Source organism: Streptomyces buecherae (assembly GCF_014295035.1).
GTDB lineage: Bacteria > Actinomycetota > Actinomycetes > Streptomycetales > Streptomycetaceae > Streptomyces > Streptomyces youssoufiensis.
Genome location: NZ_CP060404.1, coordinates 2,418,529 through 2,474,536 on the forward strand (window position 1 = coordinate 2,418,529; position 56,008 = coordinate 2,474,536).

Annotated in this window: 50 protein-coding genes and 1 pseudogene (2 of these 51 running past the window's edge); 27 read left to right on the plus strand and 24 right to left on the minus strand. The window is 73.3% G+C overall.

The features are described 5' to 3' along the window. The 6 genes from H7H31_RS08830 to H7H31_RS08855 all read left to right on the plus strand — a co-directional run. Window positions 1-1,466, plus strand: the 3' portion of a protein-coding gene (locus tag H7H31_RS08830) for a sensor histidine kinase (protein ID WP_187062465.1). 487 nt of this gene lie to the left of the window's left edge; only the last 1,466 of its 1,953 coding nucleotides appear in the window; its start codon lies beyond the left edge, outside the window; it ends in the stop codon at window positions 1,464-1,466. Window positions 1,467-1,471: 5 nt separating this feature from the next. Beyond that, window positions 1,472-2,188, plus strand: a complete 717-nt coding sequence (locus tag H7H31_RS08835) for a response regulator (RefSeq protein ID WP_187062466.1) — start codon at window positions 1,472-1,474, stop codon at window positions 2,186-2,188. Window positions 2,189-2,456: 268 nt separating this feature from the next. Beyond that, entirely contained in the window at window positions 2,457-3,758 is a 1,302-nt protein-coding gene (locus tag H7H31_RS08840; protein ID WP_187062477.1) for a glycosyl hydrolase family 8, read from the plus strand. 226 nt (window positions 3,759-3,984) lie between these two features. Beyond that, complete coding sequence (locus H7H31_RS08845) at window positions 3,985-5,346, plus strand: extracellular solute-binding protein (RefSeq protein WP_187062467.1); 1,362 nt, start codon at window positions 3,985-3,987, stop codon at window positions 5,344-5,346. Next, window positions 5,343-6,263 carry a carbohydrate ABC transporter permease gene (locus tag H7H31_RS08850; RefSeq protein ID WP_187062468.1) on the plus strand — a complete coding sequence of 307 codons (921 nt, stop codon included), beginning with the start codon at window positions 5,343-5,345 and terminating at the stop codon, window positions 6,261-6,263. The genes H7H31_RS08845 and H7H31_RS08850 overlap by 4 nt, the downstream gene beginning before the upstream one ends. Continuing rightward, a complete protein-coding gene (locus tag H7H31_RS08855; RefSeq protein WP_187062469.1) occupies window positions 6,260-7,192 on the plus strand; it encodes a carbohydrate ABC transporter permease in 933 nt (310 codons plus the stop codon). The genes H7H31_RS08850 and H7H31_RS08855 overlap by 4 nt, the downstream gene beginning before the upstream one ends. 72 nt (window positions 7,193-7,264) lie before the next feature. Here H7H31_RS08855 and H7H31_RS08860 read toward each other — a convergent pair whose 3' ends face one another. Further along, complete coding sequence (locus H7H31_RS08860; RefSeq protein WP_187062470.1) at window positions 7,265-7,624, minus strand: DUF6204 family protein; 360 nt, start codon at window positions 7,622-7,624, stop codon at window positions 7,265-7,267. Window positions 7,625-8,021: 397 nt separating this feature from the next. On the opposite strand from H7H31_RS08860, the gene H7H31_RS08865 reads away from it, so the two are divergent. Further along, window positions 8,022-8,837 carry an NmrA family NAD(P)-binding protein gene (locus tag H7H31_RS08865; RefSeq protein WP_187062471.1) on the plus strand — a complete coding sequence of 272 codons (816 nt, stop codon included), beginning with the start codon at window positions 8,022-8,024 and terminating at the stop codon, window positions 8,835-8,837. 150 nt (window positions 8,838-8,987) lie between these two features. Here the strand turns inward: H7H31_RS08865 and H7H31_RS08870 are convergent, their stop codons facing one another. The 6 genes from H7H31_RS08870 to H7H31_RS08895 form a co-directional block, all read right to left on the minus strand. Continuing rightward, on the minus strand, window positions 8,988-9,449 hold the full coding sequence (locus H7H31_RS08870) for a hypothetical protein (protein WP_187117852.1): 462 nt from the start codon (window positions 9,447-9,449) through the stop codon (window positions 8,988-8,990). Window positions 9,450-9,647: 198 nt separating this feature from the next. After that, complete coding sequence (locus H7H31_RS08875) at window positions 9,648-9,887, minus strand: hypothetical protein (RefSeq protein ID WP_187062473.1); 240 nt, start codon at window positions 9,885-9,887, stop codon at window positions 9,648-9,650. A 109-nt stretch (window positions 9,888-9,996) separates the two neighbouring features. Further along, window positions 9,997-10,791 (minus strand): class I SAM-dependent methyltransferase, encoded by a 795-nt coding sequence (locus H7H31_RS08880; RefSeq protein ID WP_187062474.1) that lies wholly within the window; start codon window positions 10,789-10,791, stop codon window positions 9,997-9,999. A gap of 162 nt (window positions 10,792-10,953) precedes the next feature. Next, window positions 10,954-11,265, minus strand: coding sequence for a hypothetical protein (locus H7H31_RS08885; protein WP_187117853.1), 312 nt, complete (start codon window positions 11,263-11,265; stop codon window positions 10,954-10,956). Window positions 11,266-11,338: 73 nt separating this feature from the next. Beyond that, window positions 11,339-12,637 (minus strand): MFS transporter, encoded by a 1,299-nt coding sequence (locus H7H31_RS08890; protein WP_187062411.1) that lies wholly within the window; start codon window positions 12,635-12,637, stop codon window positions 11,339-11,341. Then, window positions 12,634-13,122 (minus strand): MarR family winged helix-turn-helix transcriptional regulator, encoded by a 489-nt coding sequence (locus tag H7H31_RS08895; RefSeq protein WP_232109749.1) that lies wholly within the window; start codon window positions 13,120-13,122, stop codon window positions 12,634-12,636. The genes H7H31_RS08890 and H7H31_RS08895 overlap by 4 nt, the downstream gene beginning before the upstream one ends. 421 nt (window positions 13,123-13,543) lie before the next feature. Here H7H31_RS08895 and H7H31_RS08900 point away from each other — a divergent pair, with 421 nt between their 5' ends. Next, entirely contained in the window at window positions 13,544-14,350 is an 807-nt protein-coding gene (locus tag H7H31_RS08900; RefSeq protein ID WP_187062413.1) for a S1 family peptidase, read from the plus strand. Between the two features lie 347 nt (window positions 14,351-14,697). On the opposite strand, the gene H7H31_RS08905 is transcribed toward H7H31_RS08900, so the two are convergent. Then, on the minus strand, window positions 14,698-15,723 hold the full coding sequence (locus tag H7H31_RS08905) for an ATP-dependent 6-phosphofructokinase (protein ID WP_176164209.1): 1,026 nt from the start codon (window positions 15,721-15,723) through the stop codon (window positions 14,698-14,700). Window positions 15,724-16,120: 397 nt separating this feature from the next. Between H7H31_RS08905 and pta the strand changes: the two genes are divergently transcribed. From pta to pyk, 3 genes are read left to right on the plus strand one after another with little or no spacing between them, the layout of a single operon-like run. Further along, window positions 16,121-18,232, plus strand: coding sequence for a phosphate acetyltransferase (pta, locus tag H7H31_RS08910; protein WP_187062414.1), 2,112 nt, complete (start codon window positions 16,121-16,123; stop codon window positions 18,230-18,232). Beyond that, a complete protein-coding gene (locus H7H31_RS08915) occupies window positions 18,229-19,410 on the plus strand; it encodes an acetate kinase (RefSeq protein ID WP_187062415.1) in 1,182 nt (393 codons plus the stop codon). Before pta ends, H7H31_RS08915 begins: the two co-directional genes overlap by 4 nt. A gap of 49 nt (window positions 19,411-19,459) precedes the next feature. Further along, window positions 19,460-20,881: a pyruvate kinase gene (pyk, locus tag H7H31_RS08920; RefSeq protein ID WP_187062416.1), complete on the plus strand. Its 1,422-nt coding sequence runs from the start codon at window positions 19,460-19,462 to the stop codon at window positions 20,879-20,881. A 165-nt stretch (window positions 20,882-21,046) separates the two neighbouring features. Here the strand turns inward: pyk and H7H31_RS08925 are convergent, their stop codons facing one another. The 4 genes from H7H31_RS08925 to H7H31_RS08940 form a co-directional block, all read right to left on the minus strand. Then, a complete protein-coding gene (locus H7H31_RS08925; protein WP_232109750.1) occupies window positions 21,047-22,546 on the minus strand; it encodes a hydrogenase expression protein HypF in 1,500 nt (499 codons plus the stop codon). Between the two features lie 91 nt (window positions 22,547-22,637). Continuing rightward, the gene (locus H7H31_RS08930; RefSeq protein ID WP_187062421.1) at window positions 22,638-23,171 is read right to left on the minus strand and encodes a DUF6114 domain-containing protein; all 534 of its coding nucleotides are present in this window, start codon (window positions 23,169-23,171) and stop codon (window positions 22,638-22,640) included. A 128-nt stretch (window positions 23,172-23,299) separates the two neighbouring features. After that, window positions 23,300-23,920 (minus strand): DUF6230 family protein, encoded by a 621-nt coding sequence (locus tag H7H31_RS08935; RefSeq protein WP_187062418.1) that lies wholly within the window; start codon window positions 23,918-23,920, stop codon window positions 23,300-23,302. A 592-nt stretch (window positions 23,921-24,512) separates the two neighbouring features. Continuing rightward, the gene (locus H7H31_RS08940; protein ID WP_187062419.1) at window positions 24,513-25,478 is read right to left on the minus strand and encodes a tetratricopeptide repeat protein; all 966 of its coding nucleotides are present in this window, start codon (window positions 25,476-25,478) and stop codon (window positions 24,513-24,515) included. A 318-nt stretch (window positions 25,479-25,796) separates the two neighbouring features. On the opposite strand from H7H31_RS08940, the gene H7H31_RS08945 reads away from it, so the two are divergent. The 3 genes from H7H31_RS08945 to H7H31_RS08955 all read left to right on the plus strand — a co-directional run bounded on the left by H7H31_RS08945 (window position 25,797) and on the right by H7H31_RS08955 (window position 29,292). Next, window positions 25,797-26,528 carry a TetR/AcrR family transcriptional regulator gene (locus tag H7H31_RS08945; RefSeq protein ID WP_187062420.1) on the plus strand — a complete coding sequence of 244 codons (732 nt, stop codon included), beginning with the start codon at window positions 25,797-25,799 and terminating at the stop codon, window positions 26,526-26,528. A gap of 58 nt (window positions 26,529-26,586) precedes the next feature. Then, on the plus strand, window positions 26,587-27,906 hold the full coding sequence (locus tag H7H31_RS08950; RefSeq protein WP_232109751.1) for an alpha/beta hydrolase: 1,320 nt from the start codon (window positions 26,587-26,589) through the stop codon (window positions 27,904-27,906). A 117-nt stretch (window positions 27,907-28,023) separates the two neighbouring features. Continuing rightward, window positions 28,024-29,292, plus strand: a complete 1,269-nt coding sequence (locus H7H31_RS08955; protein WP_187061695.1) for an alpha/beta fold hydrolase — start codon at window positions 28,024-28,026, stop codon at window positions 29,290-29,292. 96 nt (window positions 29,293-29,388) lie between these two features. Here the strand turns inward: H7H31_RS08955 and H7H31_RS08960 are convergent, their stop codons facing one another. The 6 genes and pseudogenes from H7H31_RS08960 to H7H31_RS08985 form a co-directional block, all read right to left on the minus strand. Then, window positions 29,389-31,089: an acyl-CoA mutase large subunit family protein gene (locus H7H31_RS08960; protein WP_176164199.1), complete on the minus strand. Its 1,701-nt coding sequence runs from the start codon at window positions 31,087-31,089 to the stop codon at window positions 29,389-29,391. Window positions 31,090-31,297: 208 nt separating this feature from the next. Then, the gene (locus H7H31_RS08965) at window positions 31,298-31,630 is read right to left on the minus strand and encodes a DUF3817 domain-containing protein (RefSeq protein WP_176164198.1); all 333 of its coding nucleotides are present in this window, start codon (window positions 31,628-31,630) and stop codon (window positions 31,298-31,300) included. A gap of 208 nt (window positions 31,631-31,838) precedes the next feature. Further along, window positions 31,839-32,345 (minus strand): annotated as a pseudogene (locus tag H7H31_RS08970) (MarR family winged helix-turn-helix transcriptional regulator); the annotation flags it as partial. Between the two features lie 139 nt (window positions 32,346-32,484). Beyond that, window positions 32,485-33,741, minus strand: a complete 1,257-nt coding sequence (locus H7H31_RS08975; RefSeq protein WP_187061697.1) for an alpha/beta hydrolase family protein — start codon at window positions 33,739-33,741, stop codon at window positions 32,485-32,487. A 90-nt stretch (window positions 33,742-33,831) separates the two neighbouring features. Further along, the gene (locus tag H7H31_RS08980; protein WP_187061698.1) at window positions 33,832-34,128 is read right to left on the minus strand and encodes an MTH1187 family thiamine-binding protein; all 297 of its coding nucleotides are present in this window, start codon (window positions 34,126-34,128) and stop codon (window positions 33,832-33,834) included. Next, a complete protein-coding gene (locus H7H31_RS08985; protein ID WP_176164194.1) occupies window positions 34,125-34,469 on the minus strand; it encodes a DUF3817 domain-containing protein in 345 nt (114 codons plus the stop codon). Before H7H31_RS08985 ends, H7H31_RS08980 begins: the two co-directional genes overlap by 4 nt. A 186-nt stretch (window positions 34,470-34,655) precedes the next feature. Between H7H31_RS08985 and H7H31_RS08990 the strand changes: the two genes are divergently transcribed. From H7H31_RS08990 to H7H31_RS09005, 4 genes are all read left to right on the plus strand, one after another. Then, on the plus strand, window positions 34,656-35,294 hold the full coding sequence (locus tag H7H31_RS08990) for an AIM24 family protein (RefSeq protein WP_187061699.1): 639 nt from the start codon (window positions 34,656-34,658) through the stop codon (window positions 35,292-35,294). After that, window positions 35,294-35,944, plus strand: a complete 651-nt coding sequence (locus tag H7H31_RS08995) for an AIM24 family protein (protein ID WP_187061700.1) — start codon at window positions 35,294-35,296, stop codon at window positions 35,942-35,944. Before H7H31_RS08990 ends, H7H31_RS08995 begins: the two co-directional genes overlap by 1 nt. Next, window positions 35,941-36,639: an AIM24 family protein gene (locus tag H7H31_RS09000; RefSeq protein WP_187061701.1), complete on the plus strand. Its 699-nt coding sequence runs from the start codon at window positions 35,941-35,943 to the stop codon at window positions 36,637-36,639. The genes H7H31_RS08995 and H7H31_RS09000 overlap by 4 nt, the downstream gene beginning before the upstream one ends. A gap of 90 nt (window positions 36,640-36,729) precedes the next feature. Beyond that, complete coding sequence (locus H7H31_RS09005; protein WP_187061702.1) at window positions 36,730-37,206, plus strand: MarR family winged helix-turn-helix transcriptional regulator; 477 nt, start codon at window positions 36,730-36,732, stop codon at window positions 37,204-37,206. Between the two features lie 47 nt (window positions 37,207-37,253). Here H7H31_RS09005 and H7H31_RS09010 read toward each other — a convergent pair whose 3' ends face one another. The 3 genes from H7H31_RS09010 to H7H31_RS09020 form a co-directional block, all read right to left on the minus strand. Further along, complete coding sequence (locus H7H31_RS09010) at window positions 37,254-38,120, minus strand: nucleotidyltransferase domain-containing protein (protein ID WP_187117854.1); 867 nt, start codon at window positions 38,118-38,120, stop codon at window positions 37,254-37,256. A 199-nt stretch (window positions 38,121-38,319) separates the two neighbouring features. After that, window positions 38,320-39,456: a sensor histidine kinase gene (locus H7H31_RS09015; RefSeq protein ID WP_408648000.1), complete on the minus strand. Its 1,137-nt coding sequence runs from the start codon at window positions 39,454-39,456 to the stop codon at window positions 38,320-38,322. Between the two features lie 556 nt (window positions 39,457-40,012). After that, window positions 40,013-40,675 carry a response regulator transcription factor gene (locus tag H7H31_RS09020; RefSeq protein WP_187062178.1) on the minus strand — a complete coding sequence of 221 codons (663 nt, stop codon included), beginning with the start codon at window positions 40,673-40,675 and terminating at the stop codon, window positions 40,013-40,015. A 122-nt stretch (window positions 40,676-40,797) separates the two neighbouring features. Between H7H31_RS09020 and H7H31_RS09025 the strand changes: the two genes are divergently transcribed. Beyond that, complete coding sequence (locus tag H7H31_RS09025) at window positions 40,798-41,628, plus strand: PepSY domain-containing protein (RefSeq protein ID WP_187062179.1); 831 nt, start codon at window positions 40,798-40,800, stop codon at window positions 41,626-41,628. 295 nt (window positions 41,629-41,923) lie between these two features. Here H7H31_RS09025 and meaB read toward each other — a convergent pair whose 3' ends face one another. Together meaB and H7H31_RS09035 are read right to left on the minus strand one after the other, a co-directional pair. After that, window positions 41,924-42,880 carry a methylmalonyl Co-A mutase-associated GTPase MeaB gene (gene meaB, locus H7H31_RS09030; protein ID WP_176164187.1) on the minus strand — a complete coding sequence of 319 codons (957 nt, stop codon included), beginning with the start codon at window positions 42,878-42,880 and terminating at the stop codon, window positions 41,924-41,926. A 92-nt stretch (window positions 42,881-42,972) separates the two neighbouring features. After that, complete coding sequence (locus H7H31_RS09035) at window positions 42,973-44,175, minus strand: acetyl-CoA C-acetyltransferase (protein ID WP_187062180.1); 1,203 nt, start codon at window positions 44,173-44,175, stop codon at window positions 42,973-42,975. A gap of 141 nt (window positions 44,176-44,316) precedes the next feature. On the opposite strand from H7H31_RS09035, the gene mce reads away from it, so the two are divergent. From mce to H7H31_RS09070, 7 genes are all read left to right on the plus strand, one after another. Continuing rightward, window positions 44,317-44,757: a methylmalonyl-CoA epimerase gene (mce, locus tag H7H31_RS09040; RefSeq protein WP_176164185.1), complete on the plus strand. Its 441-nt coding sequence runs from the start codon at window positions 44,317-44,319 to the stop codon at window positions 44,755-44,757. A 234-nt stretch (window positions 44,758-44,991) separates the two neighbouring features. Beyond that, a complete protein-coding gene (scy, locus tag H7H31_RS09045; protein WP_222625151.1) occupies window positions 44,992-48,969 on the plus strand; it encodes a polarized growth protein Scy in 3,978 nt (1,325 codons plus the stop codon). A 115-nt stretch (window positions 48,970-49,084) separates the two neighbouring features. Next, entirely contained in the window at window positions 49,085-50,020 is a 936-nt protein-coding gene (locus H7H31_RS09050) for a coiled-coil domain-containing protein (RefSeq protein ID WP_187062182.1), read from the plus strand. Between the two features lie 282 nt (window positions 50,021-50,302). Then, window positions 50,303-51,484 (plus strand): ABC transporter ATP-binding protein, encoded by a 1,182-nt coding sequence (locus H7H31_RS09055; protein WP_222625150.1) that lies wholly within the window; start codon window positions 50,303-50,305, stop codon window positions 51,482-51,484. A 2-nt stretch (window positions 51,485-51,486) separates the two neighbouring features. Continuing rightward, window positions 51,487-52,257 (plus strand): ABC transporter permease, encoded by a 771-nt coding sequence (locus H7H31_RS09060; protein ID WP_222623856.1) that lies wholly within the window; start codon window positions 51,487-51,489, stop codon window positions 52,255-52,257. A gap of 271 nt (window positions 52,258-52,528) precedes the next feature. Next, window positions 52,529-53,854 (plus strand): ATP-binding cassette domain-containing protein, encoded by a 1,326-nt coding sequence (locus H7H31_RS09065; RefSeq protein ID WP_187062184.1) that lies wholly within the window; start codon window positions 52,529-52,531, stop codon window positions 53,852-53,854. Beyond that, a complete protein-coding gene (locus H7H31_RS09070) occupies window positions 53,851-54,789 on the plus strand; it encodes an ABC transporter permease (protein ID WP_187117855.1) in 939 nt (312 codons plus the stop codon). Before H7H31_RS09065 ends, H7H31_RS09070 begins: the two co-directional genes overlap by 4 nt. A 57-nt stretch (window positions 54,790-54,846) precedes the next feature. On the opposite strand, the gene H7H31_RS09075 is transcribed toward H7H31_RS09070, so the two are convergent. Further along, a complete protein-coding gene (locus H7H31_RS09075; protein ID WP_187062118.1) occupies window positions 54,847-55,164 on the minus strand; it encodes an ATP/GTP-binding protein in 318 nt (105 codons plus the stop codon). Between the two features lie 209 nt (window positions 55,165-55,373). Here H7H31_RS09075 and H7H31_RS09080 point away from each other — a divergent pair, with 209 nt between their 5' ends. Beyond that, window positions 55,374-56,008, plus strand: partial view of an LLM class flavin-dependent oxidoreductase gene (locus H7H31_RS09080; RefSeq protein ID WP_187062119.1) — the 5' portion only. The gene runs 400 nt beyond the window's last position; only the first 635 of its 1,035 coding nucleotides appear in the window; the start codon lies at window positions 55,374-55,376; its stop codon lies off the right edge, out of view.

Consider the following 56,008-nt stretch of genomic DNA (forward strand, 5'->3'; position numbering starts at 1 on the left):
TCACGATCAAGGAGATCACCGAGCAGGAGCGGCGCCAGGTGCTCGCCCTCACCGGCGTGGCGCTGGCCGCGCTGGTGCTCGGCGGGCTCGGTACCTACGTCATCAACGCGCGGCTGCGCCGGCACACACACGGCATGAACGCGAACGAGCTGAGCCAGATGCACGACTACCACCAGGCCACGCTGCAAGCGGTGCGCGAGGGCCTGGTGATGCTGGACGGGCAGCGCCGGATCGCGCTCATCAACGACGGCGGGCGCGAACTCCTCGGCCTCCCCCGCCCGGACACCGCCGCCACGACCGGCCCGTCCGAGGCCGCCCCCGCCCTCGACGCGCGCGGCGGCCGGCGCGGCGCGCCGCCCGTCGGCCGGCACGTGGGCGAACTCGGCCTGCCCCCACCGCTGACCGCCGCGCTGCTCGACCCCAGGCCCCGGGTGGACGAGCTGCACCTGACCGCCGACCGGGTCCTGATCGTCAACACCGCGCCGGTGAGCAGCAACGGCCGGCGCGGCTCCGTGGTGACCCTGCGCGACCACACCGAACTCCAGGCACTCTCCGGCGAACTGGACTCGGTACGCGGCTTCGCCGAGGCGCTGCGCTCGCAAGCCCACGAGGCGGCCAACCGGCTGCACGCCGTGGTCTCCCTCATCGAACTCGGCCGGGCCGACGAGGCCGTCGAGTTCGCCACCGCCGAGCTGCGACTCGCCCAGGCGCTCACCGACCAGGTGGTGGGCGCGGTGGCCGAGCCGGTGCTCGCCGCGCTGCTGCTCGGCAAGGCGGCCCAGGCCAGCGAGCACGCGGTGGACTTCGAGCTGACGCCCGACAGCCACATCGACGACGGGCTGCTGCCGGCCAGCCTGCCGGCCCGGGACCTGGTGACCATCCTGGGCAACCTGGTGGACAACGCCATCGACGCGGCGGGCGGCCAGACCGCCCCGTCTACGCGGGGCGGCTCGGGCCGCCGCTCCGGGGCGCCCGTGGACGGGCGACGGGGGCGGGTCACGGTGACGGTGCGGGCGCGGGACGACGAGCTGACGCTGCGGGTCGGGGACAACGGCCCCGGCGTCGGCCCGGGCGCGGCCGAGGAGATCTTCCAGCGGGGTTGGAGCACCAAGGCCGTGCCCGGCCACGGGCTCGGCCTGGCCATCGTGCGCCAGACGGTGCACCGCAACGGCGGCACCATCACGTTGGGCCGCTCCCCACGGGGCGGCGCCGAGTTCACTGTCCGGCTGCCTCTGCGCGGCACGGACGAGGCCCCCGTCGACGCCGGGCCCCGGCCCGCCACCCCCGCGCCCAGCACGGACGGGCGCACCACGGACGGGCCCGGCACGGACGGGCGCACTACGGACAGGCGCACCACCGACGGGCCCGGCACGGGCCGGGCCGCCGCCGGTGACACGGCCGGCGGTGGACCCGGTAGCGGGCCCGGCGACACGACCGGCGGCGAGCCCGGTGGCGGGGTCTCGTGAGCGCCATGGAGAACGGTCCCGCGCCGGCCGACGGGCCGATCCGCGTGCTCGTCGTGGAGGACGACGCCCTGGCGGCGGACGCGCACGCCCTCTACGTCGGCCGGGTGCCAGGCTTCACCGTCGTCGGCACCGTGCACTCCGCCGCGCAGGCGCGCCGCGCGCTGGAGCGCACCGCCGTGGACCTGCTGCTGCTCGACCTCTACCTGCCCGACGGGCACGGGCTGCGGCTGCTGCGCACGCTGCGGGCGACCGGGCACGGCGTGGACGTCATCGCGGTGACCTCGGCGCGCGACCTGGCCGTCGTCCGGGAGGGCGTCTCGCTCGGGGTGGTCCAGTACGTGCTGAAGCCGTTCACGTTCGCCACCCTGCGGGAGCGGCTGACCCGGTACGCGGCGTTCCGGGCGACGGTGACCGTGGGCGAGGCCAGCGGCCAGGCCGAGGTGGACCGGGCGCTGGCCGCGCTGCGCGCGCCGCAGGCGCCGGCCGAGCTGCCCAAGGGCCTGACGGCGGCGACGTTGCAGGCGGTCACCGAGGTACTGCGCGCGGCCAGCGCCGGCATCTCGGCCAACGCCACGGCGGAGGCGCTCGGCATCTCGCGGATCACCGCCCGGCGCTACCTGGAGCACCTGGTGGACACCGGGCGCGCGGCGCGCACCCCGCAGTACGGGGCCGTCGGCCGGCCCGAACTCTCCTACCGCTGGGTCTCCCCCGCCGTCCCGTGACGGCGTCGGCACCCCGCCACCCGCCGACGGCGGCATTCCGCCAGGGCCGGCAGCGGAGCCGGGCCCGGGGCGACGGGGCCAGGCCGCCGCGCCCGGCGCCTGACGTTCCGTTTCGCCCACCGGCGGCCGGTGAGCACACGGGAGCGCACGTGGTTGGGCCGGGAGGTAAACAGGAAGCTTTCCTAACCATCGTCTTGTGGCGCCCCGCGCCCGCTCGCTAGCGTTCGCCTCCCCAACTCCCGTCCCAGGATGGAGGCATGACGTGGCAATGGTGAGGAACCGTAGATCGCTCGCCCTGCTGACCGTCGCCGCCCTCGCCGGTGGCGGCGGATTCTGGCTCGCCGGCGTGCCCGGCAGTCAGGCCGCGGACGCCGCCCCCGCCCCCTCGGTGGCCGCCGTCGCCGACGGCCCGCGCGCCCAGGCCACTCCCGCCATCCCGTTCGGCAGTCACTCCTTCTCGTACGCGGACGGCGCCCTCAAGCCCTCCGGCAGCCAGAAGGACAACGACGCCAAGGTGCTGGCCTTCTACCAGAAGTGGAAGGCCAACTTCATCAAGCAGAACTGCGGCAACGGCTGGTACCAGGTGTACTCCCCCGACGCCGACCACGACTACGTCGGCGAGGCGCAGGGCTACGGCATGGTCATCACCGCGACCATGGCCGGGGCCGACGCCGACGCGCGGAAGATCTTCGACGGCATCCTGAAGTACGTCCTCGACCACCCCTCGTCGATCAACAAGGACCTGCACGCCGCCGAGCAGAACGCGAGCTGCAAGAGCGTCAACGGCTCGGACTCGGCGACCGACGGCGACCTGGACATCGCCTACGGGCTGCTCCTCGCCGACCGGCAGTGGGGCAGCTCCGGCACGTACGACTACAAGGCGCTGGCCGTCAAGCGGATCAACGCGATCAAGAAGAGCGAGGTGCACAGCGGCACCAAGCTCACCAAGCTCGGCGACTGGTCGTCCGGCGACTACGACCAGGTCTCCCGCACCTCGGACTGGATGCCGGGCCACTTCAAGGCGTTCAGGAAGGCGACCGGCGACGGCACCTGGGACGCGGTGCGGAACAAGACGCAGCAGGTCACCGCCGACCTCCAGGCCAAGCACGCGGCCAAGACCGGGCTGCTGCCGGACTTCGTGGAGAACACCACCTCCACGCCGCGCCCCCCGGCCGAGCAGGTGCTTGAGGACCCGCACGACGGGGACTACCACTGGAACGCCTGCCGCGACCCGTGGCGCCTTGGCACCGACGCCGCGCAGACCGGCGACGCGGCCTCCAAGAAGGCGGCGGTCAAGCTCAGTTCGTGGTCCAGGTCGAAGGCCGGCGGCAACCCGTCCAAGCTGGTCAACGGCTACCGGCTGAACGGCACGGCGTACGGCGACGGCAACGACGCCGCGTTCTTCGCGCCGTTCGCGGTCGCGGCGATGAACGACGCCGACGGCCAGGCGTGGCTCGACGCGCTGTGGAAGAAGATGGTCGCCACCGCGCCCGGCTCCGACGACTACTTCTCCGCCAGCATCCAGCTCCAGTCGATGCTGGTCGTCACGCACAACTTCTGGACCCCCTGACGCCCCGTCCGCGCTCCCACGGCCCGGCACCCCCCGCGGTGCCGGGCCGCTCGCGTGCCCGGGCGGCGCGCCGCACTGCGCCGTACCGGTGGTCCGGGGCATGAGGGGAGGTCGGAGTCATTGACCGACGCTCGGAGTTGATCGTACGGTCACCGGGCAGTCACAGCCGCGTCCCGTCGGCGCCTCCTGCGCGCCGCGGTGCGCTGTGCCCAAGGAGGCCGTGCCCGTGCGCCCCACCGCCCCGCTCATCCTCGCTGCCACCCTCGCCGTCGCGGCCACCTCGCTCACCGGCTGTGGCGCGTTCGGCACCGACCCCAACACCCTCAAGATCGTCTACCTGCGCAACACGGACAACAAGGTCCGGCACATGGACGCCTACCTGTCGCGGGTCAAGGACGAGTTCGAGCGCGCCCACCCGGGCAAGAAGGTCAAGCTCATCCCCATCCAGGCGGCGCAGCCCGACTACTGGGTGAAGATCCAGCAGATGATGCGCTCGGCGAAGACCACGCCCGACGTGGTGTACGAGGACACGTTCATCATCAACTCCGACGTCGCCAGCGGCTACTTACGCCCCCTCGACCGCTACCTGGAACGCTGGCGCGACTGGGACCAGTTCCTCCCGCAGGCCAAAACCGCCGCCCGGGCCGAGGACGGCAGGACGTACGGGGTGCCGTTGGGCACCGACACCCGGGCCCTGTGGTTCAACAAGAAGCTGTTCGCCAAGGCCGGGCTGCCCACCGACTGGCAGCCCCGGAGCTGGGACGAGCTGCTGAGCACCGCCCGCACGCTGAAGAAGCGGCTCCCCGGCGTCACCCCGCTCAACGTCTACACCGGCAAGGGCCCGGGCGAGGCGTCGGTGATGCAGGGCTTCGAGATGCTGCTCTACGGCACCGGCGCCGACCCCCTCTACGACCCGGGGGCCAGGAAGTGGGTCGCCGGTGGCCAGGGGTTCGAGGACGCGCTGACCTTCCTCGACACGGTCTACGGCGAGGGGCTCGGCCCGCACCCGTCGGACGCGGTGGACCCCAACGTCCCCACCCGGGTGGCCACCGAACTCCTCCCGGAGCGGAAGGTCGCCATCGCCCTGGACGGCTCCTGGATGGGCCAGTTCTGGATCAAGACCGGTGGCCGCCCCTGGCCCGCGTGGTCGAAGGAGCTGGGCCGGGCCCCGATGCCCACCCAGTACGGCCAGCCACCCGGCAAGGTCAGCATGTCCGGCGGCTGGACCTGGGCGATCCCCGCCAAGTCGCAGAAGCCCGACCTGGCGTGGAAGCTCGTCGAGACGTTGCAGAGCCAGCCGAACGCGGTCGAGTGGTCGCTACGGGACGCGCAGATCGCCGTACGCGCCGACGTCGCCTCCGACCGCCGCTACCGCACCTCGATGCCCGGCATCGAGTTCTTCACCGGCCTGGTCCGGCACACCCACTACCGGCCCGCGCTCCCGGTCTACCCGCGGGTCTCCTCGGCCATCGGCGAGGCCATGGAGGCCGTCACCACCAGCGACACCTCGCCCGCCGCGGCGGCCAGGGACTACGACGAGGAGCTGGACTCGATCACCGACGGCAAGGTGGTGAACCGCGACCGATGACCACCACCCTCGCCTCCCGGCCCCCCTCCCCCAAGCCGAGCCACCCACCCACCCGTGGCCGGCGGCGCCGCCCGCTGCGCTGGCTGCCGCTCACCCCGGCCACCGCGCTGCTGCTGCTCTTCCTCGGCGGGCCCATCGTCTACTGCGTCGCCATCGCCTTCACCGACATGCAGTTGACCGGCTCGTCCTCGACGAGCTTCGTGGGCCTGGACAACTTCCGACACGCCTTCGAGGACGAGGACTTCCGCAACGCCGTCGTCCTCACCCTCGTCTTCACCGTGCTGTCCTCGCTGGTCGGCCAGAACACGCTCGGCCTCGGCCTCGCCCTGCTGATGCGGCGCGCGTCCGGGCCGGTGCGCACGCTGGTCGGCTCGCTGACCATCGCGGCCTGGGTGGTCCCGGAGATCGTCGCCGGCTTCCTGCTGTACGCGTTCTTCCGCGACGAGGGCACCCTGAACGCCGTGCTCGACTGGGCCCACCTGCCGTCCCAGGACTGGCTGTACAGCGCGCCCATCATCGCCGTGTCGCTGGCCAACGTGTGGCGCGGCACGGCGTTCTCGATGCTCATCTACTCCGCCGCGCTCGCCGAGATCCCCCGGGAGATCACCGAGGCCGCCGAGGTGGACGGGGCGGGCGGCTGGCGCCGCCTGTGGCACATCACGCTGCCGATGATCCGCCGCTCCATCGGCACCAACCTCATGCTCAACACGCTGCAAACGCTCTCGGTCTTCGGCCTGATCTGGGCCATGACGCGCGGCGGCCCCGGCAACCGCAGCCAGACGCTGCCGGTGTTCATGTACGACCAGGCGTTCCTGAAGGCCCTCATCGGCTACGGCACGGCCGTCGCCCTCCTGCTGCTGCTCATCGGGGCCCTGTTCGCCGCCGTCTACCTGCGCCTGCTCCGTACGGAGGTATGAGCACCGTGACGTCGCCCAGCCTGCCCGCCCCGTCCGCGCCCGCAGCCGGCCAGGTGGCCGCGCCCCGCGCCCCGTCACCCCGCGCGGCCCGCCGCACCCCGACCGAACGGCGCCGGACGCGCCGGCGCGCCGGCGTCGACCTCGTGCTGCTCGCCGTCGCCGCGCTGTTCGCGCTGCCCCTGGTGTGGCTGCTGCTCGCCTCGATCGACGCGGAGGCCGACCTGCGGGTCGGGGCGCCCTCGCCCGCGACGACGGAGAACTTCGAGGCGGTGTGGAACGAGGAGATCACCTTCCGCCCGATGCTGAACAGCCTGCTGCTGTGCGGCGGGGCCACGCTGCTGACCGTGGTGTGCGCGGCGCTGGCCGCCTACCCGCTCTCCCGCTACCGCTCCCGGCTGGTCCGCCCGTACCTGCTGACCGTGCTGTTCACCACCTGCCTGCCGGTCACCGCGATCATGGTCCCGGTCTACGGCCTGTACGTACAGGTCGAGCTGATCGACAGCCTTTTCGGCACGGCGCTCTTCCTGGCCGCCACCCAACTCCCGTTCGCTATCTGGCTGATGAAGAACTTCATGGACGGCGTGCCCGTCGCCCTGGAGGAGGCCGCCTGGACGGACGGCGCCTCCTGGTACCAGGCGCTGGCGCGGATCATCCTGCCGCTGATGGGCCCGGGCCTGACGGTCGTGACGATCTACAGCTTCATCATGATGTGGGGGAACTTCTTCGTCCCCTTCATGCTGCTGCTCACCCCCGACCAACTACCGGCCTCCGTCACCCTGTTCACCTTCTTCGGCAGCCGCGACTCCGTCGTCTACGGCCAGTTGGCCGCGTTCTCGCTGCTCTACTCGACGCCGGTGATCCTGCTGTACGTGTTGATCGCGCGCCGCCTCGGCGGCGGGTTCGCGCTCGGCGGGGCGGTCAAGGGGTAGGCCCGGACCGGGCGCGCACCGCCCCGCCGGGGCGGTGTCGGGCGGGTGGGTCCGGTGGTGTGCGGTGTCGGGTCAGGCGCCTCGTTGGGTGGCGGCCCTGCGCTGCCGCTTGCCCAGCGGCGCCTGGGAGAGGTCCTCGGCCTGCGTCCTGAGGTTGCGGTAGCCGTAGCCGCGCTGGTCGAGCCAGGCCCGCGCGCGCTCCTCGGCGCGCTCGGTCGCCGTCAGGATGTCCTCCTCGGCCTCGCCGGTGTCCGCGAAGCGGAAGGTGAAGGCGGACCGCGCGGCCAGGTCGTAGCTGAGGTGGCCCTCGGCGGTGAACGACGCCCGCAGGACGTCGTGCTCCGCGGCCCGCGCCAACAGCTCGGCCCGCTGCTCGTCGCTGAGCCCGTCGAAGACGCCACGGACCATGATGCGGAAGGTTCGAGTGGTCATCGCGCGAGCCTAACCAGTGGGCCCGGCCCGGCTCCACCGGCTTTCGGCCGGCCGCCGGGGGCACGCGGGGGCGGGTGGCGGCTGCCGCCGGGCGCCGCTACCGGGGGCGGGTGGCGGGCCGCCGGCGCAGCGTCGCGGCGGCGAGGTCGCGCCGACCTGCCCGGCGTCGTGGAGACGATCGAGGTCCATCGCGGCAAGCCCGGCCCGCACGTCCTCGACCACCAGGGACAGGGGGCGCCCCGACAGCCCCGGACTCGTCGCGGCCCGCGCTCCACCCCCACTCCTTGACTTGAACCATGGGTGAAGTTCTACGTTCACCGAACCCGCTCTCCACGGCGGGTCGGCCCGCGCCGTGTGGCGGGGCCGGGCGGACCTCCCGAAGGGGCAGTGAACAGCCATGACGATTCTGGTGACCGGAGCGACCGGCAACGTGGGCCGCGCGGTGGTCGAGCAACTCGTCGAGCGGGGGCACCGGGTACGGGCGCTGAGCCGCGACCCCGGGCGGGCCGCGCTGCCGGCCGGCGTCGAGGTGGTGGGCGGCGACCTCGCCGAGCCCGGGACCCTGGACGCGGCGTTCGAGGGCCTGAGCGCGGTGCACCTCATGACGTACAACGCCGACCAGGGGGCGCTGACCACCGGGCCCGAACTCGCCAAGCTGGTGGAGCGGTCCGGGGCGCGGCGGGTCTCGGTGCTGTGGAGCGGTTCCGAGGGCAGCGTGGAGCGGGCGCTTGAGGCCGGCCCCACGCCGTGGACCTTCGTCCAGCCGGGCGAGTTCATGTCCAACGCGCTGACCTGGGCGGACTCCATCCGTACCGAGGGCGTGGTGCGCGAGCCGTTCGCGCGGGCGCGCAACGCCTCGGTCCACGAGGGCGACGTCGCGGCGGTGGCCGTGCACGCGCTCACCGAGGACGGCCACGCCGGCCGGCGCTACGTCCTCAGCGGCCCCGAGGCGCTGACCGTCCCGCAGAAGGTCGCGGTGCTGGGCGCGGCGCTCGGGCGCGAACTGCGCTACGTCGAACTGACCGAGGAGCAGGCGCGCGAGCGGTGGCGGGAGTCGGGGGCGTCGCCGGAGGCCGTCGACATGCTGGCGGAGTGGCACCGCGACCCGCCGCCCGAGGGGTACACGGTGGTGTCGACGGTGCGGGAGGTCACCGGCCGCCCCGCGCGGAGCTTCGCCGACTGGGCGGCCGAGCGCGCCGACCGCTTCCGCTGACCGGCGCGCCGCGCCCGCGAGGCCGGTGGCGCGCGCCGGCGCCCGGCGCCCGGGCGCGCCACCCGCCGCTGGCCCCGCTGACGGGCCCCCCTCCGTCGCCGCGCCGGACGCCCAACGGGGCTCGCCGAACCAGCGAAAGAGAAGACGTTCTCAGGAGTCGGACCAACTGAGCGAGAAGGCTGGAGCGCTGCTCTCCGCGGGCGCGATGCCGGTGACACTGCGCGCGGAGACCAGCCCGTCGCCAGCATCGGCGACAGAACCGCTACCGTCGACTCGGCAGACGACGCGGTACTCCTCCACCTGGCACGATCCCACCCTCGCCTGGTTGCTGGCCTTGACCAGGCCGAACGATGTGCCCTCGCTCGTCACGAAGTGCGCACCGCCCAGAGCGCGCGCCACCAACAGGAACGAGCCACTGTAGTCGCAAGGGCCCTGGCCGCAGATCACCCTCAGGGACAACGACACCTTGTCGCCCGGCGACACCGGTGGATTGCCCGGCAGCCGCCAGTCAGCCGCCGCGAACGCCTGCCCCTGCGACACCGTCAGCGCCGCGGCGCACACCAGCGCCACCACGGCGGGCCTGCGTCCCGCGGCTTTCCTCAACCGAAACACGACTGCCTCCTCTGACCGGAAGCCCCCAAACGGGAGTTGGAGCCAGCAGAGCGCGTGTCGCCGGACACTCGTAGAGCACAGACGCCTCTTCACCTGTACGAGTGTGACGCGCTCATGTGTCCCCATAGCTGGAAAGCCTGCCCCCGACTACCTCTGACGGTGCCCGCTGCCCCCGCGCCGCGCCTACCGCGCCAGCCGTCATCGCACGCCGCTGGCGCCGTCGGCGTCGCGCGGGGTCCCTGGGGTGCGGTACTGGATGCGGGAGGCCGGGTGGTCGGGTGACTGCTCGTCGAGCGGGACGATGCCGTACCGCGCCACGCAGTCGGGACACGACCACACGGTGCCGCCGGGGCCGGAGTTGACCTCGATCACCGCCACCGCGATGGCCCGCTCGGTGGGGCCCCGATGGGTGTTGCACCAGCTCGATCGTGCGCTCATGGTTCTCCTCGGCCGCGTTCGTCCAGGAAGGAGGACGCGAAACCGGGCGCCCGGGTGCCAGCCTTACGGGCCCGGATGCGGAAGTCCGGGCAGCCGTGGCACGCCGCTGCTACGCGGGCGCGTGCCGGAGCACGGCCAGGTACTCGTGGTGCTGGTGGAGGAGTTCGCGCGTCACGGTGGACGGTGCCGCGGGGGCACCCGGCGGACCGATCGACCGGCCACCGACGACGACGTCCGCGAGTTCGAGGCCGGTCCCGGCGAGCAACAGCGCCAGGTCGGCGGGGGTGTAGCAGCGCAGGGTCTGGCTGAACTCGCGCCCGGGCTCGGTGGCCGAACGCCAGGTGTCGGTCGCGGCGCAGGTGACGGGGTCGAACCGGGTCCGCTCGTACAACTCGTGGTCGTAGCCGGCCTCCGGGTCCGGCAGCAGGTGCTCCTCGTCGCCGTCCCAGCCGGCCCAGACGAACGGGTTGAACACGTCGACCAGCGCCACCCCGGCGGGGGCCAGCCAGTGGTCGGCGATGCGGTGCAGCAGCCGCCGCTGATCGGCGTCGGCGCCGATGCCGAAGCCGTTCCAGTAGGTGACGGCGTCGAAGCGGCCGTCGAGGCGCACGGCGTGGAAGTCCGCCTTGTGGAACGTCAGCGAGCCGGCCCCGAGGCCAGTCGCGAGCCCTGCCGCGTGGTCGGCGCGGTCGCTGAGTTCGACGGCCGTCACGGCGTAGCCGGCGCGCGCGGTGGCCACGGCCGTGGCCCCGTAACCGGCGCCCAGCTCCAGCACCCGCCGCACGCCGGGCCCTGCGTGCGAGCGCAGCGCCTCGACGCGCGACGCGTCCCGCTCCGTCACCCTGGCATCCGCCCGGGCCCACCAGGCGCCGGTCACCGAGTAGAACTCGCGCACCTTATCCATGCCCCGGAGCCAAGCACACGCGCACCGCCGCCCCAACGCCTTTTCGCCCCGGCGGCACCCGGGGTGGGCGGCGCGGCCGGCCCGAACGGCGCTGGCGGGTCCGGCGGCGCGCACCCGCGCGACCTCCCCAGCGGCCTCCCGCGCGGCCTCGCCGGGCCGCCCTCACGGCGTCGTCGGCGCCGCGCAACCGTGCGAGGCCGCCGAGCGCCTGGCGAACTCCGCCAGCGCCCGCCGCTCGTACGCCGGGGCTCCGCTCAACTCCCGCTCCCGCCCCCGATCCCGGCCCCGGCCCCGGCCCCGGTCCCGGTCCGTGAGCGTGCCCTCGACCTTCTCGGCCGGGTACGACGGGCGTTGCCGGGCCTCGCCGCACTCCGCGAGGCCCCACCAGAACCGGAGCCGCGGCACCTCCGAGCGGCCCGCGCGCTCCCTGTCGAAGTGCGGCGCCTCGGGTCCGATGCCGCTCCCGTTCTCCACGACGTACCGCGACTCATCTCGCCCCCGTCGTCGCGGGCCGCCTCCTCGTACGGGCGGCGCGGCCGGCGGGGCGTCAATTCACCGCACCGGCGGACGCCGCGGCGCCGGGCTCGGGGGTGGCTGGCCGCTCGGCGGCGGGTGGCGTGCGGTAGGCGCGCAGGGGGGCGTTGGCCAGGGACACGGCGGCGACCGCCAGCGCGGCGGACACCCCGCCGATGACCAGGGAGCAGGGGGCGGAGCTGACCGACGCCACCAGGCCGCCACGGAAGTTGCCGAGTTCGGGGCCCGCGACGCCGATGACGTGTTCCACCGACGAGACCCGCCCCCGGTACGCGTCCGGGGTCTCGCGCTGGATCAGGGCGCCACGGGTGACGACGGACACGGTGTCGGCCGCGCCCGCCACCGCCAGGCAGCCGAGCGCCAGCCACAGCGGCCCCGCCAGGCCGAAACAGGCCAGCGCCAGGCCCCACAGGCCGGCCGCGGACAACTGCACCAGGCCGGCGCGGCGCCAGCGCGTCACCGTTCCGGAGAGCAGGCCGGCCGCGATCCCGCCGACCGCGACGGCCGAGAGGAACAGCCCGAGGGTCCGTGGGTCGCCCCCGAAGCGCGCCTCGTTGACCAGCGGGAAGAGCGCGACGGGCATGGCGAGCAGCGTCGCGGACAGGTCGGTGGCCAGCGCGCCCCACAGCGGCGGGCGCCGCAGCACGACCCGCCACCCACCGCGCTTCGCCCGCGGCCTGCCGCCGGCCACGCCGGCGCCCTCGGGCCGGGTGACGGGCAGGCGGCGCACCGCGAGCGCCGCGACCGCCATGGCCAGGGCCTGGGCGGCATACGCGGCGTAAACGCCCCAGCGGGCGATGACCAGCCCGGCCAGCGCGGGCCCGGCCAACATCGCCACCTGGAAGGAGACGTTGGTCAGCGCGAGGCCGGCCGCGACCTGATCGGCCGGCAGCAGCCGGACGGGGAACGCGCGCCGGGCGGGCGCGCCGAGCGCGCCGCAGCTCGCGCCCACGGCGACCAGGGCGAGCAGCAGCACCACGCTCCGGTTGCCGGCCAGGGCCTGGGCGCACAGCCCCGCGGCGGCCAGCAGTTGACCCACGGTGGTGGCGCGCACCACCGCGCGGCGGTCGACGGTGTCGGCCAACAGGCCGCCGAGCAGCCCGAACAGCACCAGCGGCAGGCCGGTGGCGAATCCGATGGCGCCGGTGGCCACGGGGCTGCCGGTCAGGTCCCAGACCTGGGCCAGCACCGCCACGCTGGCCATCTGTCCGCCGAGTTGCGAGACCGAGGTGCCGATCCACAGGGCGCGGAACGACCCACCGCTCCGCAGCGGTCGGGTGTCGAGCAGCCGGACGCGAACCCGCCGACTCATTGGGATGGCTCGACGAGATGGTGGAGGACCCGCTGCCGCATCGACCGCCGCTCCAGCGCCCGCCGCACCTCCTCGACCACGGCGGTCATCGCGTACGGCACCTCGCCGTCCAACTCGGCGACCGTCGCGTGGGTGGCGCGCCACTCCGCCTCCAGGAACGGCACCAGCGACCGGCCGCGCTCGGTCAGGTCGATCCGCCGGGTGCGGGCGTCGGGCCCCGGCTCCGAGGTGACCAGGCCCTCCCTGCGCAGGGCGGCGACGGTCTGACTGACCGCCGAGTGCGAGCGGTCCAGGGAGCGCGCCAGTTCCCGGATGGTCAGCGGCCCGGTGTGGGCGAGCCGGATCAGCGGATACGCGAACCGAGGCCGCACCCCCTCGATGCCGCGCTCGACGTAGACCTGCTCGATCTCGGCGTCCATGGCGGCCAACAGCTCACGCAGCGCGTGCCAGGGATCGGGTACGGCGGTGGGGTCGGAAGATGTCACAGCGCTAATATAACAGCGCTGCGACATTCCCGTCCGCCCGCTCGGACGGCGACCGCCGACGGCGGGGGCGCCGGACCCGCCCGACGGCCGCGACACCACCCCCGCGCCGGGAGGCACCCCGCCCACCGGCACTGACGGCCCCTCGACGCGGGCCGCGCCCCGCTCCTCCCCGGCCCCAACGCCCTGACCCACCACACCCGTTGGGCGCTACGGGACGACTCCGGCCACGGGTGCGGCGGAGGCGGGCCCATAGGCAGGCCGTATGCAACGTTGGGATTGTTACGGAAGTGGCTTGGTGTCCCACAGTGAGTGGCGGCCGGGCTTGGCCCCGGCCTGGGAGGGCCGGCCCGCGCGTCTGGGCCGGTCGGAACGGACTCCTCCTCCCAGCGCTCCCCCCACCGTCTTTGGAGGACAGCACGCCATGAGACTCCGCACCCTGCTGCGCGCCGCGCTCGCCCCCGCGCTGATCGCCGCAGCCGTCCTGTCCGCGCAGAGCGCCAACGCCGCGGACGCCACGCCCGAACCCACCGCGCCCAGCACGAGGATCGTCGGCGGCGGCCCGGCCAGCGAGGCGTACTCGTTCATGGGCTCCATGCAGGTCAACGGCCGGCACGGCTGCGGCGCCTCGCTCATCAAGAGCGGGTGGATGGTCACCGCCGCGCACTGCGTGGCCGGCCAGCAGCCGGGCAGCTTCCGGATACGCATCGGCTCGTCGGACCACCTCAGCGGCGGCACGGTCGCCTCGGTCTCGCAGATCATCCGCCACCCCCGGTACGGGCAGGTCGGCCCGTACGACATCGCGCTGCTGCGGCTGAGCCAGCCGGTGGCCAACCAGCCGATCAGCATCGCCAGCACCTCGCCCGTCGAAGGCACCGCCACCCGCCTGCTCGGCTGGGGTCAGACGTGCGGCTCGCCCGGCTGCGGGCCCGCGCCGCGCGGTCTGAAGGAGCTGAACACGCGCATCAACCCGGACCGCATGTGCACCACCAACTTCAACAGCGCCGTCGAACTGTGCGTCTACGGCAGCCGGTCCGGCACCGCCTGTTACGGCGACTCCGGCGGCCCGGCCCTGGTGAAGGAGGGTGGCGCCTGGCGACTGGCCGGCGCGACCAGCCGGGCGGGCGTGAACAACCAGATCTGTGGCACCGGTGACGCCACCGTCTACACCGACGTGACCGCCCACCAGCAGTGGATCGCCCAGCAGACGGGCGGCCTCCGCACCAGCTAGGCACCGCTCCGCTCCCAGACGGCCCCCGCAGCCGAGCCGCGTCCCCGCTGGCCGGCGCGGGGGCCGGCCCGCCCCGCGCGGCCCGCGCCGGCAGGGCCAGCCGGGCCGGCGTCAGCCCGGGGCGGATGACGGGTTCCGGCAGCCAGTCGGGGATGCCGGGCCCGGCCGGGCCGGGCGGTCGCGACGGGGTCGCGCCCGCTCGGCCGGTACGGGCGGCGGCCGAAGCCGCGCGTTCGGTGGGAATCCGCGCGAGCCGGCCGCCGCCCCTCGCCGCCGCCACGCGACCGGTCAACCGGTTCGGCGGTGGGGCCCGGCGGTGGGCGGGGCCGCGGAGGCCCAGCCGGTGGTCAGAAGACCGACTCCGCCTCGTCCATCCGGTCCGCGGGCACCCGCTTCAACTCGGTGACCGCCTCGGCCAGCGGCACCAGGGTGACCTCCGTGCCGCGCAGCGCCGTCATCATGCCGAAGTCGCCGCGGTGCGCCGCCTCCACCGCGTGCCAGCCGAAGCGGGTGGCCAGGACGCGGTCGTACGCGGTGGGCGTGCCGCCGCGCTGCACGTGGCCGAGGATGACCGGGCGGGCCTCCTTGCCGAGGCGGTTCTCCAGCTCGGCCGCCAGCCGGTTGCCGATGCCCGCGAAGCGCTCGTGGCCGTACTGGTCGATCTCGCCCTTCTGGTAGTCCATCGAGCCCGCGGCGGGGTGCGCGCCCTCGGCGACGCAGATCACGGCGAACTTCTTGCCCCGTGCGAACCGCTCCTCGACCATCTTCACCAGGTCGGCCACGTCGAACGGGCGCTCCGGCAGGCAGATGCCGTGCGCGCCGCCGGCCATGCCGGACTCCAGGGCGATCCAGCCCGCGTGCCGGCCCATGACCTCCACGACCATGACCCGCTGGTGCGACTCGGCGGTGGTCTTCAGCCGGTCGATCGCCTCGGTGGCCACGCCGACGGCCGTGTCGAAGCCGAAGGTGCGGTCGGTGGCCGAGATGTCGTTGTCGATGGTCTTCGGCACGCCGACGACGGGCATGCCCGCGTCCGCGAGCATCCGGGCCGCGGTCAGCGTGCCCTCGCCGCCGATCGGGATGAGCGCGTCGATGCCGTACGAGCGGGCCAGCTCCTCGCAGTTCTCGGCGGCCTCGCGCAGCCGGGCGCGCTCCAGTCGGGCCGAGCCGAGAATGGTCCCGCCACGGGCGAGGATGCCGCTGACGGCGTCGAGGTCGAGCGGCCTGAACCGGCCGTCGAGGAGTCCCTTGAAGCCGTCCTCGAAGCCGATGACCTCGTCGTCGTGTCCGGCGACGGCGCGGTGCACGACCGACCGGATCACGGCGTTGAGACCGGGGCAGTCGCCCCCGGCGGTGAGCACTCCGATGCGCATCCTGGTCTTTCTCCTGCTCCTGGGGTTCCCCGTGGGCCGGGGCCGGGGGAGGTACATATGAGCTCGTCCGATTGTTTCACGGGCCCGAAGCTCCCGCGCACCCCACGGGTCATGCGCTATACCCACGGGCCCGGGTAGTGTCAAGAGGCAGTGGCCGGCCCGGTCGGGTGATGCGGGTGCTTCTTTGTTCCACGCGAACGTGGAGCACGACGCCCGTTTCGGGGCAGGCGATCGACGGTGGTGCCGGGCCCGGGCCAGGGTCGCAGCCGGGACCTGGTCGCGGCACCCTGGACGGCGGGGAGCGGGCCGACCCCGCGCGGTGCGGGCCACACCGCGGACCAGCCGGGTAGCACCGGCGGAGCAAGAGCCGACGCAGCCGAAGGATCGGAGAGCACGCGTGACGCGCAGCGTGTATGTGACCGGGATCGACCGCGGCGACGGCCGCCAGGTCGTGGAGCTGGGAGTGATGGAGCTCCTGACCCGCCACGTGGACCGGGTGGGCGTCTTCCGCCCCCTGATGCACGACGGGCCCGACCGGCTCTACGAGCTGCTGCGCGCCCGCTACCGGCTCACCCAGCCGTCGGAGTCGGTGTACGGCATCGGCTACGACGAGGCCGCGACCCTGCAGGCCGAGCGGGGCACCGACGAGCTGGTCGCCGAGCTGGTCACCCGCTTCCACGCGGTGGCCAGGGACTACGAGTACGTGCTCGTGCTCGGCAGCGACTACGCGGCCACCAGCCTCCCGGACGAACTGCACCTGAACGCGCGGCTGGCCAACGAGTTCGGCGCCGCCGTCATCACCGTGGTCGGCGGGCAGGACCAGAGCGCCGAGTCGGTGCGCTCCGAGGCCCGCAACGCCTACCGCGCCTACCAGGCGCACGGCTGCGACGTGGTGGCCCTGGTGGTCAACCGGACCGACCCGGCCGACCGGGCGGAGATCGCCGGACCGCTGGCCGAGCAGGTGCCCGTGCCCTGCTACGCGCTGCCCGAGGACGGCTCGCTCTCGGCGCCCACCGTGCGCCAGGTGGTGCACGCGCTCGGCGCCGAGGTGCTGCTCGGCGACGACTCGGGGCTCGCCCGCGACGTGCGCGACTTCGTCTTCGGCGGCGCCATGCTGCCCACCTTCCTGCCCGCGCTGACCGAAGGGGCCCTGGTGGTCACGCCGGGCGACCGAGCGGACCTGATCATCGGCGCGCTGGCCGCGCACACCGCGGGCTCCCCGCCCATCGCGGGCGTGCTGCTGACGCTGGACGCCCGCCCGGGGCCCGACATCCTGGCCCTCGCCTCGCGCCTCGCCCCCGGCACGCCGGTCATCTCCGTACCCGGCGGCAGCTTCCCGACGGCGGCCGAACTCTTCGCCCTGGAGGGCAAGCTGAGCGCGACCGTCCCGCGCAAGGCGGAGACCGCGCTCGGCCTGTTCGAGCGGCACGTGGACACCGCCGAGCTGACCGACCGGATCTCGGTGGCCCGCTCCAGCCGCGTCACGCCGATGATGTTCGAGCACGAGCTGCTGGAGCGCTCGCGCTCCCGACGGCGCCGCGTCGTGCTGCCCGAGGGCACCGAGGAGCGCGTGCTGCGCGCCGCCGACGTGCTGCTGCGCCGCGACGTGTGCGACCTGACGCTGCTCGGCGACGAGGACGCGGTCCGCAAGCGCGCCACCGACCTGGGCATCGACCTGAGCGGCGCGCAGATCACCGACCCGCACACCTCGCCGCTGCGCGAGCGGTTCGCGGAGCTGTACGCGAAGCTGCGGGCGCACAAGGGCGTCTCGTACGAGCTGGCGTACGACATCGTGGCCGACGTGTCCTACTTCGGCACGCTGATGGTGCAGGAGGGCCTGGCAGACGGCATGGTCTCGGGCGCGGTGCACTCGACGGCGGCCACCATCCGGCCCGCCTTCGAGGTGATCAAGACGGCGCCCGGGGCGCAGATCGTCTCGTCCGTGTTCTTCATGTGCCTGGCCGACCGGGTGCTGGTCTACGGCGACTGCGCGGTCAACCCCGACCCGAACGCCGAGCAGCTCGCGGACATCGCCATCCAGTCGGCGGCCACCGCCGCCAAGTTCGGCGTCGCGCCCAAGATCGCCATGTTGTCGTACTCCACCGGCACCTCCGGCTCGGGCGCGGACGTGGACAAGGTCCGCAGGGCCACCGAGCTGGTCCGCGAGCGGCGGCCCGACCTGCCGGTGGAGGGGCCGATCCAGTACGACGCGGCCGTGGACGCCGCCGTGGCCGCCACCAAGCTGCCCGACTCCCAGGTCGCCGGGCAGGCCACCGTGCTGATCTTCCCCGACCTGAACACGGGCAACAACACGTACAAGGCCGTCCAGCGCTCGGCCGGCGCCGTCGCCGTCGGCCCGGTCCTGCAGGGGCTGCGCAAGCCGGTCAACGACCTGTCGCGCGGCGCCCTCGTGCAGGACATCGTCAACACCGTCGCCATCACCGCCATCCAGGCCCAGGCCCGACCCGGCGCCCCGGCGGCGCCCGCAGAGAAAGCACCCAAGGCGTGAACCACTCCCCCGACCAGACCCGAGTGCTGGTCCTCAACTCCGGCTCCTCCTCGGTCAAGTACCAGCTCCTCGACATGACCGACGGCAGCCGGCTGGCCGCGGGCATCGTGGAGCGCGTCGGCGAGGGCGAGGTGCCCGACCACACGGCCGCGCTCGACCGGGTCTCCGGCGAACTGTCCGCCCAGGGGCTCGGCCTGGACTCGCCCGCGCTGGCCGCCGTGGGGCACCGCGTGGTGCACGGCGGCACCCGCTTCACCGAGCCGACGCTGATCACCGACGACGTGCTCGCCGAGGTCGAGAAGCTGGTCCCGCTGGCCCCGCTGCACAACCCGGCCAACGTCACCGGCATCAAGGTGGCCCGCACCCTGCGCCCCGACCTGCCGCAGGTCGCCGTCTTCGACACCGCCTTCCACGCCACGATGCCGGAGTACGCGGCCCGGTACGCGATCGACGTGGACACCGCCGACCGGTACGGGGTGCGCCGCTACGGCTTCCACGGCACCTCGCACGCCTACGTCTCGCGGGCCGTGGCCGACCTGCTCGGCGAGGACGTCGCCGACCTCAACACGATCGTGCTGCACCTGGGCAACGGGGCCAGCGCCTCGGCGGTGGCCGGCGGCGTGTGCGTGGAGACCTCGATGGGACTCACGCCGCTGGAGGGGCTGGTCATGGGCACCCGGTCGGGCGACCTGGACCCCGCGGCCATCTTCCACCTGGCGCGGGTCGGCGGCATGTCCGTGGACGAGATCGACGCCCTGCTCAACAAGCACAGCGGCCTGATCGGGCTGTGCGGCGACAACGACATGCGCGAGATCGGCCGCCGGATGGGCGAGGGCGACGCGGACGCGCAGCTCGCCTTCGACATCTACGTCCACCGGCTACGCAAGTATGTGGGCGCGTACACCGCGGTACTCGGCCGGGTGGACGCGCTCGCCTTCACCGCCGGCGTCGGCGAGAACTCGGCCGCCGTCCGCGAGGCGACGCTGCGCGGGCTCGGCGGGCTCGGCATCGAGGTGGACACGGTCCGCAACGCGCTGCGCGGCAGCGGCGGGCGGCTGATCTCGACCGAGCGCAGCGCGGTGGCCGTCGCCGTGGTACCGACCGACGAGGAACTGGAGATCGCCACGCAGACGTACCGGCTGGTGAGCGCGGAGCGCTCCGGCACGTCAGAGCGGTAGACCAGCCCGATAAATTCCGCCCCGAAACAAAACGGATAGGATCTGCCTCATGCGCCGTTCCAAAATCGTCTGCACCCTGGGTCCCGCCGTCGACTCCTACGACCAGCTCAAGTCGCTGATCGAGTCCGGGATGAACGTGGCCCGCTTCAACATGAGCCACGGGTCCCACTCGGAGCACGAGGAGCGGTACCACCGGCTCCGCAAGGCGTCCGAGGAGACCGGCCGCGCGGTGGGCGTCCTCGCCGACCTCCAGGGCCCCAAGATCCGCCTGGAGACCTTCGCCGACGGGCCGGTGGAGCTGGTGCGCGGTGACGAGTTCACCATCACCACCGAGGACGTCGCGGGCGACCGGACCATCTGCGGCACCACGTACAAGGGCCTGCCCGGGGACGTCTCCAAGGGCGAGTCGATCCTCATCAACGACGGCAACGTCGCCCTCCAGGTGGTCGAGGTGGACGGGCCGCGGGTGCGCTCCATCGTCATCGAGGGCGGCGTGATCTCCGACCACAAGGGCATCAACCTGCCCGGCGTGGCCGTCAACGTGCCCGCGCTGTCCGAGAAGGACGTCGACGACCTGAAGTTCGCGCTGGAGCTGGGCTGCGACATGGTCGCGCTGTCCTTCGTGCGCGACGCGGCCGACGTGCGCGACGTGCACCGGGTGATGGACGAGGTCGGCCGGCGCGTGCCGGTGATCGCCAAGGTGGAGAAGCCGCAGGCGGTGGCCAACATGGAGGAGGTCGTCGCGGCCTTCGACGCGATCATGGTGGCCCGCGGCGACCTGGCGGTCGAGTACCCGCTGGAGCAGGTCCCGATGGTGCAGAAGCGGCTCATCGAGATGTGCCGCCGCAACGCCAAGCCGGTGATCGTGGCGACCCAGATGATGGAGTCGATGATCACCAACTCCCGGCCGACCCGCGCCGAGGCGTCCGACGTCGCCAACGCGATCCTGGACGGCGCGGACGCGGTGATGCTCTCGGCCGAGTCCTCGGTCGGCGCGTACCCGCTGGAGACGGTCAAGACGATGTCGCGCATCGTGACCGCCGCCGAGGAGGAGTTGCTCTCGCGCGGCCTGCAGCCGCTGGTGCCGGGCAAGAAGCCGCGCACCCAGGGTGGTTCGGTGGCCCGCGCCGCCGCCGAGATCGCCGACTTCCTCGGCGCCAAGTCGCTGGTGGCCTTCACCAAGTCCGGCGACACGGCCCGCCGGCTCTCCCGCTACCGGGCCCAGCAGCCGATCCTGGCCTTCACCACCGACACCCTGACCCGCAACGTGCTGACGCTGAGCTGGGGCGTGGAGACGTTCGTGGTCCCGCACGTGGCCAACACCGACGCCATGGTGGACCTCGTCGACGCGGAGCTGCTCAAGCTGGGCCGCTACAACGAGGGCGACACCATGATCATCACGGCCGGCTCCCCACCCGGCGTGCCCGGCACCACCAACATGGTGCGCGTCCACCACCTGGGCTCCTCCTGACCCACACGCGACGGCCGTGGGCCGCGCCGCCACTGGTGTGGCGACGCGGCCCACGGCCTTGTGCGGCTCCCGGTGGTCCGGGGGCGGCCCCGTCGTGGGACCGCCGGGCGAGCGGCGGCGCGGACCCGGCGGGCGTCCCACCCGTCGGCCCCGGCCGAGCGCCGGTCAGCCCTCCGTCTGGTACAGGTGCATGCCGGGCACGGTGAGCGTCCCGCCGAGCTGGCCCGCCTGGGTCACCCGCACATCGGTGAAGAACAGTTCGGGAAACGTCAACGGCGGTGGCGCGTCCGGGCTGAAGGTGACCGGGATGAGGCCGAGCAGCTTGCCCTTGAGCTCCTCCGTGTACATCGTCACGGTGCCGTCGCGCATCGTCGAGTTGCTGCCTTTACGCGCGTCAACGTGCGTCTTCGTGCCGCCGGGCCCGACCACGGTCTGCCGCAGGTCGCGGATGTCGATGGAGCTGGCGGTGAACTTCAGGACCGCCTTCTCCCGGCCGCTGTACGTCTTCACCTTGACGATGCCGTCGTACTTGAGGCCGTGCAGGGCGAGCAGGCTGCTCTCCAGGATCCACGGGTCCTCGGGCAGCAGCGGGACGCCCTCCTCCAACGTGGCGTTGCGCAGCGCCTCCTCGTCCTTGACGGGGCACGGGTAGGGCTGCGGGTCGTCGGCCGACGGCAGGGTCGGCTTCGCGGTCGGGTCGGCGTCGTCCTCGGCCCCCTCGGCCTGCTCGCCCTTGCCCGCGTCCTCGCTGGCCCCCTCGGCCTCCTCGGTCGCGTTCGCCCGCTTCCGCTCGGCCTTCTCGGCGGCCTCCCGCTGCGCCTTCTCGATCCGCTCCCTGAGCTGCGCGGCCCTCTTCACGGTCGCGGCGTCGTCGGTGCCGTCGGCGTCGTTACCTGACGGGGCGTCACCCTTGCCCGCCGGTACGTCCGTTGCGGCGCCGTCGGCGTCGTCCTTGTCCGCTTCCTGGCCCGCGTTCGCGTCCGTGTCCGCGCCAGCGTCCGTGCCCGGTCGGGGCGCGTCGTCGGTGGGCGCCGGGGTGGCCGGCTCGTCGCCCTTGTCGCCCTTGTCGCCGTCGAGCAGGTCCTTGATCTTGTCGCCCAGGCCCAGCGGGTCGAGCGGGTTCCTCGGCTCGGTCTGGGACGGACTCGGGGTGGTGTCGGGCCGCTTGGCCGCGTCCTCGGGGGCCGTGGTGTCCCCGGTCTCGTCGGACCCGGGCTTCGGGTCGTCCGTCGTGGAGGACGGCTTCGGGGGCGCCTGCGTGGCCTGGTCGCTCTCGGGCCGCGCGTCGGAGGTGGCGCCCGGCGCGGGCTCGCGGTCGTCGGCCGCCTCCCCGCCCGGCGAGGCCGAACTCCCGGGCGGGGTCAGCTCGTTGTCCCCGCCGCCCGGCTTGCCGCCCGGCTTGCCGTTCTGCTTCTCGTCCCGCTGGTCCCGCTGGTCCCGCTGCTTGTCGTCCTGCCGCGGGTCCCGCTTGTCCTTGCCGTCCCGCTCGTCCTCGCCGTCCTGCTGGTCCGACTGGGTCACGCAGGGGCCGGGCTTGAAGCGGTCCTTGGCCTGGGTCTCGGCCTGTGCGAGCTGCGGCGTGAGCCCCATGCCCATCAACACGGCCGTCGGCATCGCGGCCAAGGCGATGGCCTTGCCCGCGGGCATCTGCAGCCGGTTCAGCATCGATTTCCTCGGGGCGGCGTGCCGCGGCCCCGTTCTGGCCCGGCGGCGAGTCTCGCCCTCCCGGCGGGTCTCGCCTTCCGGCGACCCCTGTTCACCCCGCACGGTGCCTCCCATTCCTGGATTCCTGGTCCGTCGCGGTCCCGGCGTCCGCCGCCTCCCGGGCGTCGTCCACGCCCTCGTCCGGCTCGGGCCCAACGGCCTGCGCGTCCTTCGTCGATTTCGCGGCGAGCACCTCGCCGGGCGCCCACGAGACGCCCAGTGCGCCGCCGAACAGCGCCAGCAGGAAGCCCAGCAGGAAGCCCCCGAAGTTGGAGACCACCAGGGAGACCAGGCCGAGGAGGATCGCGGCGACCCCCGCGAAGACCCGCGTGGCGGACTGGAACCACATGGTCAGCCCGAGGACCACCAGCAGGACGCCGATGATCAGCGAACCGGAACCGGCGGTGGTGGACATCCGGATGGTCAACTGACCCATGGTGAGGTTGGCGTACGGGAAGTACGCGATGGGCAGCCCGCCGAGCAGCGTCAGCAGCCCCGCCCAGAACGGGCGCTGCCAGCGCCACACACGGAACGTCGCCCGCCACTGGCGGACCCGGTCACGCGCCCCGGGCGACTCGGCGCCCATCGAAACCCCCGGCGACTCGGCACTCATCGAAAACAGCTCCCTGGGGCTGGCGATCGCATCGTCGATCGCGGATGTTCACTGCGTGGGCACGGGGGTGAGGGGCCAGGCCCCCCACCCGCCTCAGTGCCTCAGTAGCACTCGTGCTTGCCCTTTTTCACGTTCATGGACAGGCCCGAGAGCTTGAAGGTGCCCGCGCTGGTCGCCCAGGCGGTCTGCTTGACATCCTTCAACTGCGCCCTGTCGGCCTCCTGGGCGAACGAACCGGGGTCCGCCTGGTCGCCCTTCTTGATCCCAGGGCCGTACTTCGTGTCGCCCGCCGCCACGCCGATGTTGATGTCCGTGAACGTGGCATCGGCGTTCAACTGGTCGAGGTCGATGTACAGGTTCTTCGCCTCGACCGGCTTGCCCGCCTTCGTACCGGCCGACAGCTTCAGCGACACGTCGCCGAAGAGCGGGACCGGAACGACGACGGACTGGCACAGGTTCTTGATCGTGGCGCTGTCGAAGGCCGACACCGCGACGGGGACCTTCTTGCCCCCGTGCTGTGCGTCGATCGCGCCGTACTGGACGAACCCCTTGCCGTCGAGTTCGCCAGCGGTGACCTTGAACTGCTGGCCGGAGACGCTGAACGATGCTGCCAGCGCCCCCTGTGAGAGGGCCACACCGATGGCGGCCGTCGCAGCGACGCTGGGCACCATGACGACGGCGAACCGCTTCCATCTGGTCCCGCCACGAGCCAGGGACTCCATGACTTTCCTCCTTCTCGGACGTACATCTCCAGATCCGAGCCCTCCGCCGTGATCACGGCGACCCTGATCTGAGATGGGAGAAGTGCTACGTCCTCGGGAAGGAGAGCGCCCGCGCCGGGCAGGGTGCACCCGGATCACCGGCGATCACCCCCGAGCGACAACCACTGCCGCGCTGGGCGCGCGGCCTTGCCGGACAGGCCCTGCCGCGTGGGCAGAGACCCCCCTGTCCTCAGACCGGCTCGACTGCCGCCGGCCCGCTCGGTGGGGACCCACGAACCCTTATCCCCGGCTGGCTGCCGCGGCGTTGGAATGGACCGAGCTTGGCCGATCGTGGTCCATCCACGGCTTCGACACAAGGGGTTCATTACTTGCGAGTAACGCCCGGATAACCGAAGCGGCGCTGGCCGATATCGGCCGCGCACACAGGGTCGCCGGGCGAGCGCCGGAAAGTAACGGATAAGCCGTTAAAAACCAGACATATAGTCGACGTTCTCTTACTACGAGTAACAGCGGCCGCGATTACCAAGTTTTGGTAAAGCGCGACCGCTGCTTCGTTTGGATCAGTGTGTGTCGACGGTGTGAAAGAACGGCGTCAGAACAGTACGCGAGCGAGCGCGCCACGCGCGGTGACGACCCGCGGGTCGTCGGCGCCGATCACCTCGAAAAGCTCAAGCAACCGCAGTCGGGCACGCTCCCGGTCGTCACCCACCGTCCGCCTGACGAGGTCCACCAGCCGCCCGAAGGCGTCCTCCACGTGCCCGCCGACCAGGTCGAGGTCGGCCGCCGCGAGTTGCGCGTCCACGTCGGCCGGGCGGTCCGCCGCGTCCTTGCGCACCTGCTGCGCGTCCAGGCCCCGCACCCGCCCCAGCAACTGGGCCTGCGCGAGGCCCAGCCTGGCCTCCGCGTTGCCCGGGTCGTCGGCGAGCACGTTCTGGTACGCGCGCTCGGCGCCGCCCAAGTCGCCCGCGTCCAGGGCCTGGTGCGCGGCCGTGAGCGCCGCGTCGTGCGGACCGGGGGGCTGCTCGGCGGCCTCGGGGGCGTCGGCGATCGCGTCCGGGTCCACCGGCGTGCCGACGATGCCGAACTGCTGCTCGGCGGCCTGGATGAGCTGGTCGAGCACCTGCCGGATCTGCGCCTCGGGGGCCGCGCCCTGGAAGAGCGGCACCGGCTGACCGGCGACGACGGCGAAAACGGCCGGAATGCTCTGCACGCCGAACTGCTGGAACAGCGCCTGGTTGGCCTCGACGTCGATCTTCGCGAGGACGAACCGGCCCGCGTACTCCTGCGTGAGCCGCTCCAGGATCGGGCTGAGCTGCTTGCACGGCCCGCACCAGTCGGCCCAGAAGTCGATGACGACGGGGACCTCGGTGGAGCGTTGGAGGATCTCCTGCTGGAAGCCCGCCTCGTCGACATCGATCACCAGTCGCACGGAGCCGGGGGCCGCGCCCCCTTGGGCCGACCGCTGGGCCCGTGCCTGCTCCGCCTTCTGCTTGGCCTCCCCGGCCGCCTTCACAGCGGCGAGGTCGACTACTCCCATGGGCAAATTCCGTGGCTGCATGAGTACATCCTCCCCCTTCCGCGCGGCGATCGGAAAACACTTCGCGTCATGCGCGCACCGGGCCCCCGTCGACGCTCCGCCGGCGTGCGGAGCGAGGGAGCGGACCCAGCGATGAGGCCCCGAGGGACCCCGGGTGCGAGCACCGGGTCCCCACCCAGGCGCCGCACGCTGTGTTTGGCGTGGCTGCCACTCTTTCGCTACGAGTCGTAGCGTAACTGTCAGCCCCCAGCCGCCGACAAGGCGCTTCAACGATACGGTTCGTGATCTCGCTCACGACGCTCCACTCCACACTGGTTACCCGGGGGTAAGGTCGCCCGCATGCCGTGTCCCACGCACCGCCGCCGCACCGGCCGTACCGGTCGGCCTCGCAGCACGGAGGCCAACCGGGCGATCCTCGACGCGACCCGCGCCGCGCTGGTCGAGCTGGGTTGGGGGAAGCTCACGATGAGCGACGTCGCGGCCCGCGCCAAGGTCGCGAAGACCACCCTCTACCGCCGCTGGGCGGGCAAGAGCGAGCTGGTCGTGGACGCGGTGGCGGACCTGTTCGACGAGCACCTGGAGCTGCCCGACCGGGGCAGCCTGCACGCCGACGTCGAGGGCGTGGTCCTCCAGTTCGCCGCGCTCCTCGAACGCCCGGAGACCAAGACGGCCCTGATGGCCGTGGTCGCCGAGTCCACCAGGGACGAGGCGCTGCGCGACCGCATCCGGTCGGCCATCGTGGAGCGGCAGAAGCGGCTGGTCCTGCTCGGCCGCGAGCGCGCCCAGGCCAGGGGCGAACTCCCCTACGACTCCGACCCGTCGGTGGCCGCCAGCCAGGCCGACCTGATCTTCGACCTGATCGCCGGCACGGTCGTGCACCGGGCGCTGGTCAGCGCCGAACCGGTGGACGCCGAGTGGGCCGCCACCTTCAGCACCCTGGTGGTCAGCGGCGTCCAGGCCACCCTCGGCGCCACCACCGCCGCGAACGGCGCCACCACCGCGAACGCCTCGCCGCCCGCGCCCGCCGCGACGGACCCGCCCCGCGACCCGGCCGCGGCACCGCCCGGCTGACCGTCGAACGGCCGGATGGCGCGTATGCCGCGGCGGCGGGACGGGGCACGCTCACGGCATGACCCGACACCACCCCTTACCGCGCCCGGCCGCCGCGCCGTGGCACAGACCCCGCCGCGGCGCCACCACGGTCGCCGTCGCCCTGCTCGTCGCCGCCTGCGCCGCGCCCGCGCTGGCCAGCCCTCCCCCGCCGCGCCCCGCTCCCCCGACCCCGACAGCGACCGCGCTCGCGGCCAGCCCGGCCACCACCGACGCGGGCGCCCACGTCCAGCACGGCCGTGGCGCCCTGCGCTCGGTCACCCCGCTGTCGCGCCTGTCCCGGGACGAGGTCGCCCGCGCCGTCGCCGGGCACGGCGTGGACGTCTCCTCCGTACGCCACGGCATCGCCACCTACCGGTTCGAGTACGCGACCATCACCCCCACCGGCGCGCCCACCACCGCGTCCGCCCTGCTCACCCTCCCCGACGGCGGTGACCGCGCGCTGTCCACCGTGGCCGAGTTGCACGGCACCGTCTCGCACCGCGACGACGCGCCCTCCGTCGGCGCCAACGTCACCCGGCTCGGCGCCTACCTGTACGCGGCCGGCGGCCGGGCCACCGTGGCCCCCGACTACCTGGGCCTGGGCACCGGCCCCGGCACCCACCCGTACATGGACACCGCCTCCTCCGTCTCCGCCTCGCTGGACGCGCTGCGCGCCGCCCGCACCGCCGCCGCCCGCCTCGGCCGCGCGCTCACCGGCGAGGTGCACGTCACCGGCTTCTCGCAGGGCGGGCAGGTCGCCATGGGCCTCGGCCGCGCCCTCGCCCACGGCGCCGACCGGCACCTGCGGCTGCGCTCGCTGACGCCCGTCAGCGGCCCGTACGACCTCGCGGGGCAGGAGCTGCCCGCGATCTTCGACGGCCGCGTCGCCGACGGCTCGGCCGTCTTCTACCTCGCGTACTTCCTGACCGCCCAGAACCGGCTGCACCACCTCTACGACGACCCGCGCGAGGTCTTCCGCCAGCCGTACGCGGACCGGATGGAGACGCTGTTCGACGGCGAGCACAGCGACGAGGACGTCGCGCGCGACCTGTCGGCCACCGTCGACGCCCTGCTCACCGAGGAGTGGGCCGCGCGGCTCCAGCACCCCACCGGCGCCCTCGCCGAGGTCATCGCGCGCGTCGACGGCGTCTGCGAGTGGCGGCCCCGGGTGCCCGTACGGCTGCACACCGCGGCCGGCGACCGCGACGTACCGACCGGCAACACCGCCTCCTGCGCGAGCGAGCTGCGTCGGCGCGGTGCCCACCCGGAGGTCGTCCAGCACGGCGACGTGGACCACCTGCGCAGCTACCTCGGCGCGCTCTCCGACAACGCCCGCTGGCTCGCCCAGCGGGGGTGACGCCCCGGCGCACCCGCCCGGCTGGGGCACGCACCACCACCCGCCGGTGGGAAGACCCCACCCGATGCGGGGGTTAGCCCGATGGTGACGCGGCGCTCGGTGGTCAACGATCTGATCATGACCTCACGCAGCAGCCGCACCTCCCGCCCCGCCATCGGGTTGACCGCCGTCGCCGCCGCCGTACTCGCCGCCGTGTGCGCGGCCCCCGCGCTGGCCGCCCCGCCGTCGGCGACCGCCGACCGGCCCGACACGGCCCGCGCCGGGCAGGCGCACGGCGACCGGGCGCGCGGCACCCTGCTGTCGGTGACCCCGCTCCAGCAGGTGTCCCGGGAGGAGATCGCCCGGGTCGTCAAGGCCAACGGCACCGACGCGTCCACGGTGCGTCACGGCGTCTCGACGTACCGCCTCACCTACGCGACCATCACCCCGACCGGCGAGCCCACCACCGCGTCCGCGCTGTTCGCCCTCCCCGACGGCGGCGGCAAGCGGCTGTCCACGGTGGCCGAACACCACGGCACCATGGCCTACCGGGGCGGCGCCCCGTCCACCGGCGACGACTTCTCGACGCTGGCCGCGTGGCTGTACAGCGCGGGCGGGCGGGCCACCGTCGCCCCCGACTACCTGGGACTTGGCACCGGGCCCGGCACCCACCCGTACGTGGACACCGCCTCCTCCGTCTCCGCCTCCGTCGACGCGCTGCGGGCCGCGCGCCAGGCCGCCGCCCAGCACGGCCGCACGCTCACCCGCGACGTCCACGTGACCGGTTTCTCGCAGGGCGGCCAGGTCGCCATGGCCGTGGGCCGCGAGCTGAGCCGGGGCGTCGACCGGCACCTGCGGGTGCGCTCGCTGGCCCCGGTGGCCGGCCCGTACGACATCGCGGGCCAGGAGCTGCCCGCGATCTTCGACGGCCGCATCGACGACAGCTCGGCCGTCTACTACCTCTCGTACTTCCTGACCGCCCAGAACCGGCTGCACCACCTCTACGACGACCCGCGCGAGGTCTACCGCGAGCCCTACGCCTCCACCGTGGAGACGCTGTTCGACAACGACCACACGGAGCAGGAGATCGCCAAGGGGTTGGCCCCGAACATCAAGGCGCTGCTCACCGACGAGTGGACCGAGCGGCTGAAGCACCCGACCGGCAAGCTCGCCGAGGTCATCGAGCGCAACGACGGCGTCTGCGACTGGGCCCCCACCGCGCCGGTGCGGCTGCACACCTCCACCGGCGACCGTGACGTGCCCATCGGCAACACCACCTCCTGCGTCAGGTCGCTGGCCGAACACGGGGTGCGGGCGAAGGTGACCAACCACGGCGACCGCGACCACGGCGACACCTACCTGCGGGCGATCGGGCAGAACGCGAACTGGTACGCGCGCCTGGGCTGAGCCGTCGGGGCGCCGGCCGGGAACACGCCGGAGGCGGCCCGCGCACCCCGTCGGGTGTGCGGACCGCCTCCGGTCCCGCTGTCGGTGGGCCGCCGGTCAGAAGCCGACGGGCTCCGTCCAGCCGCCCCACTCCTCGCGGAGCACGCCGCAGATCTCGCCCAGGGTGGCCTCGGCGCGGACGGCGGCGAGCATCGGCTCGATCATGTTGGAGCCGTCCCGCGCGGCGGCGAGCATCGCGTCGAGCGAGGCGCTGACCACGGCCTCGTCGCGCTCGGCCTTGCGCCCGCCGAGCACCCGCACCTGCTCGCGCTCGACCTCGTGGCTGACCCGCAGGATCTCCAGGTCGCCGGTGACCGAGCCGTGGTGGCAGTTGACGCCGACCACGCGCTTCTCGCCCTTCTCCAGGGACTGCTGGTACTGGAAGGCGGACTCGGCGATCTCGCCGGTGAACCAGCCGTCCTCGATGCCGCGCAGGATGCCGGAGGTGATCGGCCCGATCGGGTGCTGCCCGTCGGGCACCGCGCGCCGGCCCCGCTCCTTGATCTGCTCGAAGATCTTCTCGGCGTCGGCCTCGATCCGGTCGGTCAGCGCCTCGACGTACCAGGAGCCGCCCAGCGGGTCGGCCACGTTGGCGACGCCGGTCTCCTCCATCAGCACCTGCTGGGTGCGCAGCGCGATCTCGGCGGCCTGCTCGCTGGGCAGCGCCAGGGTCTCGTCCAGGGCGTTGGTGTGCAGCGAGTTGGTGCCGCCGAGCACGGCGGACAGGGCCTCGACGGCCGTGCGCACCACGTTGTTGTACGGCTGCTGCGCGGTCAGCGAGACGCCGGCGGTCTGGGTGTGGAAGCGCAGCCACTGCGCCTTCTCGGAGGTGGCGCCGTACACGTCGCGCATCCAGCGCGCCCAGATGCGGCGGGCCGCCCGGAACTTGGCGATCTCCTCGAAGAAGTCCAGGTGCGCGTCGAAGAAGAAGGACAGGCCCGGCGCGAAGGTGTTGACGTCCAGGCCGCGCGAGAGCCCCAGCTCCACGTACCCGAAGCCGTCGGCCAGCGTGTAGGCCAGCTCCTGCGCGGCCGTGGCCCCGGCCTCGCGGATGTGGTAGCCGGAGACGGAGAGCGGCTTGTACGCCGGGATGTGCTGGGCGCAGTGCTCCATCAGGTCGCCGATGAGCCGCAGGTGCGGCTCCGGCTGGAACAGCCACTCCTTCTGGGCGATGTACTCCTTGAAGATGTCGGTCTGCAGGGTGCCGTTGAGCACGCGCGGATCGACGCCCTGGCGCTCGGCGGCGACCAGGTACATGCAGAACACGGGCACGGCGGGCCCGCTGATCGTCATCGAGGTGGTCACGTCGCCGAGCGGGATGTCCTTGAACAGGATCTCCATGTCGGCGGCCGAGTCGATGGCCACGCCACAGTGCCCGACCTCGCCGAGCGAGCGCTCGTCGTCGGAGTCGCGGCCCATCAGGGTCGGCATGTCGAAGGCGACGGAGAGGCCGCCGCCGCCCGCGTCCAGGATCATCTTGTAGCGCTCGTTGGTCTGCTCGGCGTTGCCGAAGCCGGCGAACTGGCGGATGGTCCAGGTCCGGCCCCGGTAGCCGGTGGGGTGCAGGCCACGGGTGAAGGGGAACTCACCGGGCCAGCCGATGCGTTCGAAGCCCTCGACGGTGTCGCCTGGCGCCGGGCCGTACACCGGCTCGACGGGGTCTCCGGAGAGCGTGGTGAAGTCGGCGTCGCGCTTGCGTGCCGCGTCGAACCGGGCCTGCCAGCGACGGCGGCCCTCCTCAATGCCTTCGGCGTCCATGCCACAAATTTACTTGGACGTCCTAGTAATTGTCGATGGCGAACTGCGTCACGCCGCCGTTCGGCGCCCCACAGCGGGCGCCGTGGAGCGCATCGGCCCAGGTGGCGGCGGATCGAAGGCGGGTGGACGGTTTTCCCGAGGGTCAGCCAGTGAGACGGCGGCCGGGACGGCGAGGAGGAGCGGCGCCCGCCACGGCCGGCGCCGGGCCTCACGCCTGGGCGGGCTCCGCCTCCGGGGCCTCGATCAGCGGCTCGACGTCCTGGGCGACCTTGCGCTCGACGAAGAACGCGGCCGTCGGGATCGTGCCGGACACCAGCACCCACAGCAGCCGGCCAAACGGCCACCTGGCCTTCTGCCCCAGGTCGAAGGCGAAGATCAGGTAGATGATGAACAGCACGCCGTGGATCTGCGAGATGACCAGGGTCGCGTCGGCGCCCTTGTCGAAGCCGTACTTGAAGATCATGGAGGTGCAGAGCACCAGCAGCATCACGGCGGTGATGTAGGCCATCACCCGGTAGCGGGTCAACACGCTTCGCTTCATGAGATCGAGCGTAACCGCCCGTACCGGACGGATCTTGGCCGGGCCGGGTCGGGGGCGCGGCGGTTCAGCGCGGCGTGCGGGCGGTGCCGTGGTGGGCGGCGTCGGGGCCGGTCGCGGGGGCGGCGTCGGGGCCGGTCGCGAGGGCGGTGTCGGCCTCGTGGACGGCCTCGGCCTCGTGGGTGGTGTCGGTCGCCGTGGGGCCGGCGGCCTCGGCGGCGAAGTCGCCGGACGCCACGCGCAGCGGGCGCAGCAGGGCGAAGATCTCCGCGCACTGCCGCGCGTCGTAGGCCCCGAGCCCGAACTCCATGTCCATCAGGTCCCTGGTGGCCGCCTCCACCACCTCGCGCCCCTTGTCGGTGATCGAGGCCAGGGTGCCCCGGCCGTCGTTCGGGTTCGGGCGCTTGGCCACCAGGCCCGACTTGACCAGCCGGTCCACCGTGTTGGTGACCGAGGTCGGGTGGACCATCAGCCGCTCGCCGATCTTCGACATGGGCAGCTCACCGGCCTGGCTGAAGGTGAGCAGCACCAGCGCCTCGTAGCGCGCGAAGGTCAGGCCGTACGGCTTGACCACCGCGTCGACCTGGCCCAGCAGGATCTGTTGGGCGCGCATGATCGAGGTGATGGCGGCCATCGACGGCGTGGAGCCCCAGCGCTCCCGCCAGAGTTCGTCGGCCCGGGCGATGGGATCGAAGGCGAGACTGAGCGGTTTTGCCACGCCACCGACCCTACCGGCCGGTCATATGGCGGTCAGCCCCGTCTCAGACTTCGGGCGGAGCACCCCGCCCCGTCGGCCGGCGGGGCGGAGCGCGGCGCGCGGGCCGGGCCGTGGCGGGGCGGGGCCCCGCCGGGCGGCGTCAGCCCTTGCGCGCGAAGACGACCTCCGGGTGGGCCGGGCTCTGTCCGTCCAACAGCGGCTGCGGCACGCCGCGCAGGTGCTGCTCGAAGAAGGCGCCCACGTAAGCGCGGGTGACCTGCTGGGAGCGGGTGCCGGACAGCGGGGCCATCGGGTCGGTGTAGCCGAACTGCTGGGCCAGGACGGGCCAGTCGGTGAAGCTGAGGTGGCCGGCGTCGGTGACCGTCAGCCAGCGCTTCCAGCCGTCCAGGCGCTTCCAGCCGTCCTCCCAGGAGGTGTCCTCCGGGGCCGGCGGCATCAGCTTCGGGTCGCTGGCGACCAGCATGAACGGCCGCCCGTCCAGGCCCTTCTCGGGTATCGGTGTGAAGAGGGTGCCGTCCAGGTTGATCCCGGCCCGCACCCGCGGGTCGGCGGCCATCGCCGCCGCGGTGCCGGCGCCGCCGATGGAGTGGCCGGCCATGCCGATGCGCCGGTCGTCGATCAGGGCGGCGTGCCGCCAACTGGCCTTCGGCCCGGACAACTCGTCCAGCAGGAAGGAGACGTCCTTGGCCCGGCCGTCGGAGACCCGGCGCAGGTCCTCGGTCGGGAGCACCTGGTCGCAGGAGACGCAGTCGAGCAGGCGCCCGCCGGGGAAGCTGGAGCCGCCCGACTCGTACGCGTGGTCCACGGTGGCCACCACGTAACCACGGCTGGCCAGGTCCTCGGCCAGCACGGTGAGCGAGGAGCGCTGCATGGTGTACCCGGGCGAGAGCACCACCAGCGGGTAGGGGCCGCCGGCGCGCAGCGGGCGGGCGTCCTCGCGGCCGTTGGTGCGGGTGGAGCTGAGTTCGCGGGGCGTGACGAGCTTGCCGATGTCCGGCTGGGCGTCGAGCACGGCCTTGGCCTCGGCGTAGGTCCCGTAGCCGGCCCGGCTGCCGGTGCCGGGCTTGGCCGGGTAGTAGACCGAGGTCATCAGCTCGCGGTCGGCGGTCGGGACCCAGGGGTCCTTGCGGTGCTCGTCCACGAGGTGGAGGGTGTCGCGGCCTACGGCGTATCTGCCCGTGGGGCGCGGGAGCGCGAGGCGGACGCCCTTCTTGTGGTGCTGGGCGTCGCCGGTGGCGTGGGCTCCGGGCGCGACCTCGGCGAACGGGGCGGCCCGGTCGACGGCCGGCGCGCCGGAGGGCCGTTGGTCGGCCGAGGCCGTGCCGGTCAGGGTGGCCGGCACGGCGATGGCCATGGTCACGATCGCGGTCGCCAGACCACGGGTGATCTTCTTCATGCCCGTGACACTAGGTCAGGTACGGGCACCCTTGCGTCATACCAGGGTCCGACGTTCCCGTACGACCTGAGGCCGGGTCGGGCGGTGTCGTCAGCCCTGGGTCAGGTGTCGCTCGACGGTCTCCACCTTCGAGGTGAGCCCGTCCACGACGCCGGGCCGAAGGTCGGCCTTGAGCACCAGGCTGACGCGCGGGGCGCGGGCCTCGACCGCCGCGACGGCCCGCCGGACGACGTCCATGACCTCGTCCCACTCGCCCTCGACGGAGGTGAACATCGCGTCGGTGTGGTTCGGCAGACCGGATTCGCGCACCACGCGCACGGCGTCGGCGACGTACTCACCGACGTCCTCGCCGACGCCGAGCGGGGTGACGGAGAAGGCGACGATCACGCGTTGACGATCCCTTCCTTGCGGGCCCGGGCCGCGATGACCCCGGCCTCGGCCTCCCGCTTGAGCTTGCGCTCGGCGAAGAAGCCGCCGGTGGGCAGCACGGAGAGCACGAAGTACAGGGCGGCGGTGCCCACCGGCCACTTGGTCCGGTTCCAGGCGTCGGCCCAGAAGATCACGTACAGCACGAACAGGATGCCGTGCACCGCGCCCATCACCGGCACCGCGTTGAAGTCCGTGGTGCGCTTGAGGACCGAGCACACGAGCAGGAGCAGGAAGGAGATGGCCTCCGGCGCGGAGACCAGGCGGAGCCGGCGCAGGGCGGAGGCGGTCTTGATGTCCACGGGGGCACCTTCAGTCACGAGGGCGGGACGGGCACCCCTTGTGCCCGCCTTCACAAGCCCTGCCATTGTGACAGTTACCCGGACGATCACTGCCCCGGGGTCCGGGCCGCACCGCGCCCACCAGCGGGCGACCGGCGGCCCGGTGGGACCTGTGCGGTGCCGGTCGCGAGCGATAGCGTCCCCTGTGTGGCTCACTTTCGGCTCCACGGGAGCAAGGTCCTCGCCGTCGACCTGACCGGTGACACCGTCAAGGCCAAAAAGGGCTCGATGGTGGCGTACGACGGCGAGATGACCTTCAAGAAGAAGACCGGCGGCGGAGAGGGTCTGCGGGGGATGGTCACCCGGCGGCTCACCGGCGAACAGATGGAGGTCATGGAGGTCAAGGGACACGGCACCTGCTACTTCGCCGACCGGGCCAGCGAGGTCAACCTGGTCACGCTGCACGGCGAGAAGCTGTACGTCGAGGCGAGCAACCTGCTGTGCACGGACGGCGCCCTGCGTACCGGCACCACCTTCACCGGGCTGCGCGGCGCCTCCCAGGGCAACGGCCTGTTCACCACGACCGTCGAGGGCAGCGGGCAGGCCGCGCTCGTCTCAGCCGGCGAGGCGGTCGTGCTGCGCGTGACGCCGGAGTACCCGCTGCGGGTGGACCCGGGCGCCTACGTCGCGCACACCGGCCGCCTCCAGCAGCACTTCCAGTCGGGCGTCAACTTCCGGACGTTGATAGGCGAGGGTTCCGGGGAGGCGTTCCAGATCCGCTTCGAGGGCGAGGGCCTGGTGTACGTACAGCCCAGCGAGCGCAACACGGTCGGCGGTGAGGTCTGATGCCGTTCACGATGGTCAACACGCGGATCGTGGAGGCCGCGATCACGCCCGGGCAGACGATGTTCAGCCAGCGCGGGGCGATGCTCGCCTACCGGGGCGAGGTCGCGTTCACGCCGAGCATCACCGGCGGCCAGGGCGGCGTGATGTCGATGATCGGGCGCCGGGTGGCGAACGAGGCGACGCCGCTGATGACGGTGGAGGGCAACGGCACGGTGCTGTTCGGGCACGGCGGCCATTACGTGCGGGTGGTCGACCTGAGCGGGGACACGCTGTACGTGGAGGCGGACCGGCTGCTCGCCTTCGACGGCACGCTGCGCCAGGGCACGATGTTCATGGGCTCGCAGGGCGGTGTGATGGGCATGGTGCGCGGCCAGGTCTCCGGGCAGGGCCTGTTCACCACGACCCTGGAGGGGCACGGCTCGGTGGCGGTGATGGCGCACGGCGGCGTCATCGAGCTGCCGATCACCCCGGGCCGCGACGTCCACGTGGACCCGCAGGCGTACGTCGCCCACCGCGGCAAGGTCCGCAACAAGCTCACCACCGCGATCGGCTGGCGCGAGCTGGTCGGACGTGGTTCGGGCGAGGGGTTCCAGCTCGCCCTGTCAGGCACCGGCACGGTGTACGTCCAGGCGTCCGAGGAGAAGCTGTGACCAGCCCCGTCGTGTTCGACGCGCACTCGCTGCCGGCCAGCGACAACGTCAACGCGTACGCCTTCAGCGTGGCGCTCGACGGCCAGTGGTTCCTCCAGCGGGGCAAGATGATCGCGTACTACGGCGACATCGACTTCCACGGCGTGGGCCTTGGCCGGCTCGACCGGCTCATCGCCCGCAGCTTCCACTCCCCGCTGCACGCCGCCGACTGGGTGGTGGCCGAGGGGCGCGGGAAGATGGTCCTCGCGGACCGGGCCTTCGACGTCAACTCGTACGACCTCGACGACGGAAACCTGACGATCCGCTCCGGCAACCTGCTCGCCTTCCAGCCGTCCCTGTCGCTCAAGCAGTCGATCGTGCCCGGTTTCCTCACGCTGATCGGCACCGGCACGTTCGTCGCGGCGTCCAACGGGCCCGTGGTCTTCATGGAGCCGCCGCTGCGCGTCGACCCGCAGGCCCTGGTGGGCTGGGCCGACTGTCCCTCGCCCTGTCACCACTACGACCACCAGTACCTGCGGGGCTTCCTCGGTGGCGTGCGGGCGCATACCGGATTCGGCGGAACCTCCGGCGAGGAGCACCAGTTTGAGTTCGTGGGAGCGGGCACCGTGCTCCTGCAGTCAACGGAGCAACTCATGGACGAGATCGCCACCGGCGCCTCCCCCGACCAGGCGGGGGTACCGGTTCGTGATCGGTAGCCTGCGGAGTGTAACGTCGAACGCGTGACCTCAAGCAGCCGCATACATCCATTGGTTCAGAATTCAACTTCTTTAGGTAGAATCAATCACATGGAGACCGAGACCGGCACCAACTGGCTCACCGACGAGGAACAGCGCGCCTGGCGCGCCCACCTGGACGTCAGCCGTCTGCTCATGCACCAGCTCGAACGGGACCTGCAGCCGTTCGGCCTGACGAACAACGACTACGAGATCCTGGTGAACCTCTCGGAGTCCGAGGACCACCGGATGCGGATGAGCGACCTCGCCGCCGCGACCCTCCAGTCCAAGAGCCGCCTCTCCCACCAGATCACCCGGATGGAGAACGCGGGCCTGGTCCGCCGCGAGAACTGCGAGTCGGACCGGCGCGGACTGTACGCGGTCCTCACCGACCGCGGCTGGGAGACGATGCGCGAGGTCGCCCCGCACCACGTCGCCTCGGTGCGGCAGCACTTCATCGACCTGCTCGGTGCCAGCGGGATCGACGCGCTCTACGGCTCCCTCGCGCCCGTCGCGGAGCACCTGCGCACCCGACGCAAGATCGGCTAGGGCTTGCGGTCGGTCCCGTCGGGCAGTCACGCCCGACGGGACCTCGCTCAGCGGGCCGCCGCGAACAGTTCCCGCGCCTGATCGATCGCCCGGCTCAGCGCCGCCGGCTCCGGGCGCAGCCCGGCCACCAGCGCGTCGACGGGCCGCAGCCCCGCCCGCTGGAGCAGCCGCTTCTCGTTGGTGATCCACTCGCCCCGGCCGGCGAGCACGGCGTGCGCGGTGTACGCGGCGGCGGTCGCCAGCGCCCCGGTCACCTCGGTGAGCTGACCCCGCCGGGCGTGCGCGGCGTCGGCGTACGCCAGCGTGTGGGTCGCCCGCTCGCGCCAGACGGGCGGGGCCGCCGCGCGCAGCGCCACCGGGTAGGCGGGGCGGGGCAGGGTGCCGCGCAGCACCCGGTTGTGGGCGAGTTCGGCGACCACCAGATAGCTGGGGACGCCCGCGAGGTGGAACATCAGCGGCTCCCAGCGGAAACGCCCCTGGCGGGCCTCGGCCACCTCGTGCTCGACGGCTTCCAGGTCCCGGTAGTGGACGTCCACGCGGCGCCCGTCCACGGTGAGCCAGGCGCCACCGTTGAAGACGCCGCCGCCCCAGTCGCCGATCCCCGAGACCTCGCCGGGCCAGCCGACGGCGCGCAGGTCGGCCGGGTCGAAGCCGCCGCGGTAGTACACGGCCAGGTCCCAGTCGCTGTCCGGGGTGTGCGAGCCGTCGGCGCGCGAGCCGCCGAGGGTGACGGCCCGCACGGCCGGCAGGGCCGCGAGCCGGTCGGCGACGTGGTCGAGGAAGGCACGGTCGGTGGCGTCGAGGCCGGGGGCGCCGTGGTCGGGGGCGCCGTGGTCGGGGGTGCGGTCACGGGCGTCGTGGTCGGGGGTGTGGCTGTCAGGGGTGTCGTGGTCGGGGAGCGGGGCGTCGGTCATGGTCGTCCGATCGTCGAGGGCGCCGACGGGCGCGAAGGCGGGCTGAGGGGCGAAGGGGCGCGAGGAGGGCGCGGAGGGGCGGCGCTCCCCGCGGCAGCGCGGACACGTCGAGCGGGCGCCGGAGCAGGGCTCGTACGGCGCCGGGGCATCGAGGCGTCTCAACCGTCACTACACGGCACGGACGCTACCGCCCCGGCGCTCAGCCCTCGACCCCGGCCCCCCGCGCGTCCGCCGCCCCGGCCGGGGCCGCGCCGGGCAGCCGCACCTCGAAGCAGGCGCCGCCCGCCGGGGCCTCGCGCACCGTCAGGGTGCCGCCGTGCCGCGCCACCACGTCGCGCGCGATGGCCAGGCCGAGCCCGGCGCCGCCGTCGTCGCGGCTGCGCGCGTCGTCGAGCCGTACGAAACGCTCGAAGATCCGCTCCCGCTCGGCCTCCGGCACGCCGGCCCCGTCGTCGGCGACGGCCAGCACCGCCCACGCGCCCCGGGCGTCGCGCTCTCGCCGCACCGACACCTCGACCGCGTGCTCCGCGTGCCGCTGGGCGTTGTCCAGCAGGTTGCCCAGGACCCGGACGAGCTGCCCGCGCGAGCCGCTGACGTCGATGTCGGCCAGCTCGTCGGCGCGTACGGCGACCCGGTCGCCCACCCGCCGCGCCACCTCCGCGCGCACCAGCTCCGCCAGCGCCACCCGGCCGCGCACCGGCCGCTCCCCCGCGTCCAGGCGGGCCAGCAGCAGCAGGTCGGCCGCCAGGTGCTGGAGCCGCACCACGTCGGCGACCGCGCCCTCGGGGTCCAGCAGTTCCGGGTGGGCCACGCCCACCTCGAGCTGGGTGCGCAGGCTGGCGATCGGGCTGCGGAGTTCGTGCGAGGCGTCCGCGACGAAGCGGCGCTGCCGCTCGACCGAGCCCTCCAGCGCGGCCAGCGTCTCGTTGGTGGTCACCGCCAGGCGCGCCACCTCGTCCCTGGCCTGCGGCTCGGGCACCCGTCGGGACAGGTCGGCGCTGGCGGTGATGGCCGCCATCTCGCGCCGGATGTCCTCCACCGGGCGCAGCGCGCGCCGGGTGACCAGCCAGGTCACGGCCGCGACGACGGCGAGCAGCGCGGGGAGACCGATCAGCATCGCGCGGCGCACGGTGCCCACCGCGTCCCGCTCCGTGGCCAGCGGAGCGCCGGCGTAGACGGTCAGGGACTCGTCCAGCGGGGTGGTCACGCGGACGGCGGCGAACCGGTACTCCCGCCGCTCCCCGTCCACCGTGGCCGAGCCCTCGTGGTGGGTGGCCCCGTCGTGGATCTCGCCCTGCCCGGGCAGCACCTGGTGCGGGCTCTCGCCGCGCTCGATGGCCTCGGCCGCCTCCTCCGCGGCGTCCTCGGCGGCCTCGTCGGCGGCCTCCCGGGCGGCGTCGTCCTCCGGGTCGGCGTCCTCGTCGGCGTCCGCGCGGCCCTCCCCCTGCTCCGGGGTCTCCCGCTCGTCCTGGCCGTCCCGCTCGTCGGGATCGTCGTCGCGCTCCGGGGTACGGCCGGGGGTGGGCCGCGCGGTGGGGTCGGGCTTCGCGGTGGGGGTCGGGGCCGGGCGCTCGGGCGGGGCGACGGCGCGCACGCCGGCGTGACCGGTGCCGGTGATGCGCGTGAGGTCCTCGCTCACGGCCCGTACCCGCCCGTCCTCGTCCACCACCTGCACCGGCGGGTCCTCGTCCAGTTCGAGGGGGGCGCCGGCGGCCAGCCGGGCCGCGACCTCCCGGGCTCGCACGTCCGCCTGGAGGGTGGTCTGCTCCCGCAGGTTGTCCCGGAGCACGCCGAGCACGACGACCCCGGCCAGCACCAGGGCCAGGGCGACCACCACGCTGGCGCCGATGGTGGCCCGCGCCCGGACCGACCCGAGCGCCCCGCGCACGCCCCTAGTCACGGCCCACCAGCCGGTAGCCGGCGCCGCGCACGGTCTCGATCAGCCCGGGGCCCAGCTTGCGGCGCAGCGCGCTGACGTAGACCTCCACGATGTTCGGGTCGCCCTCGTACGCGAAGTCCCACACGTGCTCCAGGATGTCCGCCTTGGAGACCACCTCGCCCGCGCGGACGGCCAGTTGTTCGAGGACCGCGAACTCCCGGGCGGTCAGCGCGATCTCGACGTCCGCGCGCCGCACCCGGTACGCGGCCCGGTCCACCGCCAACTCCCCCACCCGCAGCACCGGGGCCGCGCCGGCGCCGCGCCGGCGCAACAGCGCGCGCACCCGGGCGAGCAGCACGACGTACGAGAACGGCTTGGTCAGGTAGTCGTCGGCGCCGGTGTCCAGGCCCTCGGCCTCGTCGTACTCGCCGTCCTTGGCGGTCAGCATGAGGATCGGCACCTCGTTGCCGGCGGCGCGCAGCGCCGCGCAGACCGCGTAGCCGTTCATGCCCGGCAGCATGATGTCCAGCACGACCAGGTCGTACGTGCCCTCGCCGGCCCGGTGCAGCCCGCTGGTCCCGTCGTGCACCACGTCCACGGCGAAGCCCTCCGCGGTCAGCCCACGGGCCAGGGACAGGGCGAGCCGCTTCTCGTCCTCCACGATCAACAGGCGCATGCGCACAGCCTCGCAAACGGAACCTGAAGAGACCTTCAGCCGCCTTCAGCTCGCGTTCAGCATCGCCGCGCGAGGGTGGGAGACGTCAACGACCGGCCGAGCACCATCCGGGAGGAACCCTCATGAAGCGCAACCTCGCCATCGCCACCGCCGCGGCGGCGGTCCTCATCGGCGGCGGCACCGCGTCGGCGGTGGCCCTGGCCCACGACGGCGACGACGCGCCCGCCAGCCCGACCCGGGCCGCGGACCGCGACGACGCGGACCGGGCCGAGGGCGATGCCGACGACACCCGCGACGACCGGGACGCGCGTGACGACGGCGCCGCGAGCGATGCCGACGACAGCGACGGCGCCGACGACCGGGAGGACGTCGCCGAGGGGCGGGCGCTGCGCGGGGCGGAGGTCACCGTGCGGGAGGCCGTGGACGCCGCGCTCAAGGCCAGGCCCGGCACCGTGGTCGCGGCCGAACTCGACGCGGACGACGGCGCCCGCGCGCTGTGGGACGTGGACATCCTCGGCTCGGACGGCCACTGGTACGAGCTGACGCTGGACGGCGACACCGGCAAGGTCACGCACCAGGGGCGCGACGACGAGGACCACTCGACCGTGTCACGGGAGGCGCTGCGCGGGGCGAAGGTCTCCGCGGCCGACGCGGCACGCGACGCGCTGCGGACCGCGCCCGGCACGGTGACCTCGGTGGAGTTCGGCGACGGCCCACGGCCGTCCTGGGAGGTGGACGTCCTGGCCAAGGGCGACGGTGACGACGAGCGCGAGCTGGACGTGGACCTGACGTCCGGCAAGGCCACCTGGCACGCGGACGACGACGCTGACAACGCTGGCGACCCGGACGGCCCGGACGACACTGACGACACTGACGACGCCGACGACCGCGACGGCTCGGATGGCTCCGACGACTCGGATGGTCCTGACGACTCCGACGACTCCGACGCCTGACGGTCGTCCCACGGGCGCGACGCCACCCGGCGCACGCCCCGCCCGCGCCGGCAACTCTCCGCCAGCGGGCCACCCGTGATGGCCCCTCAGGACCCCCAGGACCCCGCCCACACCCCCGGGGCGGGGCCCTGGGCCGGCGCTCTCGCGCGGGCGTACGCCTCCCGTGCGAGCGTGCGCTTCAAGAGGGGCCGCGCGGGGTGTCCGCCACCCCGCGACGGCCTCGGCGGGCCCCCCGCGACAGCCCGTACGGCGGCCGTACGGCGACCCTGCGGGCGGCCTCACAGCGGCCCCCGCGTCAGCCCTGCGTCAGGCCCGCGACCAGTTCGTCCGCCGCGGCGTACGGGTCCAGTTCGCCGCGCACGATGCGGTCGGCCAGGGCGCTCAACCGGCGGTCGCCGCGCAGGTCGCCGATCCGCTCGCGCAACGCGGTGACCGCGATCGTCTCGACCTCGCGGGCCGCGCGCCGGCTCCTGCGCTCGGCGAGGATGCCGCGCTCCTCCATCCACGCGCGGTGCTTCTCCAGCGCCTCCACGACCTCGTCCACGCCCTCGGCGCGCGCCGCCACCGTCTTCACGATGGGGGGCCGCCAGTCGCCGGCCGCGCGCGCTTCCCCCAGGCCGAGCATGTGGTTCAGCTCGCGCACGGTGGCGTCGGCGCCCTCGCGGTCGGCCTTGTTGACCACGTACACGTCGCCGATCTCCAGGATGCCGGCCTTCGCCGCCTGGATGCCGTCGCCCATGCCGGGCGCGAGCAGCACCACGCTGGTGTCGGCCTGCGAGGCGATCTCCACCTCCGACTGGCCGACGCCCACGGTCTCCACGAGGATCACCTCGCAGCCCGCCGCGTCCAGCACCCGGATCGCCTGCGGCGCCGACCAGGCCAGGCCGCCGAGATGGCCACGGGTGGCCATGGAGCGGATGTAGACGCCGGGGTCGGAGGCGTGGTCGCTCATCCGCACCCGGTCGCCGAGCAGCGCGCCGCCGGAGAACGGCGACGACGGGTCGACAGCCAACACGCCGACCCGCTTGCCGATCTTCCGGTACGCGGTGATCAGCGCCGAGGTCGAGGTGGACTTGCCGACGCCGGGCGAGCCGGTCAGGCCGACGACGTAGGCGTTCCCGGTCAGCGGGGCGAGCGCCGCCATCACCGCGCGCAGCTGCGGGGACGCCCCCTCCACCAGCGAGATCAGCCGGGCCACCGCGCGCGGCCTGCCCTGCCTCGCCTGTTCCACCAGGTCGGGGACGTCCACCATCGTGCCGTTCTCCTTGTCGCGTGTACGGACCGGGCTGCCGGCGCGCTGGTACGGGCCGGGCCGGCGGAGCGGGGTGCGAGCGGGGGCGCCCGCTACTTCTTGGGCACCCGCACGATCAGGGCGTCACCCTGGCCGCCGCCGCCACACAGCGCCGCCGCGCCCACGCCGCCACCGCGCCGCTTGAGTTCGAGGGCCAGGTGCAGCACCAGGCGGGCGCCGGACATGCCGATCGGGTGGCCGAGGGCGATCGCGCCACCGTTGACGTTCACCTTTTCCGCCGAAACTCCGAGGTCCTTCATTGACTGGAAGGCGACGGAGGCGAACGCCTCGTTGATCTCGATCAGGTCGAGGTCGGAGACGGTGAGGCCCTCCTTGCCCAGGGCGTGGTTGATGGCGTTCGAGGGCTGCGACTGGAGCGAGTTGTCCGGCCCCGCGACGTTGCCGTGGGCGCCGATCTCGGCGATCCACTCCAGGCCCAGCTCCTCGGCCCTGGCGCGGCTCATCACGACGACGGCCGCGGCCCCGTCGGAGATCTGCGAGGAGCTGCCGGCGGTGATGGTGCCGGACTTGTCGAACGCCGGGCGCAGCTTGGCCAGGCCCTCGGCGGTGGTGTCCGCGCGGATGCCCTCGTCCTGGCTGAAGACCACCGGCTCGCCCTTGCGCTGCGGGATCTCCACCGGCGTGATCTCGGCCTCGAACAGGCCGTTCTTCTGCGCGGCGGCGGCCCGCTGGTGGGAGCGGGCGGCGATCTCGTCCTGCTCGGGACGGCCGATGCCCAGGCGCGTGTTGTGGTGCTCGGTGGAGGCGCCCATCGCGATGTCGTCGAAGGGGTCGGTGAGCCCGTCGTGCGCCATGGCGTCCAGCATCTGAACGGCGCCGTACTTGAATCCCTCGCGGGACTTCGGCAGCAGGTGCGGGGCGTTGGTCATCGACTCCTGGCCGCCGGCGACGATGATGTCGAACTCGCCGGCGCGGATGAGCTGGTCGGCGAGCGCGATCGCGTCGAGCCCGGAGAGGCAGACCTTGTTGACGGTGAGCGCGGGCACGCTCATCGGGATGCCGGCCTTGACGGCCGCCTGGCGGGCCGGGATCTGCCCGGCACCGGCCTGCAGCACCTGGCCCATGATCACGTATTGCACCTGGTCACCGCCGATGCCGGCGCGGTCGAGCGCGGCCTTGATGGCGAAGCCGCCCAGGTCGGCTCCGGAGAAGGTGCGCAGCGAGCCGAGGAGGCGGCCCATGGGCGTGCGAGCGCCTGCGACGATCACAGAGGTAGTGCCGGTCGTTCCAGTCATGGTGCGGCCCCTTCGGAAGCGTCAGGGATGTTAACGAGGGTTATCCGTCAATGTACTGAGCGGTACGCGACAGGTCATCGGCGCGAGGATGTGATCGCGCGCACGTTGCGTAATCGACCGTGCCGGCGGTGCACTGGGGGCATGCTGACGAGAATCGACCACATCGGGATCGCCTGCTTCGACCTCGACAAGACCGTCGAGTTCTACCGTGCCACGTACGGCTTCGAGGTGTTCCACTCCGAGGTCAACGAGGAGCAGGGCGTACGCGAGGCCATGCTCAAGATCAACGAGACGTCCGACGGCGGCGCCTCCTACCTCCAGCTCCTCGAACCCACCCGCGAGGACTCCGCGGTCGGCAAGTGGCTGGCCAAGAACGGCGAGGGCGTGCACCACATCGCGTTCGGCACCGCCGACGTGGACGCGGACGCCGCGGACATCCGCGACAAGGGCGTGCGTGTCCTCTACGAGCAGCCGCGACGCGGCTCGATGGACTCGCGGATCACCTTCCTGCACCCCAAGGACTGCCACGGTGTGCTGACGGAACTGGTGACCTCCGCCTCCCCCGAGCAGACCGAACACTGACTCACCCCTCCCCAGGCCGGTAGAGTGCAAGCTCGGCCGGGGCGCGGGTTGGGGGCTCGGCCCATGCTACGCCGATGATCTGACACCATTTCTTCGGAAGGGCCAGCCCTGTGCACCACCCGGGACCCGGGGCGGGGCAGGCCACCGACGCGACCAGGGGACGGATGGGACCGCGCAGTGCGGGGCTACGACCGCTACGAGCCTGACGATCACCTTTCGCAGTTCGAAGCCGAGATGGAACGGCTGAAGACCGAGCGAGAGAAGGCCGTCCAGCACGCCGACGACCTCGGCTACCAGGTCGAAGTCCTGCGCGCCAAGCTGCACGAGGCGCGCCGCACCATCGCGTCCCGTCCCGCGTACGACAGCGCCGACCTGGGCTACCAGGCCGAGCAGCTTCTGCGGAACGCCCAGGCGCAGGCCGACCAGCTCCGCGCGGACGCCGAGCGGGAGCTGCGCGACGTGCGCGCGCAGACCCAGCGGCTGCTCCAGGAGCAGGCCGAGCGCCAGTCGCGCCTCGAGGCCGAGCTGCACGCCGAGGCCGTCGCCCGCCGCCAGCGCCTCGACGAGGAGTTGGCGGAGCGGCGCGCCACGGTCGAGTCGCACGTCAACGAGAACGTGGCCTGGGCCGAGCAACTGCGCGCCCGTACCGAGGCCCAGGCCAGGCGGCTGCTCGACGAGTCGCGGGCCGAGGCCGACCAGGCGCTCGCCGCCGCGCGCGCCGAGGCCCAGCGACTGGCGGAGCAGGCCAGGGAGCGGCTGAACGCGGAGGCGGAGAGCGCCCGCTCGGAAGCCGAAGCGATCCTGCGCCGGGCCCGTACCGACGCCGAGCGGCTGCTGACCGCGGCGTCCACGCAGGCCCAGGAGGCCACCGACCACGCCGAGCAGCTCCGCACGAGCACCACCACCGAGGCCGAGCAGGCCCGTCGGCAGGCCACCGAGCTGACCCGCGGCGCCGAGCAGCGCATGCAGGAGGCCGACGCGACGCTGCGTGAGGCGCGCAGCGAGGCCGAGAAGGTGCTGTCCGAGGCCAAGGAGGCGGCGTCGGCGCGGCTTTCGGCCGCCGAGTCGGACAACGAGCAGCGCACCCGTACGGCGAAGGCGGAGATCGCCCGGCTGGTCGGCGAGGCCACCAAGGAGGCCGAGGCGCTGCGGGCCGAGGCCGAGCAGCTTCGGGACGACGCCCGCGCCACGGCGGAGCGGTTGGTCGCCGAGGCGCAGGAGAAGGCGCGCGCCGAGGCGGCCGAGGACGCGGCGGCCCAGTTGGCCAAGGCGGCCCGCACCGCCGAGGAGATGCTGAGCAAGGCCGCCGAGGACGCCAAGGCCGCCACCAAGGCCGCCGCCGCCGAGGCCGAGCGGATCAGGACCGAGGCCGAGCGCGAGGCCGACCAACTGCGCGAGGCCGCGCACGACACGGCCGAGCAGCTCAAGGGCGCGGCCAAGGACGACACCAAGGAGTACCGCGCCAAGACCGTCGAACTCCAGGAGGAGGCCAGGCGGCTGCGCGGTGAGGCCGAGCAGTTGCGGGCCGACGCGGTCGCCGAGGGCGAGAAGATCCGCGGCGAGGCCCGCCGGGACGCGCTCCAGCAGATCGAGGAGGCGGCCAAGACCGCCGAGGAGCTGCTCACCAAGGCCAAGGCGGACGCCGCCGAGAGCCGGGCCAGCGCGAGCGCCGAGGGCGAGCGGGTGCGCACGGAGGCCATCGACCGGGCCACGGCGCTGCGCAAGCAGTCCGAGGAGGCGCTGGAGCGCGCCCGTGGCGAGGCCGAGGACCTGGTGGCCGCCGCCGAGGAGGGCGCCGGCAAGATCAGGTCGGAGGCGGCCGAGGCGGCCCAGCGGCTGCGCGAGGAGGCGGAGCGCACCACCGCCGAGCGGCGCGCGGAGGCCGAGGCGGAGTGGGCGCGGCTGCACGGCGAGGCCGAGCAGCGGGTGGCCGCCGCCGAGGAGGCGCTGCGCGAGGCGCGGGCCGAGGCGGAGCGGCTGCGCCGGGAGACGGCCGAGGAGACCGAGCGGCTGCGGGCCGAGTCGGCCGAGCGGCTGCGAGCCCTCCAGGAGCAGGCCGAGGCGGCGGCCCAGCGGCTGCGCGACGAGGCCACCGCGGACGCGTCCACCGCCCGCGCGGAGGGCGAGGCGGTCGCGGTCCGGCTGCGGAGCGAGGCCGCGACGGAGGCCGAGCGGCTGCGGAGCGAGGCGCAGGAGAAGGCCGACCGGGTGCGCGCGGAGGCCAAGGCCGCCGCCGAGCGGTTGGCCAGCGAGGCGGCCGAGGCGCTGGCCGCCGCCCAGGAGGAGGCGGCCCGGCGGCGCCGGGAGGCCGAGGAGCTGCTCGCCGACGCGCGCGGCGAGGCCGAGCGCGAGCGTGCGCGGGCCCAGGAGCAGAGCGAGGAGTTGCTCGCCTCGGCCCGCAACCGGGTGGCGGAGGCGCAGGCCGAGGCGCAGCGGCTCGGCGACGAGGCCGAGCAGCGGGCGAGCGAGCTGGTCTCCACGGCCGAGCAGACCGCGCAGCAGGTACGGGACGCCGTCGCGGGGCTCCAGGAGCAGACCGAGGCGGAGGTCGCCGGGCTGCGTTCGGCGGCCGAGCACGCGGCCGAGCGGACGCGTACCGAGGCGCAGGGCGAGGCGGACCGGGTGCGCGCCGACGCGTACGCGGAGCGGGAGCGGGCCTCCAGCGACGCGGCGCGGGTGCGCCGGGAGGCGCGCGAGGAGTCCGAGGCCGCCAAGGCGCTGGCGGAGCGCACGGTTACGGAGGCCATCGGCGAGTCGGAGCGGATGCGGGCCGACGCCCGCGAGGAGGCCGACCGGCTGCGGAGCACCGCGGCCCAGCAGGCCGACGCGCTGGTCGCCAAGGCCACGTCCGAGTCCGAGCGGATGGTGGCCGACGCGACCGCCAAGGGTCAGCGGCTGCGTACGGAGGCCGCGGACGCGCTGGCGGCGGCCGAGCAGGACGCCGCGCGGTCGCGCGCCGAGGCCCGTACGGACGCCAACCGGTTGCGCTCGGACGCCGCGCAGCAGGCCGACCGGCTCATCGCCGAGGCGACGAAGGAGGCCGAGAAGCTCGTCGCCGACGCCACCAAGGAGGCCGAGCGGCTGCGGGCCGAGGTGGCGGCCGAGGCCAAGCAGGCGCGCGCGGAGGCGGCGGAGGTCACGGCCGCCGCCCGGCAGGAGGCCGACCGCACGCTGGACGAGGTGCGCAAGGCCGCGGGCCAGCGCCGGACGGAGGCCGCCGCGCAGGCGGACCGGCTGGTGGCCGGGGCGGCCAAGGAGGCCGACAAGCTGCGGGCCGAGGCGGCGGCGACGCTCACCTCGGCGCAGGAGCACGCCACCCGGACCCGGGTCGCCGCGGAGAAGATCAAGTCGCAGGCGCAGGAGGAGTCCGACCGGCTGCTCGCCAAGGCCCGGGTCGAGGCGGAGCGTACGGTGGACGCGGCCCGCGCGGCGGCGGCCAAGCGCCGCGCCGAGGCGGCCGAGCAGGCGGACCAACTCATCGCCGGGGCCCAGGAGGAGGCGCTGCGGGCGGCCACGGCGGCCGAGGAGCAGGCCGACACCATGGTGGGCGCGGCCCGCAAGGAGGCCGAGCGGATCGTCGCCGGGGCCACCGCCGAGGGTAACCAGCGGGTGGAGAAGGCGCGTACGGACGCCAACACGATGCTGACCGAGGCGCGCGGGGACGCGACGGCCATAAGGGAGCGGGCGGAGGAGTTGCGCACCCGGGTCGAGGGCGAGGTCGAGCAGCTCCACGACCGGGCCCGCCGGGAGTCCTCCGAGGCGCTCAAGTCCGCGGGCGAGCGGGCGGACAAGCTCGTCAAGGCCGCCGAGGAACAACTCGCGCAGGCCGAGAAGAAGGTCAAGCAACTGTTGTCGGACGCGAACAGCGAGGCGAGTAAGGTTCGGATCGCCGCGGTGAAGAAGGCCGACGGGTTGATCCGTGAGGCCGAGGCGAAGAAGACCACGGCAGATCGCGACGCCGAACGGGTGCGCGCGGAGGCGGCCGACGAAGCGAAGAAAATGATTGACGACGGCAAGCGGGAACTCGAGTTGCTCGTGCGCCGCCGCAAAGACATCAACGCGGAGATTTCCCGCGTCCAGGACGTGTTGGAAGCCCTCGAATCCTTCGAGGCGCCGACGTCGGGCAGTGGGAGTGGCAAGGACAACGGGGGCGCGAAAACAGTGGCGGGGGCGGGCGCAACTCGTTCAAGTGGCAAGCAGTCTGACGGCTAGCCACTCAAATGAGGGGTCATTCTCCAGATCAAACGGGCAATGACTCGAAGACACGCCGTCCGCACCCCTAGGATTCTCCCTATCACCTCACCGGTCTTCTTTCGACAGGAACCCCATGAGCGACACTTCCTCCCCCTTCGGCTTCGAGCTCGTGCGGCGTGGATACGACCGCGGTCAGGTGGACGACCGCATCAGCAAGCTCGTCGCCGACCGAGACAGCGCCCTGGCACGCATCACCTCCCTGGAGAAGCGCATCGAGGAGCTCCACCTCGAAACGCAGAACGCGCAGGCTCAGGTCAACGACTCCGAGCCGTCGTACGCGGGTCTCGGCGCGCGCGTGGAGAAGATCCTCCGCCTCGCCGAGGAGGAGGCGAAGGACCTGCGCGAGGAGGCCCGCCGGGCCGCCGAGCAGCACCGCGAGCTGGCCGAGTCCGCCGCGCAGCAGGTGCGCAACGACGCGGAGACCTTCGCGGCCGAGCGCAAGGCGAAGGCCGAGGACGACGGCGCGCGGATCGTCGAAAAGGCGAAGTCCGAGGCGAGCACGCTGCGCAGCGAGGCGCAGAAGGACGCGCAGTCCAAGCGCGAGGAGGCGGACTCCCTCTTCGAGGAGACCCGCGCCAAGGCCGCGCAGGCCGCCGCCGACTTCGAGACCAACCTCGCCAAGCGCCGCGAGCAGTCCGAGCGCGACCTGGCCTCGCGTCAGGCGAAGGCGGAGAAGCGGCTCGCGGAGATCGAGCACCGCGCCGAGCAGCTCCGCCTGGAGGCGGAGAAGCTGCGCACGGACGCGGAGCGGCGGGCCCGGCAGACCGTGGAGACCGCGCAGCGCCAGGCCGAGGACATCGTGGCCGACGCCAACGCCAAGGCCGACCGCGTGCGCAGCGAGTCCGAGCGTGAGCTGGCGGCCCTCACCAACCGCCGCGACAGCATCAACGCGCAGCTCACCAACGTCCGCGAGATGCTGGCCACGCTCACCGGCGCGGCCGTGGCCGCCGCCGGCGCCCCCGAGGACGACTCGGCGCAGCGCGGCGTTCCCGCGCAGCAGAGCCGCTGACCTCCGGCCGGGCCGCGGCGTCTCACGGGCCGCGGCCGGGCCCGTCCCGGCGGCGAGCGGTTCGTCGGCGGTCACCGTCCGGTGGGGACGTGGGTGGCCGCGACCGCGGGTGATCGTGGCCCTCGGGCCACGGGCCCGTGGGTCGGTCGGTAGCCGACAGGTGGCCGGCGAGCGGTGTGTCCGCACCCTTGCGTAAACAGCGCCGCACACCGCGGAAAATGGTGTGCGGCGCTGCTTGCTGTGGGGTGGCGTGTACGCCTCACGGCCCTTAGCGTGGCCTGCATGATCGAGCTTGTGGGGTTGACGAAACGCTACGGCGACAAGCTCGCCGTGGACCGGTTGACGTTCACCGTGCGCCCCGGGATGGTCACCGGCTTCCTGGGCCCCAACGGTGCCGGCAAGTCCACGACCATGCGCATGATGCTCGACCTGGACAACCCGACGGCCGGGGACGTCCGCATCGACGGCAAGCACTACCGGCAGTTGCGCGATCCGCTCAAGCACATCGGCGCGCTGCTCGACGCGAAGGCCATGCACGGCGGGCGCAGCGCGTACAACCACCTGCTGTGTCTGGCGCAGAGCAACGGCATCCCGACGAGCCGGGTCAGCGAGGTGCTGGACACCGTCGGCCTCTCCTCGGTCGCGAAGAAGCGTTCCAAGGGCTTCTCGCTCGGCATGGGCCAGCGGCTCGGCATCGCGGGGGCCCTGCTGGGCGACCCCGAGATCCTGATGTTCGACGAGCCGGTCAACGGGCTCGACCCCGAGGGCATCCACTGGATCCGCCACCTGATGAAGAACCTGGCCGGTCAGGGTCGTACGGTGTTCGTCTCCAGCCACCTGATGAGCGAGATGGCCCTGACCGCCGACCACTTGGTGGTCATCGGGCAGGGCAAGCTGATGGCGGACACCTCGATGGCGGAGTTCATCGCGCAGAACTCGCGCTCGTACGTGCGGGTGCGCACGCCCGACCACGAGCGGATGCGCGAGGCGCTGGCCTCGGCGGGGCACACGGCGGTGGTCGCCCCCGACGGGGCGCTTGAGGTGGACGGGGCGGACGCCGCGCAGCTCGGCGAGCTGGCCGCGCGGCACCAGGTGGTGCTGCACGAGCTGAGCCCCCAGCGGGCCTCGCTCGAAGAGGCGTTCATGCAGCTCACGGCCGAGTCGGTGGAGTACCACGCGCACGCGGGCCCGGCGGGCGCGCACCCGCTGGCCGCGGGCGCACCGTACGGCGGGGCCGCGCCGGGCGCGGCGCCGGGCGCCGTGCCGCCGGGCGCGGTGCCGCCGGGCGGCGGTGGGTATCCGCCGCAGGCCCAGCCACCGCAGGCTTATCCGCCCCAGGGGCCGCCGCCGGGACAGCCGGGCGGGCCCGGGCAGCAGGGGCAGGCGGGCCAGCCGGGACAGGCTGGGCAGCCGGGGCAGCAGGGCGGCTGGGGAGCCGACTGGCAGCGGAAGAAGGGCTCCTGACGATGGCGGTCGCGACGCAGGTACTCAGGTCCGAATGGACCAAGATCAGGTCGGTGCAGTCCACCGGGTGGACCCTCGCGCTGGCGCTGGTGGTCACGGTGGCGCTGAGCATGCTGCTCAGCGCGCTGAGCAAGAAGGAGTACGGCGACATGTCGCCGCGCGAGAAGCTCGAGTTCGACCCGACGCTGATCAGTTTCGCCGGCATCGGCCTCGGGCAGCTCGCGCTGATCGTCTTCGGTGTGCTCGTGGTCTCCAACGAGTACAGCACCGGCATGATCCGTACCTCGCTGGCGGCCGTGCCGCAGCGCATGACGTTCCTGGCGAGCAAGATCACCGTCGCCACGCTGCTGGCCTTCCTGGCCGGCCTGGTGATCAGCTTCGCCAGCTTCTACGCGGGCCAGGCCATGCTCGGCGAGCACAAGGCGTCGATCGGTGACTCGGGCGTGCTGCGGGCGATGATCGGCAGCGCGCTGTACATGACCCTCATCACCATGTTCGCCATGGGCGTCACCGCGATGCTGCGCAGCCCGATGGTCTCGCTCGGCATCCTCATGCCGTTCTTCTTCCTGATCTCCAACATCCTGGGCAACGTCCCGGCCACCGAGAAGGTCGGGCGGTACCTGCCCGACCAGGCCGGTTCGCGGATCATGCAGGTGGTACGGACCGACGACGACGCCCCGTACGGGCCATGGGGCGGGCTCGCGATCATGGCCGCCTGGGTCGCCGTGGCGCTGATCGGCGGCGCGCTGGCGCTGAAGAAGCGGGACGCCTGAGCGACGCCGCTCCCCCGGCTCCGGCGTCGCTCCCCCGGCTCCGGGGCGCCCCGGCGTCGGCTCACGGCGCGTGACCACCGACGGCGGGCGGACGACGACGCGGGCGGGAAGGCCGGCCCGGGCGGACGCGGCCGGACGTTTCGGCACGGGTCACCCGGAAAGCGTGTCAATCGCGGCCCGAAGGGAACCACCGGCTCCCGGTTATCCTCCTAACCCTCACGGGGGCGAGCCGGCAGGTGGCTGACGCCCCGACGACGGCGAGGGCGGAGATTTGATCGAGGCAGTCGGCCTGACAAAGCGCTACGGCGCCAAGACGGCCGTGCACAACCTGACCTTCCGGGTGCGGCCGGGCGCCGTCACCGGCTTCCTGGGCCCCAACGGCTCGGGCAAGTCCACGACCATGCGCATGATCCTGGGCCTGGACACGCCGACCTCGGGTCAGGTGACGGTGGGCGGTTATCCGTTCCGCCGGCTGCCGAACGCGCCCCGCCAGGTCGGCGCGCTCCTCGACGCCAAGGCCGTGCACGGTGGCCGCAGCGCGCGCCAGCACCTGCTGAGCCTGGCCCAGCTCTCCGGCATCCCGGCCCGCCGGGTGGACGAGGTGCTCGGCGTGGTCGGGCTCCAGGACGTGGCCAAGAAGCGGTCCAAGGGCTTCTCGCTCGGCATGGGCCAGCGCCTTGGCATCGCGGCGGCGCTGCTCGGCGACCCGCAGGTGCTGCTCTTCGACGAGCCGGTCAACGGCCTCGACCCGGAGGGCATCCTGTGGGTGCGCAACCTGATGAAGCAGCTCGCCTCCGAGGGCCGTACGGTCTTCGTCTCCAGCCACCTGATGAGCGAGATGGCGCTCACCGCTGACCATCTGATCGTCATCGGCCGTGGCCAGTTGCTCGCCGACATGAGCGTCACCGACTTCATATCGGCCAACTCCGCCGACTTCGCCCGGGTGCGCACGCCGGACACCGACCCGCAGCAGCGCGAGAAGCTGGTGGCCACGCTCACCGAGGCGGGCGGGCAGGTGCAGCCGGAGCAGGACGGCGCGCTGCGCGTCACCGGTCTCGGCCTGCCGCGCATCAGCGATCTCGCACACGCGGCCGACATCCGGCTGTGGGAGCTGGCGCCGCACCGGGCGTCGCTGGAGGAGGCGTACATGCGCATGACGCAGGGCGCCGTGGACTACCGCTCGACGCACGACCCGCGCGCCGGGTTCCAGGCCGTCGCCCCCGGCCAGCCGCTGCCGCCCGGCGCCCCGCAGGGCTGGGGCCAGCCCGCGCCGCAGGCCCCCGGCATGGCCCCGGGCCAGCCGAACCCGTACGCGCCGGGCCAACCCCACGCGCCGGCGCCGGGTCAGCCGTATCCGTACGCCCCCGGCCAGCCCCACGCGCACGCTCCTGGCCAGCCGGCGTACGCGGCGCAGCCGCCCGCCGCCGCGCCTTCCGCCGGCCAGCCGGTGCCGCCGCAGGCCGGGCCCGCGCCGGCCGCCGCCTCGCCGCGTACCACGCAGTTGCGAGCCCTGCCGGACCAGCAGGCCGCCCCCGCGGCGCAGCCGCCCGCCACCCCCGCCGAACCGAACGAGCGCGACAGCGAGGACGCCCGATGACCACCCCTCAGCAGCCGCACCCGGCCCCCGCCGCCCCGCAGCAGCAGCCGGCCCCCCACCAGCAGGTCCAGACGCTCCAGGCGCCGCAGCCGCAGCAGGGCCAGCCGCAGGCGGGCGGTGGCTTCGCGCACGCCGGCTACACCTCGCCGATCCCGATCCGGCCCACCCACATCGGGCACGCGCTCGCCTCCGAGTGGACCAAGATCAAGTCGGTGCGCTCGACGATGTGGACGCTCACCGTGATGGTGGCGCTCGTGGTCGGCATCGGGCTGCTGACCGCGGTCGGCATCGCCGGCGGCGACACGGACCTGGAGGGCGAGTCCCCGCTGGCCTTCGGCTTCTTCGGGATGCTGCTCGGTGTGCTGTGCGTGATCACGCTCGGCGTGCTGGCCGTGTCGTCGGAGTACAGCACCGGCATGATCCGCACCACCCTGACCGCGTGCCCGAGCCGTAGCCGGGTGCTGGCGGCCAAGGCGATCGTCTTCTTCGCCCTGACCTTCGTGGTGACGCTCGCCTGCACGGCCGTGGTCGGCTTCATCGGCGACAGCATGCTGAGCGACAACCCGGGCGCGGGCGAGACCGGCGGCTCGGCCTGGTTCAAGGCGACGGTGGGCGTCAGCCTGTACGTGGCGCTGCTCGGGCTGCTCGCGCTGAGCGTCGGCTCGATGCTGCGGCACTCCGCGGGCGCGATCACCATCATGATCGGCGTGGTGCTGCTGCCGCTGGTGCTGGCGCTGTTCATGCGTGGCGACGCGCTGGAGGACGTGCGCGAGGCGCTGTTCGAGTACTCGGTGCCCAGCCAGCTCGGCATCATGTTCAGCAACACGGTGGTGGACTCCGGGCCCTCCGGCTGGGACCCGCTGCTGATCATCCTGGTCGTCACGGGCGCGGCCCTGGCCGCCGCGTTCAGCGTGCTGGAGAAGCGGGACGTCTGACGCCCCGCCCGGGCCCCGGCGCCCCGGCCCCGGCCGCTCGGGCAGCCGCCGCGCGCGTCAGTAGCGCGGCGCGTTACGAGACCGCTGGAGCTTCGCGCTCCGGCGGTCTCGCGCGTTCCAGCAGCCGCGGTGCCAGTGCCGCCGGTCGTCCACGCCCGCGTAGCTCTGCCAGGCGACGAGGTGGCCGACGCCGGGTGGGATCTCCTGGTCGCAGCCGGGGCAGCGGTAGTACTTGCCGGCGGCGCTGCCCACCACCGACCGCACCAGCCACTCCTCCCCCTGCCAACTCTCCGTCCGCTCCCCGCCCGTGGACATCCAGGGGGAGTGCTCTGCTGACTTCTCGCCGCCTCGGGGGCGGTTTCGGCGAGGGGACACGGGGCACCTCGTGGCTTCGGCGGGGACTACGGACCGTTACCAGCGTAAGGGCTGTCGTCACCGTCGCGGGAGCCGGCGACAGTCAGCACATCGCCACATCTCCCGATCATCATGAAAACTTCTTGCCAAGCCGTGCCCTTGGCACGTGACAGGCGTTAATGCCAGCGGGGAGCCGCGTCGGTCGCGAGGCTGCAAGAGGAGGCAGAGCGATGCGCGTTGGAGCATTCGTCCTGGCCGGACAGTTCCCGGGCCAGGGACAGGGGGAAGCACTGCACAGGGCGGTCAGGACCGCCGAGGTCGCGGAGGAGTCGGGGCTCGACGCGGTCTGGCTGGCCGAGCACCACTTCATTCCGTACGGCGTCTGTCCGTCCGCCACCACCCTCGCCGCGCTGGTGCTCGGGCGCACCCGCCGGATCGGCGTCGGCACCGCGGTGAGCGTCCTGTCCACGACCCATCCGGTCGCGCTGGGTGAGCAGGCGGCGCTGCTCCACCTCACCACCGGTGGCCGGTTCACGCTGGGCGTGGGGCGCGGCGGGCCCTGGGTCGACCTGGAGGTGTTCGGGACCGGCCTGGGGGCGTACGAGGAGGGCTTCCCCGAATCGCTGGACCTGCTGCTGCGCTGGTTGCGGGAGCCGTCCGTCGGCGCGGCCGGCGAGCGGTACGCCTTCCGTGAGGTGCCCGTCGTACCGCGGGCGGACGAGTTCCTGGACGGCGTGCCCGCGGACGGGCCTTCGGTGGTCGTCGCGTGCGTGTCGCCGCGCGGCGTCCGGCTGGCCGCCGAGCGGGGGTTGCCCATGCTGCTCGGGATGCACTGCGGGGACGACGAGAAGGCGGAGATGGTCGC

What these genes read in the sequence shown, in the direction of transcription:
- H7H31_RS09035 (WP_187062180.1), bottom strand. Translation starts at nt 44,175, where the DNA reads ATGACTGGAACGACCGGCACTACCTCTGTGATCGTCGCAGGCGCTCGC.
- H7H31_RS09070 (WP_187117855.1), top strand. Translation starts at nt 53,851, where the DNA reads ATGACCACCCCTCAGCAGCCGCACCCGGCCCCCGCCGCCCCGCAGCAG.
- H7H31_RS08905 (WP_176164209.1), bottom strand. Translation starts at nt 15,723, where the DNA reads ATGCGCATCGGAGTGCTCACCGCCGGGGGCGACTGCCCCGGTCTCAAC.
- H7H31_RS09060 (WP_222623856.1), top strand. Translation starts at nt 51,487, where the DNA reads ATGGCGGTCGCGACGCAGGTACTCAGGTCCGAATGGACCAAGATCAGG.
- H7H31_RS08960 (WP_176164199.1), bottom strand. Translation starts at nt 31,089, where the DNA reads ATGGACGCCGAAGGCATTGAGGAGGGCCGCCGTCGCTGGCAGGCCCGG.
- H7H31_RS08975 (WP_187061697.1), bottom strand. Translation starts at nt 33,741, where the DNA reads ATGAAGAAGATCACCCGTGGTCTGGCGACCGCGATCGTGACCATGGCC.
- H7H31_RS08935 (WP_187062418.1), bottom strand. Translation starts at nt 23,920, where the DNA reads ATGGAGTCCCTGGCTCGTGGCGGGACCAGATGGAAGCGGTTCGCCGTC.
- H7H31_RS08890 (WP_187062411.1), bottom strand. Translation starts at nt 12,637, where the DNA reads ATGAGTCGGCGGGTTCGCGTCCGGCTGCTCGACACCCGACCGCTGCGG.
- H7H31_RS09050 (WP_187062182.1), top strand. Translation starts at nt 49,085, where the DNA reads ATGAGCGACACTTCCTCCCCCTTCGGCTTCGAGCTCGTGCGGCGTGGA.
- H7H31_RS08835 (WP_187062466.1), top strand. Translation starts at nt 1,472, where the DNA reads ATGGAGAACGGTCCCGCGCCGGCCGACGGGCCGATCCGCGTGCTCGTC.
- H7H31_RS08955 (WP_187061695.1), top strand. Translation starts at nt 28,024, where the DNA reads ATGACCTCACGCAGCAGCCGCACCTCCCGCCCCGCCATCGGGTTGACC.
- H7H31_RS09010 (WP_187117854.1), bottom strand. Translation starts at nt 38,120, where the DNA reads ATGACCGACGCCCCGCTCCCCGACCACGACACCCCTGACAGCCACACC.
- H7H31_RS08925 (WP_232109750.1), bottom strand. Translation starts at nt 22,546, where the DNA reads ATGCTGAACCGGCTGCAGATGCCCGCGGGCAAGGCCATCGCCTTGGCC.
- H7H31_RS09020 (WP_187062178.1), bottom strand. Translation starts at nt 40,675, where the DNA reads ATGCGCCTGTTGATCGTGGAGGACGAGAAGCGGCTCGCCCTGTCCCTG.
- H7H31_RS08995 (WP_187061700.1), top strand. Translation starts at nt 35,294, where the DNA reads ATGCCGTTCACGATGGTCAACACGCGGATCGTGGAGGCCGCGATCACG.
- H7H31_RS08945 (WP_187062420.1), top strand. Translation starts at nt 25,797, where the DNA reads ATGCCGTGTCCCACGCACCGCCGCCGCACCGGCCGTACCGGTCGGCCT.
- H7H31_RS08940 (WP_187062419.1), bottom strand. Translation starts at nt 25,478, where the DNA reads ATGCAGCCACGGAATTTGCCCATGGGAGTAGTCGACCTCGCCGCTGTG.
- H7H31_RS08965 (WP_176164198.1), bottom strand. Translation starts at nt 31,630, where the DNA reads ATGAAGCGAAGCGTGTTGACCCGCTACCGGGTGATGGCCTACATCACC.
- pyk (WP_187062416.1), top strand. Translation starts at nt 19,460, where the DNA reads ATGCGCCGTTCCAAAATCGTCTGCACCCTGGGTCCCGCCGTCGACTCC.
- H7H31_RS08855 (WP_187062469.1), top strand. Translation starts at nt 6,260, where the DNA reads ATGAGCACCGTGACGTCGCCCAGCCTGCCCGCCCCGTCCGCGCCCGCA.
- H7H31_RS08950 (WP_232109751.1), top strand. Translation starts at nt 26,587, where the DNA reads ATGACCCGACACCACCCCTTACCGCGCCCGGCCGCCGCGCCGTGGCAC.
- H7H31_RS09025 (WP_187062179.1), top strand. Translation starts at nt 40,798, where the DNA reads ATGAAGCGCAACCTCGCCATCGCCACCGCCGCGGCGGCGGTCCTCATC.
- H7H31_RS08865 (WP_187062471.1), top strand. Translation starts at nt 8,022, where the DNA reads ATGACGATTCTGGTGACCGGAGCGACCGGCAACGTGGGCCGCGCGGTG.
- H7H31_RS08850 (WP_187062468.1), top strand. Translation starts at nt 5,343, where the DNA reads ATGACCACCACCCTCGCCTCCCGGCCCCCCTCCCCCAAGCCGAGCCAC.
- scy (WP_222625151.1), top strand. Translation starts at nt 44,992, where the DNA reads ATGGAACGGCTGAAGACCGAGCGAGAGAAGGCCGTCCAGCACGCCGAC.
- H7H31_RS08900 (WP_187062413.1), top strand. Translation starts at nt 13,544, where the DNA reads ATGAGACTCCGCACCCTGCTGCGCGCCGCGCTCGCCCCCGCGCTGATC.
- H7H31_RS08875 (WP_187062473.1), bottom strand. Translation starts at nt 9,887, where the DNA reads ATGAGCGCACGATCGAGCTGGTGCAACACCCATCGGGGCCCCACCGAG.
- H7H31_RS08840 (WP_187062477.1), top strand. Translation starts at nt 2,457, where the DNA reads ATGGTGAGGAACCGTAGATCGCTCGCCCTGCTGACCGTCGCCGCCCTC.
- mce (WP_176164185.1), top strand. Translation starts at nt 44,317, where the DNA reads ATGCTGACGAGAATCGACCACATCGGGATCGCCTGCTTCGACCTCGAC.
- H7H31_RS09005 (WP_187061702.1), top strand. Translation starts at nt 36,730, where the DNA reads ATGGAGACCGAGACCGGCACCAACTGGCTCACCGACGAGGAACAGCGC.
- H7H31_RS09055 (WP_222625150.1), top strand. Translation starts at nt 50,303, where the DNA reads ATGATCGAGCTTGTGGGGTTGACGAAACGCTACGGCGACAAGCTCGCC.
- meaB (WP_176164187.1), bottom strand. Translation starts at nt 42,880, where the DNA reads ATGGTGGACGTCCCCGACCTGGTGGAACAGGCGAGGCAGGGCAGGCCG.
- H7H31_RS08860 (WP_187062470.1), bottom strand. Translation starts at nt 7,624, where the DNA reads ATGACCACTCGAACCTTCCGCATCATGGTCCGTGGCGTCTTCGACGGG.
- H7H31_RS08880 (WP_187062474.1), bottom strand. Translation starts at nt 10,791, where the DNA reads ATGGATAAGGTGCGCGAGTTCTACTCGGTGACCGGCGCCTGGTGGGCC.
- H7H31_RS08930 (WP_187062421.1), bottom strand. Translation starts at nt 23,171, where the DNA reads ATGGGCGCCGAGTCGCCCGGGGCGCGTGACCGGGTCCGCCAGTGGCGG.